Here is a 56,792-nt window from a genome sequence, read left to right as displayed (position 1 = left end):
TAAAATACAACAAAGATCTGGTAGAGCATCTGCTCAAGAAAAAAGCAGACCCCAATATTGCAGATGAAACAGGATACACACCTTTATTCTGGGCTGTAAAATCCGGAAATAAAGATCTGGTAGAGCAACTGCTGAAATATAAAGCAGATAAAACAAAGAAAGATTCAATGGGAATGACCCCTTTTGAATATGCATTACAAACCAATAATAAGGAAATTATTAATCTTTTAAAAAATTGATATGAAAAAAACTTTACTAGCGCTTAGCGTACTTCTTGCCAACTTTGTTTTGGCGCAGTTTTCGTCTGGAACGGTAAATTTACCGGCAACTTCTATGACGGTGAAATTAGATACCACTCCCACCGGAGTAACAATGACCGTGACTGGTGACAGCAACTCCATGATGGGAATTGGTTTTGGAACTGTAGGAATGGCTCCGGGATCAGATGGCTTTATTTATAATTCATCAGCTAACAGAGACTATACATTTATAGGAATGACAACGCCTAATGCTGATGCTGCCCAGGACTGGACAGAAACGTCCAATACCGTATCCGGATCTACAAGAACTGTAGTGGCAACAAGGTCACTTACAGGTGGAGCAGGAGATTTTGCCATTGCCAATGCTGCCGGAACCATCAATATTTTCTATTCCCGTAAAAGTGGTGGAACTTCTTTAGGATATCATGATGCAGGAAGAGGATATGCAACATTGACGATGACGGCTGCCACTTTATCTACCAATGAGATTACAGCTGATAGCAAAAAGGTAAATCTATATCCTAATCCGGCAAAATCAACTGTTAATTTCAAAAATTCTGACAAAATAAAATCCGTTGATATCTACGAAGCAACAGGCAGAAAAGTATTGTCAGTAAAACCGGATGGAGAAAGTATCACTGTTGAAAATCTGAAATCAGGAAGTTATTATCTTGAAATTCAGCTTAAAGACGGAAGTACATCTTATGAAAAACTGATCAAAGAATAATTTTTCAGAAAAAACACACCTAAATATTTTTTTTAAACAGATACCTCTGATCTTTCAGGGGTATCATTTTTTCTTTAAGCCCCATTTTCAGGGAGTTTGCTTTAAAATTCATATATTTGTGTAGATCCTGATTCTTAACAAAAAGAAATTTCCTGACCTTACAATTTTGACAACCCATGGAATTTAAAACTTTAGCCGATATCACAACAGATGAACTTTTATCCGTGTTCAATCATTCATTTTCTGACTATGTTGTTCCTTTTCACTTAACGAAAGAAGTACTTGTTTCAAAAATTGATGCAGAAAAATTAGATATGAGTTTATCTGCCGGAGCATTTGAAGATGGAAAACTGGTAGGCTTTATTCTTCAGGCTGAAAAAATTGAAAATGGTGAGAAAATTATTTATAATGGCGGAACAGGAGTGGTTCCCGAAAGTAGGGGGAAAGGCCTGGTGAGAAAAATGTATGATTTTATCATTCCTGTTTTAAAAGAAAGAAATGCAAATACACTACTGCTTGAAGTTATCGAAGGGAATCAGCCTGCTATCAGGGCTTATGAAAATTTAGGTTTTACGATTGTCAGAAGACTGCTTTGCTTTAATGGAAATATTAAACAGGAAAAAGGAAATACTGAAGTATCCATACGAGATTTGAAAGACTTTCAATGGGATGTATTATGCTCATTCTGGGATATTGAACCTTCTTGGCAGGGATCTGTTTTCGTATTGGATCCAATGCCGGAAAACTATGTGACTTTAGGGGCTTATGAAAGAGAAAAGCTCGTCGGATATATTGTTTATGGTCCTGCCTCAAGAAAAATATATCAGTTTGCTGTAGATAAGAATTACAGAAATCAAGGAATAGGTACAAAGTTGTTTAATGCGATTAGAGAAAAAAATAGCGGACAGGCTATAGCCTTGAACAATGTGGATGATTCTTCAGAAAATACCGCTGTGTTTCTTAGCGAAAGAGTAGGGCTGAACAACTGGTTGTCACAGTTTGAAATGAAAAGGCCTATTTAACAGAGAGTAATTTTGACTCAAACAAAATAAGAGGTTTTAATATACTTTTAATCTCCTAAACTTTTCAGGCAGAAGTATAGGATGTAACTTTGCGGAAAATTTTAAAATAATGAAGCGAGGAATCCATTTTTTACTGCTGCTCATTTCCTTTACGGCTTTTGCACAACAAGCCAATATTGACACTGCCCAGGTGGTTATTCCGGGAAGACAAAACAGCACAGAAGCACAATCAAAACCTTATGTAATTATGATATCAACGGATGGTTTCCGTTATGATTATGCCCAGAAATACAATGCTGAAAACCTTTTGAAACTGGCTAATGGCGGTGTAAAGGCTGAAGCAATGATTCCAAGCTATCCAAGCATTACTTTCCCGAACCACTGGAGTTTAATTACCGGCCTTTATCCTTCCCATCATGGTTTGATTGATAACTTTTTTTACGATTACAAGAGAAAAGAAGGGTATGCCATGAGTAACAAAAAAAATGCTGAGGATGGAAGCTGGTATGGAGGAACACCGCTTTGGGGACTTGCTGAAAAACAGGGAATGGTATCTGCCTCTTTAATGTGGGTAGGATCTGCCAGTGATGCCGGAGGAATGCGACCTACTTATTATTATCCTTATCACGAAAAATTCACGCCTTCTGAAAAAGTAGAAAAAGTAGTCAACTGGCTGAAATTACCGGAAGATAAAAGACCGCACTTTATTTCATTATATTTCCCGGAAGTAGACGGAAGCGGGCATCATTATGGTCCGGATACCAAAGAAACAGAAACAGCTGTTCATTTAATAGACCAGGCCATTGGGAGTCTTGTTCAGAAAGTAAATGATTTAGGATTAAAAAATGTCAACTTTATTTTTGTTTCCGATCACGGAATGATTAAAGTAGATGGAGGTACACCGCTGGAAATTCCTGCTCTTCTTTTTGATAAAAACAGATTTGATTTTTACAATTCCCAGACTTTACTAAGAGTTTACGTTAAAAACCCTGATGAGGTAAAAGCAGTTTATAAACAACTGAAAGCCAATAAAACAGACGACTACGAAGTATATCTTGATAAAAAGCTTCCCAGATACCTGCATTTCGCTACAAGAGATGACCAGTACAACAGAATAGGGCAGATTCTTCTGATTCCGAAAGCACCAAAGATTTTCCTGGAGAAAGGCAAAAAAACATCTGTTGGAAAACACGGCTATAACCCTAAAGTGGTACCGGAAATGAAAGCCACTTTCTTTGCCTGGGGCCCTGAGTTTAAAAACAATCTGGTGATCAGCGAATTTGCGAACATCAATGTTTATCCTTTGGTGGCTGAGGTTTTAGGATTAAAAATCGATCAGCCTATTGATGGAAAACTGAAAGTTTTAAAAGAAGCCCTGAAAGAGAAGAAATAATTCTTAAGGATTAAAATATAATAGTAAAAAAACAAGTTTCGGCGCACCAAAGGTGCGCCGAAACTTGTTTTTTTAATTGACTTAGAAATTAAAATTGAGAAGCAAACTCCTTTGCAAAATCTTCTAATTTAACACTTCCTGTAACCGGAGAACCGTGATCAATAAAATCCTTCTGCACAACACCTGTTCTTATTCCTCTTCCCATTTCAACATATAGCTTAGCCATATCTTCAGGTAATCCTGCCTGAAGCATTCCGTTTAACGAATCTTCATCAGAGAATTCTACCCATGGAAGCTCAGGTTTATCAACAGACGTTCCCAGAACCTTAGCAAAGTCAGACGCTTTTCTTACGTCACTTACAATATATCTGATGCTGTTGGTATTTCCGTCTTTTACCAGTTCTTCAGCGGCAGCTTTGGCGATATCATTGGGATGTACAATAGGTACTTCAACACTTGCAGGATAATTTCCTCCAATGATTCCTGCATTTTGAATTAAAGGAATATCATTGAAAAAATTGTTATAAAAATATCCGGCTCTTAAAAAAGTGAAAGAAGTGTTCTCTACTTCATTATATATTTTTTCAATATTGTGAAGTCCTGCAATAGGACCGTTTTCTACCGGAGATTCTGCGCCTACGCTGCTTAACATGACAGCTCTTTTTACATTGGCTTTTTTTAAAGCTTCCGCATAATTTTTCCCTGCATTGGTAGTATTTTCTACAATTTTATCCGGACTGATAGCCGGAGGAGTCATTACAAAAACCGCATCCGCACCTTGGAATGTTTGCGTTAAAAACTGAACGTCTGTAATAGATCCTATAGCTGGCGTTGCTCCCAGGGATTCAATATCCTGTTTTCTGGCATCGCTGCTGCTTACTATGGTAATATTGTGCCCGTCGGCAATTAATTGTTGTGCTAATGGTTTAGCCACATTTCCTAGTGATCCTGTGATTATAATTTTCATATGTAAATATTTTTTTATTTCTGGGAACAAAGTTATATTTGTACTTACTTTTATACAAGTACTTACCCTAAAGTATGTAGATATGACAGCCATCAAAGAAAGTTCAACCATTCAGGAGAATAAGAAAACAGTGCAGGATTGTCCTGTAATGTATGTCATGGAAAGAATTGGCGGATTCTGGAAACCGATTATTCTGTTCAATCTTTCCACAGGAGAAAAAAGATACAGTGAATTGAAAAAAGCAATTCCTGCCGTAACGGAAAAAATGCTCATTCAGCATTTGAAACAGCTTGAAACAGACGGACTCATTATCAGAACAGCAAAACCTGTAGTACCACCTCATGTAACGTATAAACTAAGTGACGCAGGGAATGAACTGGCCCCCGTGATTGATGCTATGGCAGCATGGGCTTTTCAGGATATGGAAAGAAATGATAATAAATGTGCAGAAGGAAACAGATATATAACGAATCAGGATCAGAATGCTTTCAGCCAAAACCTGAAAAAATAAAAACAGGCTCTTCAATCCGAAGAGCCTGTTTCTGTTACTATTCTATCAAAAAATTATAAAGACTGCATATCAATAACGAAACGGTATCTTACATCGCTTTTCAGCATTCTTTCATATGCTTCGTTGATGTCCTGCATTTTGATCATTTCAATTTCCGAAACGATATCGTGCTCTCCACAGAAATCCAGTAATTCCTGAGTTTCCGCAATACCACCGATTACCGAACCAGCCACCGATTTTCTTCCCATAATCATAGGAACTGTATTCAGAATAGGTTCTAAACCTCCAAGATATCCTACCAGAACATGAGTTCCATTGATATTTAAAGTAGCCACATATGGATTAACATCATGCACATAAGGAACCGTATCAATAATCACATCGAATTTCCCTTTTACAGCATCCATTTGTTTATCATCCGTAGAAATCACTACATGATCAGCTCCTAATTGTTTAGCGTCTTCCGTTTTTCCCGGAGTTCTGGAGAATAAGGTAACTTCAGCTCCCAGTCCTTTTGCCAGTTTAATGGCCATGTGACCAAGACCTCCCAAGCCTACAACCGCCACTTTAGATCCAGGACCTACATTCCAGTGTTTTAAAGGTGACCATGTGGTAATGCCTGCACAAAGAAGTGGAGCTACTGCTGCCAGATCAAGATTTTCAGGCACTTTTAAAACGTGGTGAGAATCCACCACTACTTTTTGAGAATATCCTCCAAAAGTATGACCTCCCAGATGTTTATCCTTTCCATTGTATGTTCCGGTGAAGCCATTCAGGCAATATTGTTCAAGATCATGCTGACAGCTGTCGCAGTGTCCACAGGAATCTACAATACATCCTACCCCTGCAAGATCTCCCACTTTAAATTTGGAAACATCGCTTCCTACTTTTGTGATTCTTCCTACAATTTCATGCCCCGGAACTACAGGATACAAAGATCCGCCCCAGTCATTTCTTGCGGTATGAAGGTCAGAGTGGCATACTCCACAATATAGAATTTCAATCTCTACATCTTTTGCGGTTACTTCTCTTCTTTCAATATTCATTTCTTTCAGATCTGCTGTGGTAGACTCAGCACCATAAGCTTTTACTGTGATTGTACTCATTTTTTATATTGGGTTTATTTAGGGTTATACATTATTATATTCTTGGTCTGTTACAGGCTCCAGCCATTTTACAATTCCATTTTGTGTATTAGGATTAATGGCAATATGGGTAAACTCACTGTCCGGAGCAGCTCCATGCCAATGGATGACATCAGGAGGAATATTGACAACGTCTCCAGAATTTAAAATCTGAACAGGTTTTCCTTTTTCCTGATAATACCCTTTTCCTGAAGTTACGATTAAAATTTGTCCGCCTCCATGAGAGTGCCAGTTATTTCTGCATCCGGGTTCGAAAATCACATTTCCGATCTGGCAGTTCAGGTTGTCTTCATTGGGTTTCAGAATATGAACCCAAGCTGTTCCTCCGGAGAAGTAATCTGAAGGAGCTTTTTCTCCTTTCGGAAAAATGTTGGTATTAAAAGTTTCCATAACGGTACAAAAGTCGAAACTTTCATTTAAACCCAACTTATACAGATTACCGAATTACTTACCAATTTTACAGACATCATTTAAGTTACAAATGAAAGTGGTAATTTTGAATAGCAATAAAAATATACTTCATGGAAAATCAGGAGGTTGAAATCTATAACACGGTCTCAGAATATAATAAAATGGCGAATCATGAAACCCTGCATCCGCTGGTAAGTATCATTGATTTTTCCAAGTCTGATCCTATCTGTCAGTACAGAAGAAAATTTGGATTTTATACCGTTTTTCTGAAAGACGTCATGTGTGGAGACATGCAATATGGAAAACACAGCTACGATTATCAGGAAGGAACACTGGTTTTTATTGCTCCCGGGCAGACCTATGGAATTTATAATAAAGACAGATTTGTTCAGCCTGCAGGTTTTGCTTTAATTTTCCATCCGGATTTAATCAAGGGAACCAACTTAGGGAAGAATATGAAAGATTATTCCTTCTTCTCTTATGACGTACATGAAGCGCTCCATCTATCAGAAAAAGAAAGGGAAGTAGTGCTGGATTGTTTTAAAAATATTAAACTGGAACTGGAGCAGGCTATTGATAAACACAGCAAATCTTTAATTGTTAATAATATTGAGCTTTTTCTAAACTACTGTATGCGTTTTTATGACCGCCAGTTTATTACAAGAGATCATATCAACCAGGGAGTCATCGGGAAATTTGAAAATCTGGTAGATGACTATTTAAAATCTGAAAATCCAAAGAATATAGGTTTCCCAATGGTCAATTATTTTGCAGAAAAACTGAATTTATCTGCCAATTATTTTGGAGATCTTATCAAAAAAGAACTGGGAATTTCCGCACAGGAATTTATCCACAATAAGCTAATTGATATTGCCAAAGAGCAGATTCTGGATCAGGCAAAAACAATCAGCGAAATCTCCTATGATCTGGGCTTTAAATATCCACAGCATTTTACAAGATTGTTCAAAACGAAGGTGGGTATTTCTCCGAGTGAATATAAAATCCTTAACTAGTTTTTTAACACGAATTACACTAATTTTTTCACGAATAACACTATGATGATTGGTGGATATTTGTGTTCATATTTGTGAAATTAGTGTTTAGATTTTTTCAACACGAATCACACTAATTTTTTCACAAAAGGCACTATCATGATTTGTGAACATTTGTGTTCATATTTGTGGAATTTGTGTTTAAATAATTAAATTTAAAGAGAAAAGTTTTCACAGTTTTAAAGATGACACCAAATCAGCAGCACACTATTATTTTCGAAACCCGTTTCGGAAAAATTTTAGCCTTAAAAGAAAATGGAATTATCAAAGCCAGAAGTATCCGGTATGCCCATTCTGAAAGATTTAAAAAACCCGTTGCGGTAGAAACTTCTTTATCTTCCATACTTATTTCTCCGGAAAAAACTCCGGTCTGTCCGCAGGCTCTAAGTCCGCTTGTTGAAAAAATGATTGGAGCAACACCTGTTGAAAGTTTCGAACCTGATGAAGCTACTCAATACCTTTCCATAACTCGCCCGGAAATAATATATGAAAATAAAAAACTCCCTGTTGTCGTTTGGATTCACGGAGGTTCCCATGAAATAGGCTGTGGCGATCTGACTACTGCCGATCCTGCTGAATGGGTGAAAGAACAGCATATTATCGTTGTGAGTGTTTCATATCGTTTAGGATTGTTTGGTTTTTTAGGTGGTGATGAAAAAAGGCCTGCCAATTTAGGCCTGTTAGATATTATCGAAGCCTTAAAGTGGATCAAAAACAATATTGCAGATCTGGGAGGTGATGACAATAACATTACCCTTCTCGGGCAGTCTTCAGGAGGTGATGCTATTGCCCATTTAATGATATCAGAAGAAGTGGAGGGTTTGTTCCAGCGCTTGATTATCCAGAGTGCTCCTTTGGGATTACGTCATAAAAGACAGAAGATGTCGGCAGAATTCCTGAAAAAAACAGAATTTTTGAAAGATGAAACCGACGTTTTAAAAATGATGGATGAGTACAAAGCATTTGTGCCTTCTGTAATAAAATATGGTTTGAAAGCTGCGATGCCTTTCGGAACTCAATACGGATATTTTCCTTTGTGTAAGGAAGAAGATTCTGTGGAAATGTGGAAAAAAAATGCTCAGAAGTACGATGTCCTGATTGGTTTAAATAATGATGAAACGGCTTTTTATCTCAAAACTTCCGAGGCTTTAAATAAATATTTCGGAAAGGGATTCGGTTTAAGAATTATGGATAAAACGGTGGAAAAAACTACAGCATTGATCTACGGAAATCCGGCAATACAGTTTGCCCGGAATCTGGCGGACGCCGGTGGAAATGTTTATCTCTTCAGAATTCATTCAAAACTGAAAGACAATCATATCGGAGCACCGCATTGTATAGATCTTCCTTTAATTTTCGGGAATGAATCAGCCTGGAAATCTTCCGAATTGCTGAAAGATATTCCCTGGAGCCGTATTCATGAGAATGGCAAAAAGTTAAGAGCACTCTGGGCTGAATTTGCCCGTACCGGAAAAATATCTGACACCTCCGAAAGACCGGAAATTTTGGAACTGCGTAAGATGTAATAATAAATCCAACTTTAGGAAATCTCTAATCTTAACCGAAATCCAACTGAAGACGTAAACATTCCCATCCTTTGGAGGGGTATCAAAAATTCGAAAAATTTTTGGCGGGGTGGTTCATCATATTCTCAATATTTATCTTTAATAATGAAAATTGTATATACTAAACCAAGTAGTTGGTGTTAAATGTTTATTCATAATTGTAATTTTTAATGTATATTTAATAACTAAATCCTAAAAAATAATAATTATGAAAACAAACAAAGAAATCAAAGTAAAAAAATTGAACCGTCAGGAATTAAAAAGTTTAAAAGCAGGAGATTTAAATTGGGGTAAAGTATGCTGCACTTCCAATGAAGATGGACAATGTTGTGAATGGGCTATAGATGTTTGGAATTGCCGATATATTTACTGCTAAAATATACCCTTGTCAAGGTTTCAAACCTTGACAAGGGTTTCTGATAAATTAATCTTATTCAGGAATCCAGACACTCACATTTCCCGCCGGAGCAGGAAAATCTCCCCATCCGTTTTCATCAATCATTACTTTCTCTTTGAATCGTTTCAAAATATCTTTAAATTTTTTCCCAGCGTAAAGTGTTCCCACTTCCATAGGTTTATTGTAAGCATCTTTATTACTTAAAACTACTACACATCCTGAATGCTCATCATCTCCCGTACGTACCCAGCCGAGACAGTTGGCATCTTCGAAATAATCATGCTGATCACCATATGCATGTTCTTTTCTCGCTTTTAACAGTTCTTCAATACCGTCTACTTTGGGCATAAATATTTCCTGATCATTGCCTTCTCTATCTTTATCCACATAATGAGCGCCATAAAGATCCGGGTAAAATACACAGGGATAACCGTCTTTTCTCAATAAAATAAGGGCATAGGCAATAGGCTTGAACCAAGGTTCCACGGGAGCTTCAAGATCCTGTAATGGCTGAGTGTCATGATTAGCAACCAAACTGACAGAATGCATAGGGTCTGCCTGAGTAAGAGTTTCATCAAAAATTCTTCGGAGATCATAAGAGCCTCCTTCCCTGGAAGCAGTATGAAAATTATTCTGTAAAGAACTGTCGAAAAGACTCATACAGCCTTCTGTGACCTCAATATATTTTTGAAGAAGGTGGAGGTATCCCGGGGCCCAGTATTCTCCAACGGCGAAAATATCTTTTCCTGAATTGGAACGGAGGAGTGTAAGCCATTCTTTGTAGAAATCAAAAGAAATATGTTTTAACGCATCCAGTCTTACTCCATCAAAATCGGTCTGATCAAAATACCATTTTGCCCAGGTGTTGAGCTCCTCCCGTACAAAAGGATTCCGGTGCTCAATATCATTATACATCAGGTAATCATAGTTTCCTTTTTCATCATCAATCATTTCTTCCCAGTCGTTTCCGTATTCTGATTGAATTTTAAAGATATGGGAATCCATTCCTTCAGCATAATCTACCCCACTGAAACAAGTGAAATTCCATTCAAAATCAGAATATTTTTTTCCTCTTCCCGGAAAGGTAAATTTTGTATAAGATTCTATTTCGATCACATCGGAAATTACTTTTTCTCTGTTTTCCTCATCTACTTTTACGACGTTGAATTTTTCCAGCTCATCACCTCCGGCTTTATGTCCGAGAACAATATCTACAATAACCTGTATATTTTGTTTTTTTAAGGCTTTGATGGCTTTTGTATAATCGTTTTTAGTACCGTATTTGGTAGGAGTAGTTCCTTTTTGATCAAATTCTCCGAGATCATACAGGTCGTAGGCATCATAACCGATGGAATAGCCGCCATTTGTCCCTTTATAGGCAGGAGGAAACCATACAGAAGTAATTCCAAGTTTTGCTAAGTTTCTTGCCTGTTTTTCGGCTTCTTTCCACAATTTTCCATCTCCTTCAGAATACCAGTGGAAAAACTGGATCATAGTTGGGTTCATAAATTTGCTGATTTGGTAGATACAAGGTAGCGAAAAAATATGATTTATTCATTTCCGAATTCCTCAAACGGGATTTTTAGTTGAACCGAAACCTGTTTTTTTTCTTCCGTATTCAGGTGGGAGAGAGATAATCCGAGCAGGCGGACAGCTTTATCAAAAGGTCGGAGTTCCCAAAGTTTTTTTCCGGTAGTATAATACTGTTCCGGCGATGAAAAATAATCCTCTTTCGTAATGCTTCTTGTGAACAGAGAAAAATCTTTATATTTTATTTTTAATGTTAAAGTCCTTCCGAGAATATTATTTTTCTGTAATCTCTGATGAATTTCCTCAGCAAGGCTTTCCAGTTTTTCATTGATCTGCTGTTCATCCAAAAGGTCTTCAAAAAAAGTTCTTTCCACGGCCACACTTTTCTGAATACGGTGCGGTTTTACTTCAGAAGTATGAATTCCACGTACCACATTATAATAGTGCTGACCGGATTTTCCAAAAAGTCTTATCAGATCTTCAAGTGATCTCTTTTTTAAATCTTTTCCTTTATAAATTCCCAAACTAAACATTTTGTTAGCCGTAACCTTTCCAACACCGTAAAATTTTTCTACAGGCAGCTCTTCCAGAAAATGCTCCATTTTATCAGGATGAATGGTTTTCTGACCATTCGGTTTATTAATATCGGAAGCTACTTTAGCTAAAAATTTGTTGACGGAAATTCCTGCTGAAGCCGTTAAGCCGGTTTGTTCAAAGATTTTCTGACGGATTTCTTTGGCAATGAGGTTGGCAGATTCCATTCCTTTTTTGTTTTCGGTGACATCCAGATAGGCTTCATCCAGAGACAGAGGTTCTACCAGGTCCGTATATTCATAGAAAATTTCCCGGATCTTTTTCGAGATCTCTTTATATCGGGTAAATCGGGGAGGAACAAAAATAAGCTGTGGACACTTTTCTTTAGCTGTTTTACTGGGCATTGCAGAACGAACACCAAATTTTCTAGCTTCATAGCTTGCAGCTGCCACTACACCACGATGCTGTCCGCCTACGGCTATGGGCTTGCCTTTCAACGTAGGATTATCATGCTGCTCCACAGAAGCATAGAATGCATCCATGTCCACATGAATAATTTTACGAAGAGGCAAAGAAAAATCCATATACAAAGATATGGATTCCTTTATTGGCGGTAAATTTTTTGTAGAAGGTAAGTTTTTATAAAAGTTTGTAGCAGGAGGCCGGAAGTTAATAAGTATGATATGGAAATTGATGACCTGTTTATTGAAAATTAATTAAAAAAAAATAACAGATTATTCAACGTACTAAGATTACTTCCATCTCCCATCTTCTTTCTTCCGCCTTTTAAGCCTTCAGTCTCATGGTAAGAAGATGAGATTCAAAACCTGCTTTTTCATAAGCTTTTATGGCAGATTCATTTTGAGCGTAGACATCAAGTCTTACCTCATTGATTCCCCTTGATTTTGACCAGGAAATCAGTTCATCAGTAATCACTTTATTAATTCCTTTTCCTCTGTGCTCCGGCTTTACATACATAAAACCCAGATAGGCATATTCTTTAAACTGATAATAATCTTTTGCTGCTTTTTTAATCAGAGCGTATCCTGAAGCAATGATTTCGTTATTTTCTTCGGCGACAATTACGGTTGCTTCCGGAGATTGTATCAGATGTTTTAAATCATAATAATGAATCTCTCCTTCAATCAATGTACTGTTGAACGGTCTTTCGGCAGTAACAACTCCCTGTTCAAATTCTAAAAGGATTGCTAAATCCTGCTCTGTGGCTTCTCTTGTGATCATGGTGGTCTTTGTATAAAATTTTAAAACTCACTGAAAATTTAATGTTTCCAATGAGTTTTGTTGGTTTTTCGGATTAAAATAACTGACAGTTATTTTAAAAGCTTGTCTATGGTTTGCTGAAGTTCAGGATCTTCGGGAGATATTGCGTAATATTTTGCAATAGAAGATTTCTGATCAATTACCATATATCTTGGGATCCAGTTAAGGTCTACATAATTATTAAAATCATTCTTCCAGCCTGTGGAAAACCAATAATTTTCTTTGTCTTTCATATCAAATCTTTCAAGACTTTTTTCAAACCCTTCTTTTGAACGGTCTAATGATAGAAATACAAAATCAATATTCTTGTTATTTTCTTCTAATTCTTTAGCTTTTGGAAGAGCATTTAAACAGTCTCTGCACCATCCGGCCCAGAAATCAATCACTAAAACTTTTCCTTTATGCTGATTCAGAATCTGCTGGATGGTAACGGTTTTTCCATTTTCATCTTCTAGTTTCTGCTGCAAAGCTTCTTTTGAAAATCCTGTTTTCAGGATCGCAGGGACTTTTTGTGAATAACTTATCCCAAAAATACCCATCATCAATAATAATATCAACTTTCTCATCTCGTACAATTTCATGGGTACAAATCTAAACAATGAATGGCAATCTGGGATTGATTTCTTGGGAATTAGTAAAAATTTATGATATTGATGGATTCTATGGGTGAGGAGAGTGGGAACGGGTAAACCACCTGTCAAAAATTCTTTGAATTTTTTCCACCCCCACAGGAGGGGAATGTTACGTCTTCAGTTGTAATATTGAGCTATGCTATTTTACTGATAGTTTTTAATCAAGCCTTTTACAACGGCAATTACATTGGGCATTGCTTTGTTGGCTGCATTCAGAACTTCTTCGTGAGAAACGGCAAAAGCGACGTCCGGTCCGCCAAGATCTGTGATGACAGAAATACAGAAAACATCCATTCCCATATGTCTGGCAACAATGACTTCCGGAACAGTACTCATTCCTACCATATCACCGCCAATGGCTTTAATCATGCCATATTCTGCCGGAGTTTCAAAAGTTGGTCCTTGTAATGCTACGTAAACTCCCTGATGGATTTTAATCTGGTGATCTGCAGCTGCCTGTTCCGCAGTGGCAATCATTTTTTTGTTGTAAGGCTCGCTCATATCCACAAAACGTGGTCCAAGCTCATCAATATTTTTTCCGCGTAAAGGATGCTCAGGCATCATGTTGATATGATCTTTCAGAATAACAATATCTGCAACGCTGTAAGCCGGGTTTACACCACCACAGGCATTGGAAAGAATAAGGTTTTGAATTCCCAGCAAATGAAAAACTCTTATGGGGAAAGTCACCGTTTCCATCGAATGTCCTTCATAATAATGGAAACGTCCGCTCATCATCAGTACTTTTTTTCCTTCCAGGATTCCGTAAATCAGTTTTCCGGTATGTCCGGCTACTGTAGTTTGTGGAAAATGAGGAATGTCTTTGTACTCTAACACATGGATCGGTTCTACTTCATTTTGTAATTTACCAAGTCCGGATCCTAAAACAACTGCAAAATCAGGGGTTTCCTGAATAATATTTTTAATAAAATCTGCAGTCTCTTTAATTTTTTCTAACATAATCTAAGATGATTTGATTGAATTCTTCTTTCTTATCAATAAGTACATTGATAGGCCAGTAGTAAACAATTTCTCTAAGATAGTCAAAAGTTTTCAGACGTACATAGTCTTTCTCTGTGGTTAATATCAGTTTATATTCTCCTAATTTTTTGTATTCGGCAAGGATTTTTTTTATATCATCATCCGTGAAATTATGATGATCTCTGAATTTTAAATGTTTCACCCTTTTTGAGAATTTGGCCAGATGTTCCAGAAGCGGTTTAGGATTGGCAATTCCGGTGATCAGTAAAATATCATAATAATTCAGGTTATTATCCGGAAGCATTTTATCTTTTCCGTATACATTTTCGTCATAGCCGATGGATGAAAAGAATACTTTCTGTCCGTAAGAAGGTCTTATTCTTGAAATATAATACCTTTTGGTTTCCTCTGTCAATTCATCAGGACATTTGCTGACCATGATGATATTGGCTCTTTTATATCCTGCTCTAGATTCTCTCAGATCTCCGGCAGGAAGAAGGTAATCCTTGAAAAATGGATCATTAAAATCAGTCATCATAATATTGAATCCTGCTTTGATGGCTCTGTGCTGCATGGCGTCATCCAGTACCAGAACTTCAAGATCCATATCGTCAATTACTTTTTTGGCTCCGGGAACACGTTCTTCGGAAACGGCAATTACGAAACGGTTTTTAAAACGTTCAAAAAGCTGCATCGCTTCGTCACCCACCATTTTGTAGTTGCTTTCGTAATTTGTTACTTCATAGCCTTTGGTAAGCCTTCCGTAACCCCGTGAAAGGACTCCGGTTCTGTAATGTTTGGATAAGAATTGAGCAAGATACATCACCATGGGTGACTTCCCGCTTCCGCCCACAGAAAGGTTTCCGACATTGATTATCGGTGTCTTGAATTTTGTCGACTTAAAAACTCCCAGATCATACATTGTGTTCCGGATACCCGTTACCAAATGATAACCGAGGGAAAAAGGATAAAGGTACCATCTTTTCATACGATTGCAAAAATAGGAATTTTAATAAGCATTGATGTAATATTCTCGAAGACTTTTCAACAAATATTTCGTTAAATTAAAGTATTTTTGTGGAGTTATTACAATACATTGAGATACTTTATTGAATTTTCTTACAACGGAAAGAATTATTTCGGCTACCAGATACAGCCGGATGCTATTTCTGTACAGGAAGAACTGGAAAAAGCGCTGTCTACCATTTTGCGCGAAGAGATTAAAACTACAGGTGCAGGAAGAACAGATACAGGGGTTCATGCTAAAAAAATATTTGCCCATTTTGATACGGAAAAAGAATTGGATGATCAGCTTGTACGAAGACTGAACAGTTTTCTTCCTCCCGATATTTCCATTAAAAAAATTTTTCCGGTAAAAGATGATTTTCATGCCCGTTTTGATGCCACGTATAGAACCTACGAATATTTTATCTCACTGGAAAAAAATCCTTTTACTCAGGAATCTGCATGGCAGCACTGGAAAAGAGGTCTGGATATCAATGCCATGAATGAAGCCTGTAAGATTCTTTTTGAATATGAAGATTTCACCAGTTTTGCCAAGTTAAAAACAGACAACAAAACCAATATCTGCAAAATTTATAAAGCAGAATGGGAGCAGAACGGAGCGGAATTGAAATTTACCGTTTCTGCCAATCGTTTTCTCAGGAATATGGTTCGTGCTATTGTTGGAACAATGGTAGAAATAGGAACGGGAAAACTGAAACCGGAAGATCTTCGGAAAGTAATTGAAGACAAAAACCGCAATGCAGCAGGTACCTCAGCGCCGGGACACGGGCTGTATCTGGTAGATGTAGGGTATGAATTTTAAATAAAAAACTAAAAACAAAATAATAATCATGTTATCAATTTTTATTCTTATCGGTGCCTACCGATATTATGCGCAGCTGGCAGAAAGATTTGGAAAAACAAAATGGCAATACGGTGTTTTGGCCATCGGAATTTATCTGGGAACCCAGATTGTGCTGGGTATGGGTTACGGAGTGTATTTGAGCGTAACAGACCCTGAATCCGTAGATCATGTAAATTACACAGGATTTTCCGGAGTGAATATCGTAGGTTGGCTCATCTCTATTGTTGCCGTTTGGGGAGTTTATAAACTCCTTGAAAATAAGTTTATAAAAGAAAGACCGGCAAAAACCATCGAAATCGAGGAGATCGGGAAGACTATTGATCAGTAAGTGTTATATCGTTTCTATTCCAGCAGTCAGAAACCAGGAAACAAAGCAGAATATGTAGCGGATTGGATACAAAATGATGCTTAATATATTCATATTGTAAATGGTAGGTATCTGATATTTTCTATGACGATTTGCAAAAGTTGTAAAGGCAGTCCGGTTATAATGTCTTATTTTTGCATAGAATTTTATTTTAATTCTTTCTTTCGATTCGTACAATGAAAAAACAAGATACCTGGGGAATTATAAAAAGGCTGTTCTTTATCGGAATGAAATTTCGTTCTTGGTTCATCCTTACCCTTATCATTTCCATATTCCTTTCCATCGTTTCTACTTACAGGCCTTATCTTACGATGCAGGTGGTGGATAATGACATTACAAAGCTGCATGATAAAGCTTTGATGATGAAACACATCTACATCCTTGTGGGATTGGTGTTTGCTGAAACGATATTAAACTTTTTCCTGGTTTATTTTTCAAATTTCATCTCCCAGAATGTGATCAGGGATATCAGAGAGCGTTTATATGCTAAACTGATTTATTTCAAAACTTCATTTTTTGACAAAACGCCTATCGGGCAGCTGGTGACGCGTGCCGTAGGAGATGTGGAAACCATTGCCACGGTATATACAGACGGTTTCCTGATGGTATTCGGGGATATCCTGAGAATTCTGTTTGTCCTGGTGATGATGTTCAGTACCAATGTTCACCTGAGTTATATTACGCTGGCTATTTTACCTTTAATGGTAGTTATTACAAGATTTTTCCAGAAAAGACTGAAAAAAGCTTTCGGAGATGAAAGAAACTGGACGGCCAATCAAAACTCTTTTGTTCAGGAAAGACTGGCAGGGATGTCGATCATTCAGGTCTTCAACAGACAGGAATCTGAGTTCAAGAAATTTGATGATATTAATATTACGCTGAAGGGAGCATTGCTGAGAACTGTATTTATTTTCTCCCTGTTCTTTCCTGTAGTAGAACTTATTTCTTCACTATTCATCGGTTTTATCCTTTTCTATGGAGGATATATTACGATCAGTGCCGGAGTGGTAATTGCCTTTATCCAGTATATTTCAATGCTGATCCGTCCTTTGAGACAGATTGCAGACCGTTTCAACAATATCCAGCGAGGAATTGTAGGAGCAGAAAGAGTATTGGGATTGATGGATGAAGAAAACTCAATGCCGAATAACGGAACCGTGAAGAAAGATCATTTTGCCGGGAAAATTGAATTCCGGAAAGTGCACTTTGCATATGATGAAAAGCAGGAAGTGCTGAAAGGCATTGATTTCAAAGTAAACCCGGGAGAAACCGTAGCGATTGTAGGAGCAACAGGTGCTGGAAAATCTACCATTATCAGTTTGATTACAAGATTATATGATATCAACTCCGGAAATATACTGATTGATGATGTGGATTTAAAAGATTATGAGCTTTATAATCTCAGAAGTCATATCGGGGTAGTATTGCAGGATGTGTTCCTGTTCCACGGAAGTATTTTTGAAAATCTTGCTTTTGGAGATGACAGTATTACCCTGGAGAAAATAAAAGCAGGAGCCAGAGAAATTGAAGTGGATGATTTCATTCAGCAGCTTCCTGGCGGATACGATTATGTAGTGAGCGAGAGAGGTTCATCTATTTCTTTAGGACAGAGACAGCTGTTGTCTTTCCTGAGAGCCTATTTATCAGATCCTAAAATTTTAATTCTGGATGAAGCTACGTCTTCCATTGATCATGAAAGTGAAAAGCTGATTCAGAGAGCTACAGAGAAAATTACCAAAAACAGAACTTCTATTATTATTGCCCATAGACTTTCTACCATTGAAAAAGCAGATAAGATTATTGTAATGGAGCATGGTAAAATTGTAGAAGAAGGAAAACACCTTGAACTTCTGGATAAGAACGGATATTATGCCACGCTTTACAAAGCCCAGCTTCGCCATGAAGTGGAAATGGAAGAAGAAAAAGAATCGTAATCAGAGAGAAACCATTCCCTTGAAATGAGATAAACAAAAAAGAGAGCCAGAAATGACTCTCTTTTTTTATATTTAATTAACTACATACAATTCATTACTGCTTTTTAAAACTGCAGAATACAAAATTTTGAACCGTGTCAAAAGGAGTGGTGTGATCTTCAGTTATACAGTTTACTTTTTTAAAACTTTTTTCAAATTTTTCGGATAATGATTCTTCATCATACTGCTGAATATCCAATCCACTGCATTTCGTAGGACCGTTTTTCGAAAAAGTTCCGACAATCATAAAATGGTTCACCTTCTTTTCTGCGATATCGATGTATTTTGAAACCTGTTCCGGGGTGGTGAGGAAATGAAAGGCAGCTCTGTCATGCCAGATGTCATAGGTTTCTGCAGGTGCGAAAGCTGTAATGTCTGTCGCAATCCATTTTACTTTACCGGCTGCATCTCCAAGTCTTTCCTGTGCCTTTTCCAGGGCTTTGGCAGAAATATCAAGTACTGTAATATTTTCATAACCTTCTTCAAGAAGAAAATCAACAAGGTTGCTGTCTCCACCACCAATATCAATGATGCTGGCATTTTTTCCCAATCCGGAAGAATGTATAAAATCAAGGGAAGTCTGAGGTTTTTTCTGGGTCCAGCTTACCTGATCTGGATTTTTGGTTTCATATACATTTTCCCAGTGGTTTTTGTTGTCAGAAGAAATCATGATTCTTTTAATTGATTATTGATTTCCTCAAATTTATTAATTAATTCGTTAAGTTTTTCCTGTTGTTTCTTTATGGTTCGTGGTCTCAGATAAAACCAGTTGAAAGCGATCCATGCACATGTTATAGCATAGGTCAGAATTCCTGCACCAAGAGTCATTCTGGAAGTGTATTCATACATATACAAACAAATTCCCAGAAAGAGCATCATAAAATACAGATTGAGTATGGTTGTCTCCATTAATTTCTGCTTGCTTTTTACCACGTATAAACTTTGAAGATATTCACTGTTCGACTGGGTTTGATCAATCTTATAAAATACCATAAACATTTTATTATAGGCCAGAAGAAAGATGACCATAGCCAGAATAACAAGTACAATTCCAATTTTTGTAGTGATCATCTGAGGCTGGTAAATGTACCAGATAAAAGCAATTAATATGGAGGTGGTGATTAAAGCCACGTTGGCGAGAATCAGTCTGCGAAGGTTCTGGTTTCTGAATTTTTTCAGTTTTCCGAGCAGTTCTTCCAGATTGGGTTTGTTGGAAGTTTGCTGCTTCCATATATTTTTGAAATCGATATTAGTATCCATTGTCTTTAAACTTTTGCGTTAGTTTTTCTTTTATCCTGTGAATCTTTACTCTGATATTAGACTCTGAAAGTCCTACGATATGAGCTATTTCAGCCTGTTTTATCTCTTCCAGTTCCAACGAAATAATGATTCTGTCTGTTTCAGGCAATTCTGAAATAAACTGATAGAGCATTTGAATCTGAGGTTCCATAGATTCCTGTTTTTTTTCTTCCAGATTGATGGGTAAATCTGTTTTGGCAAATTTCTTTTCCTTTTCAATCTGTCGGAGGCAGTTATTAGAAGCTATTCTGAAAATCCATGTTCCTACACTGGATTCATTCCTGAATTTCGGGAGCTGCTGCCAGACAATGATAAATGTTTCCTGAGCAAGATCCTGAGCAATATCAGTATCATTCACATATCCCATACATAAACGGAATATCCTTTGCCAGTAGAGTTCGTATATCTCTTCAAAAGCCATTATTTCGCAGATAAAAAGTTATTAAGTTGGTTAAAATACCAATCCTTATCATCGTACATAATGAAGTGTAGTCCTTTTGAAGCATACTGCATATTGGCATTCTTTAAATTTTTGTACTGCCCTTCAATAGTGGGTTTAAGGTTAACAAAAAAGGATTCCAGAAGGATGAGGGAAGGGCACTGGATGTTTTTTATTTTTTCTCGGAGGTCGGTATTATAAAAATCACAGTACATTTTAGCAAATGTTTTTCGGTCAGATTTCATACTCCAATTGATTACGGTTTCCTGCATCGAAGGATCTGCTAAGAGACGTGGCATAGCCTGGGCCTGCATTTTTCGGAACTGCTCATCATTCATTGCTGTTAACTGAGTTATAGTAGCCGAACAATCATTGTTTTCTTTAGAAGTAAAATTAGGATCGGATAAGGCTGCCAGGCAGGGCAGAGTATCTACAATGATAATTTTACCGACAAGTTCAGGATAGTCGGCTGCAATAGCTAGGGCAAGACCGCCACCCATACTATGTCCGATAAGAATAGGTTTTTCAATATTATTATTTTTGATGTAAGCCGCTATTTCTTTTTCCCAGTCTTTAAAGCTGGCATCTGCCTGTGGTTTTGCTCCTGCAAATCCAGCCATTGTTAAAGTATAGCAGGTGAAATCTTTTTCAAACTTTGCCGTGGTTTCGTTCCATACATCTCCTGAAGAAGCAAACCCCGGAATGAATAGTAAGGATTGATTTCCTTTTCCCGTTTTCTTTACTTCAAACGGATAAGTTGTTTGTTGCCCGAATATATTGCATACCGCTAAAAAAAATAACATGATGATCAAAAGGAATGTGAATTTTTTCATGATTTCTAAAGTTTTAAAGTTTATTTGTCTTTTAGAGACGAACCTTAAAAAAATGTTACACAAGATTTAATCTTTTTTTTGAAAAAAATATTTCTCCTCCTTCCACACCCTTTTGTTTAGGGTAAAATCATATGAAATTTATTTTTATAAAAATTGATAACGGTTATTTTTGAAAAGTAAAAACGGGATGAAATAATGAATACAATATCAGAAAATTATTAATCTAATATCCTTCCATAGAATCTGCTGATGTCAAAATAAAATCCCGGAACTTTGTATTTATCCTTTTCAAATTCCTGGTAATCACATTTTCCTTTCAGACTTTGTGATTTTGTTTCCATTTGAAACCTGTTCAAAAGGACATACTCATCTGTTACAGCAATCACGTGAAAGCCTGTTTCACAGGTTAATCCATCACCCGAAGTAAGAATGGCATTTAATAATCCGTGGAAATTTCCTGCAATTTTTTCAGCAGTGGCGTCATCATCGTTTAAATGATACAGATAGGCAAGATAATTCATAGCACGCAAATCCAGCGGATTTTCATCCAATGCGCCAAGAAATAACTGGATTCCCTTGGAAAGATCTTTTTGTGAGATACCTTCTCCACGATAATATTTGGCAACTTCTTCAGACTTCTTTCCCATTTTGTAAGGCTGATAGTCTTTCTGGAAGGTATATCCGAAATAAAGATGACGGTATTGATTGCTGGTAAGAAGCGTATCGTTCTGTTTTAACCTCTTTAAAAGTTTCGGATAATAGAATTCTGAATTTTTATTCTCAATATTTTTTTGAATTTCCACATAATCCGGTGCTTTGAATTCCATTTTCTGACCATGCAGGAAAGTAAGCAGGGCTAAGAAAAATAAAGAGAAAAATGCTTTAATATTCATGGTTTGTGTAAGGTTGTTACAATTTTTTGTGAGGTTAAAAATACGAAATATGCATCAATCGGATATTATCGACTTACTATTTGTAAAAAAAATAATAAAATATTATCAAAGTATTACTTTATGTCAATAAATTTACTAACTTTATTCGGAATTTAAGAGGTTACCCATGACATTTGAAGGGGTGAATGGAATTTTTAACTAAAAAACTATAAATATTAATGAGCAGTAGTATCCAAGATGAATTTAAAGTCTTCAAAGATGAATTAAGAAAGTTGAATATCGAAGTACAGAAAGTTGTAAAAGTAGGAAACGGTAGTATGGATTTCCACGAGGTTTTCTACAAATCACCGAGGTATGAAGAGGTAAAAAGTATATACGTCCAGCGTCATAATCTGGATAGTATGATTGAAAAATTTAAACAGGCCTATCATTAAAAAATAGAACAAGCGCCGCAGAAAATCTGCGGCGCTCGTTTTTTTATATTACTTCTGATATTAGTCTTTGTCCAGTGCAGAAGTTTTCCTGGTGTCTTTCATTCCAGCATAAACAATCAGAGAAAAAAGAATACAACCGGTAATGTACCAATAAAAATATTCTTCAGATCCTATCTTTTTAAACCAAAGCGCAATATATTCCGCAGTTCCTCCAAATACTGCAACGGTAATAGCATAAGGTAAACCTACACCAAGCGCCCTGATTTCGGAAGGGAAAAGCTCGGCTTTTACCACGGCATTAATGGAAGTGTATCCGCTGACGATAATTAACGCTGCCATAATCAGGAAAAATGCAGTCCAAATGGACGTAGTTGTACTCAGTGCTGTAAGAAGCGGAACGGTACACAAAGTTCCCAGAATACCAAAACCTAAAAGAAGCGGTCTTCTTCCGATCTTGTCAGATAATCCACCAAATACAGGTTGAAGGCAGGCAAAAATAAATAACGAAATGAAAGAAACTAAAGTAGATTCTTCCTTGGTAAGATGTACCGTATTCACCAGGAATTTCTGCATGTACGTTGTGTAGGTATAAAATGCAAGTGTTCCTCCTAAAGTCAATCCCACAACGGTAAGCAGAGCTTTTGGGTGTTTCAGAAGCTCTTTCACTGTTCCTTTTTTCTTTTCACTGACTTCTTTTTTATTTTCAAAAGCTTCTGTTTCGTGAAGATTAGCCCGAAGATATAATGCAATAATAGAAAGGAGTGCTCCAATTACAAAAGGTATTCTCCAGCCCCATTCCTCCAGCTGAGCTTCAGTGAGCAATAGTTTTTGTAAAATGAGCTGAATTCCCAACGCTATAAGCTGCCCGCCAATCAAAGTGACATATTGAAAACTTGAATAAAATCCCCTTTTGTCCTGAGTTGCCATTTCGCTGAGGTAAGTTGCGGAAACTCCATATTCGCCTCCCACACTTAATCCCTGAAGCAATCTTGCCAGCAAAAGTAATAACGGTGCTAAAATTCCTATAGACTGATAGGTAGGAGTAAGGGCGATCAGTAAAGAGCCAAAAGACATCAATAAAACAGAAAGCGTCATTGCTTTTTTTCGTCCGATTTTGTCTGCAATACTTCCGAACAGCCATCCACCGATAGGACGCATAAGAAAACCTACGGCAAATATTCCCGCGGTATTCATCAGTTGTGCATTCAGATCAGAATCCGGGAAAAATGAATGGGAGAAATAAATGGCAAAGGCTGCATATGCATACCAGTCATACCATTCAACAAGATTTCCGATAGATCCGCCTATAATGGCTTTGATTCTTTGACCTGTGGTGATAGCCGTTGAGTTCATACAATGTTATTTTCCTGAAAAGTTTTTTTAATAATGGCATCCAAGATACAAATTTCAGAAAAAAGCAAACCGCTCCGGAAAAGAGCGGTTGAGTCGTATAAAGATGATTCTTTAAAATCTATATCCAAGCGAAAGCCCGCTTCTGAAACCTGCCCATGGACCATCTACTTTTATTCTCGCTCCATTGGCATTGGTTTCTACCGTATACTTTACAAAAGGAATATCCAGGTTTTCAATTTCCTTTTTAAGCTGTGCCTGCATATCTGGTGTGAGTACATAATCTGAGGACATCGTAAAATCTCCTTTTCCACTTCCATAGTGGGCTCCTGCGATCCAGAAATCCAATACAAGATTCTGGCTTCTGGTCAGAAAGAACTGTACTCCAACCATCACACCGCCACTGTTTCCATTGGTATCTCCCTGGCCTCTAATCGGAATTTGATAATTATTTCCGTCAGGACCGTTATAATCGTAATAAAAATCAAAAGTATTGGAAGTGACACTTGAGTAGCGGTAATAAGGTGCAAAATAGAAACCTTTTCCATAGCCATGCCCAATATAAAATCTTGGCTCTATAGTGAAATTAGTAGCTTTTACTCTCAGATTCTGGAATCTTTTTTCATCTTCATCTTTCAGAAAAGCATTGATAAAAGGTACTTTTCCTTCTGTCATTGTCCCAAAGCCAATATTCACAGAAAACCATTGGTTGATAGCTCTTTCATAGGACAGATTAATATTTCTGAATGCATAAGCCGTGACATTGGTCTTGATAATATTCATCTTCTCTGCCGGGCTGTTTTGAATTTCCTGAGCTCCCAGAACACAAAACAGGAAGCACGGAGTTAATAGGACTGCTTTTTTCATGACTCAATATTTTGTGATGTAAAAAATACGAGCAAAAAACGGGCTGAACTTAACATAATAAGTAAAATATAAAGAAAGATAACGTTCATTATTTAATTGTTTGCAATGATAAATGTAATATTCGCCAGTAATTGACTGTCCTAATAGTATAATTCATCTTAAGCCATGAAAAAAACTATATATACCCTCTTCTTTCTTTGCGGTGTCTTTATGTTTTCGCAGGAGAAGAAAAATGATACAGTTGATGCAGCAGCCATTAAAGAGATTCAGGAAGTTATTCTGAAATCCCAGCGTAAAAAACAGTTTGCAGACAAAGCAGTTTATACCTTTGATAAAGAAGCTCTGGAGAAAGCAAGATATGCAAAAGATCTGCTTCGTACTCTTCCGGAATTACAACTGGATCCGGTAGCCAATACCATTACCAGTACGAAAGGAGGAACTACGCTATTTCTTATCAACGGCATTGAAGCTACCGATATGCAGATCCGAAGTGTGGCTCCCAGTGAAGTTGTGAAAGTAGAATACTATGATATTCCACCAGCAAGATGGGCAACGAGGGCAGATACGATAGTGAATATCCTGACAAGGTCTACAGAAACAGGGTATGTTTTCGGAGCTGATGTTTCCGCAGCTTTGAATACTGGATTTGTGAATGGTTCTGCCTACGCAGATTATACAAAAGGAAAGAATAATTTCGGACTTGAATATTCCCTGAATCTTAGAGATTATAATGACAGAAGGGTCAATAGTATCTATGACTATGAGCTTAATGGAAAACATTACCGGTCTGATGAAAACCGTAAAGATCATTTCGGATATACTTTTCAGAATATTGCTCTGCGTTTTACCAGACTTGTTCCTGATGACTACGCTTTTCAGGCTAAACTGAATATGGATATTTTCAGCAGGTTTTCAAAAGGAGTAGGACAAAGTGTTTTTACTGAGGATAATCTGAAGGAAGAGCACAATATGTTCAAAAATAATGGTTCAGATTATGTGATCCCTAAGCTGGATCTTTATTATTCTAAAAAGATTGGAGAAAAAGATGAGTTGAGCATTAATGTTGTAGGCTCTCATTATACTACCAATACTACAGAAACGGCCAAAGAATGGATTGTAGGTTCAGGACTATCGGTATATGATAATGATATGGTATTGAAAGCAAAGCAGACGAGTCTGGTGGGAGAGTTGGCACACACCCATGATTTTACAGCAGGAAAGCTTTCATCCGGATACCGTATTTCAAGGTCTTCTATTTCCAATGATCTGAATAATCTTACCGGATATTCGCAGTACAGTGTCAATTATCTGGAACAGTATTTTTACACTGAATTTGCTGGGAAAATGGCTAAATTCAGTTATCGTATTGGAGCTGGTCTTACCAATATTCACAACAAAAGTGCAGAAACTACTTTTGATGAATGGACTTTTACTCCAAAGGTTATTTTAGCTTATCAGATCAAAGGAAATCAGAACCTTCGCTTCACAGCAAGTTATAATCCGGTAAGTCCCTGGAGTAACGCTTTAAGTAGTAATGTGGTGCAATTGGCTCCTAATATTGTTCAACGGGGAAATCCTTTTTTAAAATCCCAACAGGTCTTTTCTAATAACCTGACCTATTCTTTTAATAATAAGTATTTTGATTTTAATGCAGGATTATTTTACCGGTATACCAACAGGGTGATCAACCAGTATTATGTTCAGGATGAGGTATTGAATGGATATGCACTGACTTATGAAAATGGAAAAAACGGACAGCGATATGGAGTACAGCTTACCGGTTCCTATAAACCTTTTGGCAGCAGTTTATTGGTCATAAAAGCTGTGATCACTCCTACTTCCGAAACAGTAAAAACAAGTACAGGTGCTTTGATTAAGAATGATTATTTAGGAAATTATTTCTCGCTTTCTTCAGAATACAAATCTTTTTCCGTTCAGTATCAGTTCAATATTCCTGTATATAGTCTCAATGGCGCATTCCTTAATACGAATGAAAATCAGAATAATATTTTTGTAAGCTATAAACATAAAAACTGGACATTTTCCACAGGAATGTACTGGATAGGAATGCCTTCAGAATATAAAACGAAAAGTTTACCGGAAAGCCTGGTAGATTATAAAGTTCATACACAGATTATGAACAATAAGTCCATGTTTGTATTAGGGCTGAGTTATGATTTCTCGAAAGGGAAAAAGACAGAAATTCAGCGGAAACTTAATAACGAAACTGCTCCTGCAGCAACTTTTTAAGCGTTGGTTCTAGGTGGGAAGAGGGAAGCTGGAGGATGGGAGTTTATATCCTCCGGATGATCATTGAAGATTTTATTTATTAAAAAATAGAATAAATTAAACTCTATTTATTCTTAGACTAAAATAGCTTCCAACCTCCTTCCTCCTGCTTCCTTACAAAAAAAAATCCCGCTCATTGGAGCGGGCATTTTTATTATTTCTTGATGAATTTTGTATTCTTTGTTTCTGCAGCATTTTTTCCACTGACCTCAATGAAATAAGATGCTGGTGGAAGATCTGAGATCTGAATGTTTCCGGATTTTACCTCTGAAGTTTTAACCAGCTTACCATCCAGACTGTAAATATTTGCTTTAGAATAATTATCCGTATTTCCTTTGAAACCGATAAAATCCTGAGCAGGGTTTGGATATACCACTAGGTTTTCTTTTTTTGCAGCATTGTTTACGGCCAGAAATGTTTCACTTAATGCAAATGTAGTTTTTACATTCTGGTTGATGCTCAACAGTGGAATGCTGATGTTTCCGCTTGTCGAATTAAGCAGTGCATATCTGTGAGAAGCATCGTAATAAGAATAAGCTGTATTGACTATTGCTCCAATAGGGTTAGAATAAGTAACATCTAGTGATGAATATAGATTAAGATTCTGTGTGAATTTTACTCTAAGAACATTACTGTATGTTTGATTACCTATAATTAAAGTTCCATATGCATCAGCAATGGCAGTCATTGTACCACTAAACAGTCCGCTGGCAGAAGATGAGGAGAAAGTACCTTTGGCAGTATCGTTTTGAGCCGGTCCGTAAGTTGTTGGATAATTAATATGAGTACCGTTGTCCACGCTAAAGTTTAAAGTTGCCTGTGGATTTACCATTCCTGTGATTTCCAGTTTAGTCGAAGACGCTTTATAGTAAACTATTGTTGCGCCGTCTGCCATTTTAATATTGGAACCCGGGAAAGTTGCTATTTCAGTGGCAGTAGGAGTTGAATAGCTTGTTTGCGATGCTGCTCCCATCGTAAGACCTCCATTTGAAAATGTTGCGTTTGGTCCTGTTGCAGAGTTGTTTACGGTGCCAGCTGTGTTATTGTAATTGATAACGTTTCCTGAAATAGGGTCATTGGCTGCTTTTGTAAGCGTGATCTGCGCAGAAAACATGGCAGATGCTCCTAGTAAAAGGAGTAAAGATTTTTTCATAGTCAAGAATTTTTTTGTTAAAAATAAATAAAAAATAGTATTCAATTATTAAATTAATGAGAATTTAGTTGAATTTTTAATAAAAACGCCTGTTGATCGGATCAACAGGCGGTCTGTGCGTTAAAAATGTGTATGTTTAGTTGCTTATTATCATTTTACGATAAGCATAAATATCCTCGATGGTCACGACGCTCATTCCTTTTTTGAGGGCAAAGTCCACAATTTCAGGAAGCCTTGCCATAGAACCGTCTTCATTCGTTAGTTCACAAAGTACAGCATCGTTACCCAGGTTAGCCATTTTTACAAGGTCTACGCTGCCTTCAGTATGGCCACGTCTGTCAAATACTCCACCTTCTCTTGCAATTAAGGGAAATACATGACCGGGGCTTGCAATATGCTCTGCCTGTGCATTTGATGCGACGGCTGTTCTGATTGTTGTTACACGGTCTTTTGCTGAAACACCTGATTCCACTCCTTCTCTGGCTTCAATAGAAATGGTGAATGCGGTTTGATTTTTTGAATTGTTGTTTTCCACCATCGGACGAAGGTTGAGGTGGCGGCTTTTTTCCTCAGAAATACATAAGCATACGATACCGCTGCATTCGCGGATCAGAAGTGCCATGTCCTGTTCTGTAATAGTGGAAGCGGGAAAGATGATATCGCCTTCGTTTTCGCGATTTTCGTCATCTACTAAAAGAATTCCTTTTCCCTGTTGTAATGTCTGAAGTGCTTTTTCTACACGTTCTCTGGAGGTAGCTCCGAATTGTTCTAATAATTTTTCCATGTTATTTTACTTTTAAAAGTTAAAATACTCTTCGGTACATGGAAATGAAATACAACGCAACAAGAGTCCATAAGGAATCTTATTGGTCATCTCATTTTCTTCTCCCATCCAGACTTTAACTGTCGGTTCCGGAATTTCACCAGATCAGTCCCTTCATAAGAAAGGAGTCGCGGACTGTAACCGCCGGTAGGGAATTTCACCCTGCCCCGAAGAAAACTTATACTAAGTTTGCTGTATGTTGTAATTTAAATTTTTATTTCATTGAATAGTATTTAACGCACAGTCCGCTAATTTCGGGAAGTTTTTTGAATTGGAGAAGCGTTTTTAATCATATTTAAAGAATGATTCTTTTTGAATTGATATCTTTAGTTTGTTCTTAGTATTTTTTCCATTTTCTTTCCCTTTGCCAATTCATCAATCAGCTTATCCAGATAACGGATATTTCTCATCAGTTCATCTCCAATTTCTTCCACCCGATATCCACAAATGGCTCCTTTGATCAAAGCAACATTGGGATTGATCCGTGGAGCCTGTTCAAAGAAAGTTTTGAAATCAGTTTTATTGTTTAATATTTCCTGTAATTCCTTTTCATGATATCCGGTCAGCCAGAATATGATTTCATGTACCTCTTCCCTGGTACGTCCCTTTTTTTCTGCTTTTTGAATGTAATGTGGATAAACACTTGAGAATGCTGTTGCAAAGATTCTGGTATTCTGCATCTTTAATTATTGGATTAGTTTTTTGATCACTTCATCAAGAATAGCATTGAATTCAGTAGGTTTTTCCAGCATAGGATAATGTCCAACGCCTTCAATGGTAACATAATCATAGTCTTTTAAATATTTGCGGTTAGCTTCAATATCAGTAGGAGAGGCATCGGAATTAACAGCTATAACAGGTACCTGAATTTGTTTTGCAAACTTGTTGAAATCGGTTCTATATAAAGGCCATAGCGCATTGATTGCCAGTTCTGGTTCATGTTGAAGAAATTCATGCTGTACCCTTTCTTTTACTGCAAGAGGTGTTCCTTCAGCGAATAAAAATTGAGGCAAAATGTTTTCTACAGTGTATTTGAAATCCTTTCCATATTGAGAAAGCGCTTCTTCAGCCTGTTCTTCGGTATAGGACTCATCGAGGTTTTTCAATGTATCGATCAGAATTATGGCTTTTACTTTTGGTATTTTCAATGAAGCTTCCAGAACATAAGCTCCGGACATGGAGTGCCCTATAAGAATGATTTCATTAGAATCGATAGCATCAGCCACAGCTTTGATGTCTTCTGCATATTTTGCACTCGTCCATTCCTTTCTGGTAACACTGGATTTTCCATGTCCGGCAAGATCTATTTGTACAATATGATATTGGCTGCTGAAATATTTTTGCTGATCTGTCCACCATTCCGTATTTCCGAGCCATCCGTGGATGAAAATCAATGTGGTACTTCCGTTTCCGGATTCTTTGTAATGAATTTTCTGGCCGTCTGATGATATTGCGTATTTTTCCATATGAAATTGAGTGTATTGGTCTGTTTTATTGTAAAATCTAATGTACGAAATGTTAAACGATGAATAATTAAACATTACGATAATGCAGTTTTACCTGATAGTTTATTTTTTCGATTTGATCGTAAAAATGACCACTCCATACGGATTTCCGGAAGTGTCGCTTACCTCACATTTAAAATAAAAAAGATTTTTTAAATACCGTTGATGAAAGACTTCGGTAAGGAAAATGATTCCTGTTGGCAGTGCATTAGAGGCGTATCCCTCAAAGCTTTCTATTTCGTATGACATTTCATTACCGAGAAAATTGAATATTTCCTTTAAAATACATTGAGTTATAAACACAAACGGTACAATAGGATGATTGTCAAAATGCCCCTTGCATTGATTAGGAGTAAAAGGTTCTGTTGAAATCGTAAAATGATGAGGTTTTTCTGTATTGATTATTTTACTCCCGGGAAGATTTTTGTCATGATATTCTACCGGAACCGTACTCAGCAAATCTTTATAAAAAAGTTCGAATGCTTCACGGGTAATAACATAGTAATCCAGCTCTGCAGAATAAAGCAGCTCTTTGGAATAGTTGTCTCTTATATGAATATGAGATTTCCCTTTTCTATCAGATTCAAGAATGCTTTCGCTGGCAATAATTACTGATTTTGGTTCATCATATGATAATTTTCTGATCCTGATTTTTTCGCCAAGGAAATAAATTTTTTCTTTACTCTCATCATTAAGAGCTTTATACAGGCTGAGACTTCCTAACGAAAATAATAATTTGATCAGTTGGGCATAATTTTCATTCTCAAAATTCCATTCACTTATTTCGGTCTCGATCTTATGATCTCTGAAAATACAGTTTTCAGGAATTGAAATGTAAGGTGCTGTTTCCCCAAGGTAAGGGATAATGCTTTCCATGATGTCTGTTGTTGTCATTTGAATGAGGGTATTGGGTTATTGTATTTGTTTTCATTGTGGATAACTTTTTCATCATGGTGTATAATACTATTTTCTGGTTTGTGCTGTTTTGTTGATTTTTAAGTGAACATTCAGAAATGGTAAATTATATTTTCATTATATTGATATTGTTTTTTTGCAAATATGTTTTTAATTTACTGAATGTAATTCACTTATGTATATTATTTCTTTTATTGGTGATTTGTTTTTAATGCAATTTATAAAAAAATATTCATAATAGATTATGAATAAATGTTCATTCTATAGAATTTAAAACAATTGCAGGAGTAGGGTTATGGTAAAAAAAATGTGGATAACTTATCCACAAAAGTTATCCACCTGATTTTCTATTGTGGAAATATCACAAAAAATAATATGTTTTGTAAAATATTGAAAAGCAATTAATTATTGGGTTATTTAGAGGAAGTCAAAAACTTATCCATAGTTTATCCACAGACATACATTAAACATGGAAAAGTTATCCACAACTATTTAAAGATGTGGATAACGGATTGTTTTTGATTCAATTATTTTAAAATCAGAGATATATAATTTTTTTTTCTTGCTATTCCGAAAGACCGTGCTATACTTATCCACAAAATTTAAAATTCCAATGGATTAATGATCGTAAATGATTTTTTATAAACTTGGTAAAAACAGCCATTTTCGGTAGACAGAACATTTTTAAAATCAGAACTTATTTGACTGATCTCCCCCGAATGTAGATTCCAGACAAGAAAACTCGTTTTGTCTTTATAGGTTGAATGAAATACAATATTGTCCGCTTTTGTAGATACAGATTGAGCACCTATGCAAACAGATGGAATTTCATAACTGACAAGATTGAAAGTGTTTACATCCAATTCCTGCAAAGAAAAATTTCCATAACCATTAAAAATAATTTTTCCATTCCCCCAATTGGCAACACAATAGCAATCGATAAGCTGGTCTTGTAAATTACCTGAATTAAAACCAAAAACTTGTTCCCCTTTAAGATTGAATACAGCCAATGCATCACAGTCAGGTTTATCACCTTGTAAAACACCTTCATCAAAATATGAGACTATTATTTTTTTACCATTGATCTTAATGTCATTAATTGAAGTTCCAATATTAAATTTTACAAAAGGCTTCCCTGTATAGTCAATGATTAAAGCATTTTCTATGGTGTTTGGACGATCAAGTATAATTAAAATTTTTTCTTCATTAATGATTCTAGCCATTAAGATATCCACTCCTAACTCTAATGGTGTTTCTGTACCAGAGATTATAACTCTGTTCCCGGAGGTAATGGCAATAAAATTTCCGAACTCATTAGTTGAAAGATGTTTGATGTTCTCCTGAAATAAATCGAGTTCTATGGTTGTAGTGGTCATAATGATGGAAAGAAGCTATAAATTACTATATTTTTAAAGTGATAGAAAGATATACCTTTTATTCTTTGTCTTTATAAATATTCCAGAAATTAAAATCGGTCATAGGAGCATCAGTGATTCCTATATTTCTTCCCATTGTTACAATTTGTCCTCTGTGATATGTTCCGTGAAGTATAGCATGCTGGATATATTCATATTTTGAAAAATCACACTGAAACCATTGGGATTCTATCTTTACATTTTTTGAAAGATCTTCTTCAGATAAACTTTCCACATAATCTACCAGTTTCTGTGAATTGTTTTTTATGGCATTGAAAACATCCTCTTTGCTGGTAGTCTCTGTTGTTTTTACAAAATCAAAATCATCTTTTTCAGAAATATGACTCCACCAATATTCCTGAGTTTGCCAGATGTGGTGTAATGTTTTTAAAATTGTCGGAAAACTGGAAATAGTTTCCTGGTTAAGCTGTTCATCAGACTTTGTAGATAACCAGTCGATATATTTATTGACTACCCAATTGTTGTACTGTGCACTTTTGCTGACTAATGTTTTTAAGCTCATATTATTAATGTTTAGTTGTGTGTGTAAAGGTGAGTGTTATAAACCAAAATGCCTGTCCTGGCCTGAATTTTCAGGATTGATGAGTGCTTTGTTGCTGTATGTTGCTGCTTCGAAATCATTGATATTGACAGAAAGAAAAGAAATATCAGGCAGCAATTCTGAAATCTGGGTACAGATCTGCTTGGAAAGATTAGCTTTTTGTTCTGTATTGCGTCCCTGCATGATATACCCAAACACATGTAGAAAATTTTTCTTACCTGTGCCTAATTTGTGATACTGATAGGGGTGAAGTCTTACCTTGATATCATTGGGAGCAAACAGTCCTGTTCCGTCTGCCGCTTCATAAACGGCATCCATCAATTCATCGGGTGCTCTCTGCTGAAGAATATCCTGCGAACAATCTATTATAAAATGGGGCATAGATTCTATTTTGTGTTTGATTTTGTGTGAGATAAAAATAATAAAAAATAGTAATGGATATTCAAAATAAAAACCGCTTTGAAAACAAAACGGCTTGAAAATGTGTATTTTTTAATTTGTGAATGCAGGCTTTATGGATTTCTGTGAATGAAGAAGGTGTACCGCAGCATTAAAACAGTAAGGTTTAACAGTAGTTCTTTTTACTTTTGAGATACAGATGCGGTGCTTTGATTGATCGTTTAATACCACATGTTTTTTATTTCATCTGTTATTTCACTGGCTTTGGTTTCGGTGATCAAGTTGATAACTCTTATTTCGTTGCCATTTTGTATAAAAACAACAGAATAGGTTGAACCAGTCAGAGAAAGATGATACCGAACTCCGAATTTATATTTTTCTACCTGAAAATCTTTTACCAAAATCTGATCAATTTCTTTTTTTAAATAGATTCTGGGACTTGTAAACAATTTGTTTTTATATCGTACTGTTATTTTTTCGGGTTCAACGCTAAAGATTGTTTTTCCAAAAGTATTCCATAACCAGATATATAGAAATAGTATAAAAAATGCGGCAAAAGGAGTAGCAAATGAAATGTAGTTTATAATAAAAAAGAAACCTTCTGCCTGGATGCTGAAAAGAGGAATAATAATCAGAATAATAAGAGAAAGTATGAACAAACCTAACCCCAATATAATGGTTACAGCCCAATTGGTTCTGTTTTTTATTTCAATGGTGACCGGCATAATCATCTATCTTTAGAGCAAGTTTTTTTATGATTTGTTTGATTATTTTTATTTAAACCTCATAAATAAGCTGTACTACACCGGATTTGAAAACATTGGTTTTTACCAATTTTAGATTCAGTCTTTCTTTTAAATCTTCAAAAAGAGGTTTTCCTTTTCCCAGAGCAATTGGGTGAACAGATATTCTGTAGGTATCGATAAGATTCTCCTGAATAAAGGTTTTAATAAGACTTGCTCCTCCATACAACCAGATGTCTTTTCCTCCCTGGTTTTTTATTTCCGAAACTTTTTCCACAATATCAGAACTGATAAAAATGGCATTTTCATCTTCTCGGTTCTGACTGGAAAAGACAAATTTATTCTTTGAATGAACTGCTTCCCAAAGTTTTTGTTCTTCCACCATTGCATTTTCTTCCGGTTGATAATTTCCCCAGGCGTCATAGCTTACTCTTCCATAGAAAATAGTGTCTATGCCGGAAAGAAACCCATCAAAATCCATATCATCATCCATGATACACCAGTCGGTTTCTCCGTTGGGTCCTTCAATAAATCCGTCCAATGTTGTGGCAAGGTCTAGTATTATTTTTTTCATGTTTAATAAGATTGATTTAGGTTTTGAGTCTCTTAAAATTCATTTCAACGCTGTGTTTTTCTGCGCATAAAGCTTAGTGCTATAAGAAACATAACGATCACAAAAATAGAAATATAAATGATGATTTTATACCTGTTATTCTGTTGATGGAGTATTGATATTTCTCTTTTTTGTTCTTTAATTTTTCTATCGGATTGATTGGAGCTGTCCACAATCAAATCTGTGAGTTCAGGAGCATTGGAGATATCAGAGTTTTCAGATAATTTTTTATACTGAGAACTTAAAGACTCCAGTTCTTTTAATTCTTCCGGAGAAAGCTCATCCAGTTTTTTTTGAATAAAACATTGGTCAGAGTAGAGAAATCCGGTATCTTTTTCATCATATGCGAAAATCAGATATTTCCCTTTTTGGGTAAAAAGAACATCGCAGGAATGCAGCGGAGATCCGAAAAGGGTAGCATTGTGTGTATAAAATCCATCATAGGAATCCGATTTGTAGGTCTTATTGATTTTTACTTTACTTAGAATATTCTGGACCGTTTTAAATCCAGAAGGAACTTCTGTAATATCATATATTTCACCAATAAAAACAAAATCAGCACTGTCAAATGAAGATTTTAACGTAGGAGTGCCATTGCATTTGCAGGCAGCTATTTTCACAGAAAATATTATTAGAAAAAGTAAAAAAAGCCTGGATTTCATCGGAGTTATAAACGTAAGCTTGTTCATCAGCTTAGCGGTAAGGCAGATTAATTTCTTCAATTTTTGTTCTCAAATCTCCAATGGTAAAGGTTTCTGAATTACATTGAAATTCAGGAATGTCGTGTTTAGATAGGAAATCATTTAAATCATCACAATCTTGCAGAATATTAAATTCCTTATTGTCCAGATCTAAAACAATTCCTTTGGTTTTTCCATTGATAGAGTAGGTAAGAGGACTTAATGCTCCTAAAAAAGCCTTGGACCATAAGCCTTTCATATTTTCTTCAAAATAAATGAATCTTCCATAGTTCAGAACTTTGCAAAACCTTGAATACTGGTCAGGATCATATCCGTTGTCTTTCTTATTGGTATATTTTCTATAGGTCTGAAAATACATTTCTCCTTTATGCGAAACAGCTAATGGAACTTTTACCCTTTTATTTTTTTGTTTGAAATAAAAGAATGCTTTTTCCGGCATATCAAGAGAATCACACTTTTCACAGGCTTTGAAATAGACCTCTTCAGTTGAAGATGGTTGTTTATTTAAAACATCCTCCAGAGTCATATAAATACCTTCCGGAAAATCTCCTTTTTTGATGGATGGATATTCTTTTTCCTGTGCATATGTAATATTGAAAATGCAAAGCAGGAAGGTTAAAATACAAAGTTTCATGGTTTTATTAATTTTTCAGCAGAGCAAAAATATAAAAAAGTTAATGGGAAATCCTTATTAGAGAGATTTTATTCAATGTCATAGAACATAATTCTTAGTTATATTATTTTCTAAACTGTAATGTATGAATTGCCTTTAAAAGTTCTGCCTGACTTTCTTTCTTCAGATTAATGCCATATAAATTGAACTTGATATTTCCTATAGATCCAGTTTTAAGGCTGTCGATATAAACTCCTGTCATTCCTTTTCCCACTTGTTTGGGTTCCAATATTTTTGCCTTGTACCCATCAATATTTTTATAAGTTATTTTACTTTTGATAAAATCTTCTCTATTTGTATTTTTATCAATGACAATAAATTGTGTTGTATCAGCTTTTGGATTCACTGCTAGAAGTTCGTTGAAATCTTTTCTGCTAATAATCGTGACATTTTCTTCTAATGAATAGGAATAAGGTCCGTAATCGTAGAAAATCGAATCATTATTTTTTGTGATGATAATTCCGGCATTACTATCGTAAGCATCCATTTTCAGTTTGCTCCAGTCTTTAGGAGCCTGAAGTCTAAAACTGCGAAAATCCATAGATTTTGTCTTCTGAGAATGATCAGAACAACTCAATATTATAAAAGCTGTAAAAATGAATAAGGACATTTTTTTCATGGCTTTTTAAAATAAAGGTTCCCCGTTCATATCCGTGGTCAGAATTTCACTCATATAATCAAAAAAAGGTCTCATGGCAATTAAAGTCAGGAGGACTTCTTTTTGAAAGTTGTCTGATAAAACCTCCTTATCTGTAAATTGCCGCATCACAAGGAATTGTTTTTTCCTGATCAGATCAATAGCCGGATGATTTTTATCAAACCCACGAGGAGCTGTTTTTACAGCGTCTCCTTTAAGTTCTCCAAAATATTGTATAAAAGTTGTATCTGAGGTAATTTTTTCAATTTCTGAGCTGCTGATTTCAAATTCTTTACGGATGCGAAGTAAATCTTTGGCTTCAGGCCCCCAGAATCCGCCGCCTACAAAACTGTTGCCCGGTTCCAGCTGAATATAATACCCACCTCTCAACATAGGTTTCGAGCGGGAATATCCTACTCCGAAATTGGTTTTATAAGGTGCTTTGTTTTTGGAAAAACGTACATCATTGTAAATTCTGAAAATATGCATTCCTTTCAGGTTATCATATTCCTGAAGTTCGGTATAAATCTGATTAAAAAAAACTTTGTTTTCTTTTACAATGACATCGTATTCAGATTTATGTCTGGCAAACCATTCCCGGTTGTTATTTTCTTTTAAATGGGTGAGAAATTCAAATGCTTTTTTCATGTATTATAAATGTTTTTACCTCTAAATAGAGGATTTTGAAAATGTTTTAACTTCTGATATTTTATTACCAGAGCAGAAAACTGCTTTTTAACTACCCAATTTTTTTGTTCCAGAATGAGCTTGTATCAATTTTCTTTTTTTCAGCATGATGAATTGGGAAAATATCTTGTGCAATTCCTTTTGATAAATTGCCGCCCCAGAATATAATATCATCACCAAACATTGAAAGAACATTTTCTTCATGATCCAGTATTAAAAACCGATGTCCTAAATAGGGGATAATTGGAGGTACATTTTGGTTCTTCATAATATCTTCCGTCACGCGGTTGGCTTCCATGATCCATTCAATTCTTGCTTTTATGATGGGAATGTCATCAGGGTATGAATAAAATTTAGGACCAAAATCAATTTCTCCTTCGCCGCCATTGTTATCTATTCCCGGTTTGTCAAGACCATTCATTGTTCTGTAATAGTTTTTTAACGACTCCGGAAAGGTGATGTTCAGTTGGTTCTGAAAATCTTCTAATTCAGATTCTGATAATCCTTTTTTCCATTTGCTTCCTTCCTGAATCTGGAATCCCCAGCATTCCATCAGATCCACTTTCTGCCAATATCTTTCACTTTTCTTTTTTATCCATTGAAAGCTTGAAACTGAATTGTCCAGTTTTTTAAATTGTCTTTTTTTCATAAAATTTCTTCTAATATTGATACAAGGTCCGCGATTTAGAGAAATGGGTTATTATTCTTATTATCAATCAATCTTTGTTTTAAACTTTCTGATAACAAATTGTTTTCTAGTAAGTAGCTGGTCATCATTTTCAGGAAATATCAGCATTTTTTTAAATAATCTTTTTTTTGTTTTTGTTTATCATAAGGAATTCCGTCTTTTCTGATTTTTATTTTTTTATTCGTCTTTTGTTTTCCAAAGTAGTATTTCCTTATCATTCAATACTTTATATTGGTAATCTATTTCATTCCAGAAGTTGATGATGGTATCTTGTTGTTCTTTGTTTTTCAAAACAGCAATAATATGAGTTTCTACATCATAATCTTCAGGATAATGCATGTCAAAATCAACACTGGCCCAGCCATTAGTTATAATTTGACATAATCTGTCAACATCATCAGTATTTACATACTTTCTCCTTACAATTCCGGCTTTAATACTTTCAAAAGTATTGATGATTCTGTATTCATCAAAGAGATTGTCTGGCAAATGTTTGTAATAATGCCTATTGTTTGATCCGGAACCCAAAATGGTATAATTCTTCTGTGCTTTATCAAAAACAATAGGTCCAACTCCAATTAACTTTCCTCTTTCATCATCTTTATCATATTTTTTATGCTTCCAGAAAATAAAAATATAAAGCTCTGTTTCATAATATCTGAAGATGGTATAATCAGGATGAATTTCATCTTCAATCATTTTTTGTACTAAAATTTCGTCTATCATCAATTGTTTTGTTTTGAGAACGCTGTGTGCTTAATTTTTCATTTATATCCTGTGAATATACTATTACCTGAAAATTTTAACCTGCTGTAAAACTCCTTTCTCATTTTTAAAACTGAAAATATAGTTTCCGGGCTTTACTTTGGATAAATCTATCGTTTTATTATAGTAAGCAAAACCTTTGTGTATTTCCTTTCCATCTAAAGAGTAGACGGTAAATTCAAATTGATTGCTGTTATTTTTATTGCTGATGAAAAAACCATCTTTCGATGCGTTGGTATATACTCTTGTTTTGGTTTCATGATCTTCTTTGGCTGTATTTGAAGAGAGGGCAATCTCGGTAATATCAGCTGCCTGTGTACTTTTAATAGCCGATTTGGTTACAGACGTTGTACTTCCGCCGATGATGTATAATTTATTGTTGTATACTTCTGCAGCAGCATGTCTTCTGGGAATCATATTGGATGACAGCTGGTGGAATTTATTGGTTGCGGTATCAAAGTAGGCCAGAAAAGTCTGATTATTATAACCTCCTGCCATAAAAATCTTATCACCGGATACCGCTAATGAATGTCCTGATATCCCGGCTGGCATCGTAATTTGATCGGTCCAGCGATTGGTATTGATATCGTAGATATTGATCAAACGGGATGAGGTACCATTAAAGCCACCAATGACATAAAGCTTATCATTCACAATTTTACCTTTTGCTTCTCTGGCGCTGGGCATATCCGGTAATGGATGCCATGTGTCTGAAGCAATATCATAATATTGGAATCTGTTGGAAAATGAAGTGGTTGCAGCACCATTGAGCCCGCTGCCACCGAACACATATATTTTGCCATTATGGATGGCAGAACCAGCATTTCCGGTATAGGAACGGTTCACAGCTCCCTTTGTTACTTGCTGGGTTTCAAGGTCTACAATTTCAAGATGGCTGTTTCCCCAGCCGTTAAAAATATAAATTTTATGATCGTAAGTCTCTGAATTAGCAAATTTTTTAGGACTAATAGTTGCATTGAGAACACTCCATTTGTTGTCTGTAATATTATATTTTTCAATAAAATTGGCGTTACCTCCGCTTTCCTGATATCCGTTGCTCACATAGATATTGTCGTCTACGATGACACTGGATATGGCTCCTCTGCCTGCAGACATATTGGCGAGCGTTTTAAATTGAAGTGTTTGTGCATGGGCGAGCAATGAGCCTAAAAATGACAGGAATAATAATTTTGTTTTCAATGGTAGTAAGATTTCGTGTTTGTTTTACATATTAATAGAAACAAATATATGTAAAAGCTGAATCTGAAATAGAGGACTTCGGATTTTATTTTTTAATGGCGTAAAGTTTCCTGACTTTGGGTAATTGGATATCGATGATTTTCTCGTCTATGGAGATAACGGGATATCCAAATTGAACATTATTTCATTGATCTCTGCAACTTGTGTACTTTTAATAGAGGAAGATGGAAGAGTGGTTGTATTTCCGCCAATGATGTATAATCTATTATTATATACTTCTGCTGCCGCGTGTCTTCGGGGAATCATATCGGAGGATAACTGGTAGAATTTATGGGTAGCAGTATCAAAATAGGCCAGAAAATCCTGATGACTATAATCACCCACAATGAAAATTTTATTATCGGCTACTGCCAAGGAGTGCCCGGATATCCCAACAGGCATTTTATACTGATTGGTCCAACGATTCGTACTAAGGTCGTAAACATCGATCAGATTAGAAGAAGCTTCGTTAAAACCACCGATGACATACAGTTTATTATTAACAATTTTACCTTTTGTTTCTTTGGCTACAGGCATATCCGGCAATGGGTGCCAGGTATCTGAAGCAATATCGTAATACTGAAATTTATCAGAATATATAGGTGCCCCGTTCAACCCGCTGCCTCCAAACACATATATTTTGCCATTATAGATAACAGAACCGGAACCGCTGGCAAAATAGGGATTCATTGCTCCTTCGGTTACGGTATTGGTTGCTAGATCTAAAATTTCAAGATGACAGTTCCCCAAACCGTTAAAAATATAGATCTTATTATGGTAAGCTTCCGAATTAGCAAATCTTTTGGGAATTAGAGTAGTATTGAGAATACTCCAACTGTTATCGGTAATATTATATTTCTCAATATAATTGGCTTCTTCATCCGCTTTATAACCATTGGACACATAAATATTATCATTCACGATTACACTTGCTATCGCCCCTCTGCCTGCTGACATACCGGCGAGCTTCTGGAAATGAAGTGTTTGTGCATGGGCCAGCAAGGAACCCAAAAATGACAGGAATAATAATTTTGTTTTCAATGGTAGTAAGTTTTAGTGTTTTTGTTTTAGAAGCTTAAAATCAGGAGGTATAAAGTTGTGTAAAACTCCATCAGGGTTTTCCTTCGTTGATGTATTCCAGATAATCCTGTTCTAAATTATTAATTTCTTCAATTAAGAAGTCGTAGATATTTCCTTCAAATACTTCATAATCTTCCTCGTCGTATTTGTCATACTCAATTTTTATGATTCCGTTGTCGGTATAGGCTCTGTAGAGATTTCCACTGCGTTTAAAAAATAGTTGTCCCAGTGGCTTTTGTTTATATTCAAGGGCTTCCTGATGTTTTTCTTCAAATCCCATCCATGAAGGCATTTCTTCATCCTGCGAAAGTCCGTACACAAAAAAGCCATACCCGAATTTCCAGCCTGGAAGAACATCAAATTCCTGGGGACGTTTCCAGATCTCTTCTTTCACTTCAAAAAGTAAGGAACCGAATGAGGTCAGAAAATCCTTAACATCTTCACTGAAGCTAAACCCTGTGCTTTCTTCATATCTTTTAATTTGTTCTTCAGTTGCAGGATTGGCTACGGAGCCCATCACGAAGAAATCATCATTTAATTTCTTTTTCCTGTCCCAGAATTCTTCTTTTGTTGCCATATTTTGTTTTGGTGTTACATATTCAACATTGATCAGATCGTTATTGAAACAAAGATAAGAGAAAGTTTGAGGATAAAAATTAGAGTGTTGGTGGATTTTGTTTTTATTGACGCAAGTCGGAAGACTTGCAAAGCGAGGTTACTGCCATCTACAGTGATGCAAACTCATGTTGGCCACAGTTATTATTTTAATTGAATTTCAATCTTTTTATCCTCCATAAATAACTTTATCCAATTCGGAACTTCATTATTTCCTGGAATGCATTCGATTAAACTTTTATTATTCTTATAATTTGCTATAGCTTTTTTCCCGAACTTGATTTTCATTTCATAAATCTCATTGCCATTATATCCAATCCAGGCTTTTGTTATTATTTGCCTTTTTTTTTCAATATTATGATAAAGTAAAGATTTTGAGTCTTCTGGTAAATGACTTATACCATCACACCAAAAAGACTTAGCATAATATTTTATATTTTCATTTTCAATGTTTTTAAAATCCAGAGACCATTCTAAATGACTGCAAAATTCTAAATTAAACACTGGTTCATTGAGATTATAATTAAAAGCACCACAATTGGGACATTCAATATATTCTCCATTCAATTTTTCAAACTCACATGCTGCACATCTGCCATTTCTATTGTTTACATGTTGAATAATAATTTTTGCTTCATTTTTGTCTACATTGAATTCGTCAATTATTTTTTTTTCAGCAAATAATTTTAAATCGTTTTGCATCAAAATATAAAGATCAAGCTTTTGTTCTTCAGAAAATTTTAGAGTAATAACTTCATTTTTACATTTGTTGCAATTCGTTTTCATTCTGATTTTAATTTAGATATTAAATTAATATTCCAGGACTATATTTTTTTAAGATAAACTGTTTGGTATTTCCACCGGGTGCCCCAAAATACATACTTCCTTTGGTTAGTATATACTTTTGATTTTCTTTTCAGTTGCCCACTTTTGATGTCATAAACAAAGAGCTTATTTCCTTTGATTTTATATTTTAAATGGTAGTTGATCCCGTTTTCGTTTTTTAAATCATAATTATTATAGTTGCCGGATAACATGTCAGCTATTATTAATGAATCATGTACAGATTCGATCTCTTCTTTATTTTTATTGAATTTTAAATACAAATTATGGCCGCTTACCGTATAAAGCCCGGAAAGTTCCTGATGTTGAAGATCTCCGGAAAACACGTAATTAAATTCATTGTTATTCTTAAAATCTATCTTGGTGACGAAGAAACCAAATTCAGCTTTGTTGGATTTATAGGTTCCCTGCAATTTTTTCTGTGGGTTGCAAGATAAAAAAAGTAATAAAGCTAAAATCAGACTAAAGTTTTTCATACCAGTATCAAGGATAATTCTAAATTATATAGTTTGTTTCTGAAGTCCAGAGACTTTGTGATGTAGGTATTTTATTTAGTATAATCTCCTGCAATAATAGATTTCTCCATTGTACTTACGATCTCAGAAACAGGAATCGTAAATATCCCGGCATTTCCTTTATCAAACTCTTTTTTCCAGTAAGAATAACCATCCATTTCAAGGGAGTCCGGTTTTTTGTAGGCCTCTTTTTTCAGGCTGATGACACTTTTGTTCAAAGCTTCTTCTGATATGGGAAGATGGCTGAGGTTTTCTGCATATCCAGTAGGGCTGGCAGGGTTTTTCATCTTCAAACCACTGATGGAAACATGAATCACTTTTCCGGTTTCAGGATATTCTTCAATTTTTAATATGGTAAGGGTAGAACTTTTTTCTGTGGGGCGGGTTTTGTAGTTCCATTCCTGGCCGACGCTGTATTGGTCTTTTTTTGCACAGCTGAAGGACAGCAAGAATAATGCTGCTATGAAAGTATAGAGTTTCATGAAGGGTTGGTTATTAGTTTTGTTTTTTTATTTCTGAATCAACTGCTCCAGCCTGGCCATCATTTCATCTTTTTCTTTCAGCATTCTTTCGTACAGCGCAATTTTTTCTTCGTGTAGTTTTAACACTTGTTCAATAGGATTGAAAATAGGATTATCATTTTTCTGATATCCAATACTGTGATCGCCAAAAGTATTGGCAATTACATTTACAGCTTCTTCCTCATCAAAATTCTGGAAAGCTTCCACAGGAATTTTCAATACCTCAGAAATCCTTTTCAGCAAAGGATCCTCAATAGTTTCTTTCTGCTCCAAAAGTGAAATCTTCTTCTGGTTCCAGTCTTCACCAAGATCAAAAGCCAAAGCCTCCTGCTTGATGCCCAACATCTCCCGAAAACGCTTGATATTTCTCCCCTGATGTATTTTTTTGTTTTGCATATTTGTGTACGTTATAGAAACAAATATAAGTAAAAGTTGGGGGATAGGAAATGGGGGAGTGAGGGTATTATTTAAATATTCTAATAGTATGATCTAAAAGTTTATACAACACTATGCAGTCGTGCGGTAGCGGGGACAAAGTCGGGAGACTTTGCAGAGCGGGGATTCTACTAATTTTATTCGTTAATTTTCCAATATTCTTGCAATGCAATTTGAGCGCAATATTCTTGAAATTGAGCCGGTGTTTCTTTTTCGTTTTTTTTGATATGTTCATATATCTCTAGAAGTTTATCAGGAAAATCAGATAATATTTTATCTGCCATTTTGATTTTGTTTTCGCTTGACATGTATGTTAACTCAATTGCTCGATCAATTCTTCCAGGTCTGGAAGAAATAAAAACTTGTGTGCCATCTTCTAAAGTTTTGGGTTGTCCTATTGCTTCATCAATTTTCGTGATATCATTAGTTGTTATAATTGTAAAGATACCATCAGATTTATCTACACCGTCTATGCAGTTCAATAATGTATCAAAAGTAAGAGGAGTTCTTATTTCATTTTGTTGATCATTGTTTGATTCATTTCCAGAATGATTACTTGAATTGTTTTGACTTGAAAAGCTTCCGACTAAAAGTTGATTAGAAGATTGAGCTATATTTTTCCTTTTATTAAAAACATTGTCTATATCTTCAATCAAAGCAATACAAGGTATATTGAGTTGCATACTTTGCCATGATTTAATTAAATCATTATTAGACATTTGGGCAAGTGAAAAGAAATGAATAGGTAAATCTAAATCTTCAGCAAAAGCCCTAGCAAGTGCTGTTTTTCCAGTTCCAGGAGGTCCATATAGTAGCCAACCTCTTTTCCAAGGAATGCTTTTTTCTTTATACCAATTTTTACTTTTAACCCATAAGCCAATTATACTAATTAATTCTTTGACATCATCAGGAAAAAATAAGTTATCTAAGGCTTTTCCATTATTTTTTAATTCACGACCTAATTCATCTTGAGTAACACCCAATAATTTATAATTATTCTGTCTATACCAAGAATAACCATTATATCCTGCATATCCTCTGTCTTGTCCATTGTGTTCTCTTTCTGGAAAATAATAGATATTAAATCTATTAGCCTTTTCTTCAGTTTCTTCAATATTCCAACTAATATTATTTCTTGAATGGATTGCTTTTTCGACGATTTCAGAGACATTGATGCTGCCTCGAATAGAAATAATATATGATACCGTTTTCTCAGTCTCACTATGAGCTGAGGGGTTACTATCATTACTAAGAAATGTTACACTATTTTTAGTAAAAAGAAATGGAACTCTAATTAATTTAAAAAAATATTTTTTTTGTGAAAAGAAAATCATGAGATTATCTCCAAATTTTTCATAAGGAACGTATCCATATTTTCCATTTCTAAAAGATTCATACTGAGCTCCGTAAACTTTATCATAGCTTCGAGCTTTTTTGTAATTTTTAATCAAATAACCAATTACTTCATTATGCGTATCATCATTTTTAATTTCTGCTTTTTGAATGAATGTTGAAAGAATCATCCATAAAAAAGTTTTTATTTTGTCCCAAAATCCAACAACAAATGCGATTATAGCACTTCCCTTCAATAAGTCCATTGATTATAATTTGATAATAGCATTAATAGTTAGAAAAGTATTATTTAAAAAATAAAACAGTTTTAGTTTTGTAATTTTATGTGAAAATATCATGTGTATGAATTATAGTTATGTATTATAAATAAAGCTTCTGTATTGGTTGTTGTTATAAACTACTTTTGCTAAGTCATCAATATATTATTAAATATATTGCTAAATTATAATTTTAATATACTATTTCCTTACGGGAAACCATAAAACAAGAAAACCGCCCTACAAGCAGAACGGTTTATATATTAAATTTGTCTCAGCGACTCGCTACTACATCATTCCTGGCATTCCACCATCCATTGGCATAGCTGGTTCAGCACTCTTTATTTCAGTGATAATACATTCGGTTGTAAGAAGCATTCCAGATACGGAAGCTGCGTTTTCAAGGGCAACTCTTGTTACTTTAGTTTGGGCAATGATACCATTTTCAAGTACGGGAACATATCATTGCTCTTCAAAATCTTTTTACTTCAAATTGATTTGTATTATTTATTCAAAGTCAGGAGACTTTGAGTAGCTAGGGTGATATAATTTATTTTCACTAGTATTATAGTTTTTTCACTATTCGATCTTTTTTGTCTCTTGGGAGGTATTTGAATTTAAGTCATTTAACCATGAGCTGAGCTGATTTTTACCTAGATAAAAAAAGATTATTAATAATAAAGTATAAATTATAGATGCGATTACTCCTGATAGAACGCTTATCCAAAATGCTCTTGTAGATTGTTTCCTTTCAAATTTGTTGATTTCTTCTTTTGAATAATTTTTTAGTTCGTCCTCAGCCAATTTGATGTTTGATGTTAATGTCATATCATTTAATAGTGTACTTTTAAATCCCTTCAAGGTGTCATTTGTCGGATCTGAGCCTTCTTTTATAGTATGATCATTAATTACTTTTTTATAATCTTCATAAAATTTATGCAAGAGAATTCTATTGTAAATTAGAGGATAATTTTTTGCATTACAAAAATTAGCTATTGTTTCAAAAATTTCATGTTCCATTATAAATCAATTTTGAAATTTTTGAAATTATTTTTCCAACGTCTGACCAATTTTTCATACTCAATAAAAAGATCTGGATTAGCTGTCATTTCTCTTCTTTGAATTATAAAAAATTGAAACTCACTATAAAATTGAATAAAATACTTGGCATAATAATCATAAATAATTTCTTCGTGAAATACTCTATGTTTAAGTGCTATCGAAATTTTATCAAAATTAGCTAAAATCATAAATGTAGCGTCATCTGTTGTTTTCCAACCCTTATGATCAAAATAGTTAATCATAAATTTTTCATAATTGGTATCGTCCTTGGTGCAAAAGTCAAAAGTATAAGTCTTTAAATTATCAATTTGTTTTTTTTGATTTATTTTTCGATAATAGAAAAGAAAAATAATAACGAAATACAAAATGAAAATTCCACTTATCAATTGGTAAATAAATTCAATTTTCATAATTTAGTTTTTTATTGTTCTCATTTATTTTATAGTTTTAGCTTTGAAAATAGAAGCGTCTCACAAAAAGTAGAACGGTTAGTATATTAATTTGTCTTAGCTTACGCTACTACATTATTCCTAGTATTCCACCATGGTTCAGGCCTCTAACAATAGATTAGAAAAATTATTCTTTTAACTTCGATAAAGGGATAATTTTTACAGTATATTTTCCAATATTTGGATTTTTTTTGTGAATATCAGATATTAATAAATATTCATCATCGATATATTCCATTTTTTGCCATTTAGCTTCAAATACAGTTGGATATAATAAAGGATCTAATTCGCTATTCATTATAGTTACACGTCCTAGGCTATTATAATTTTCGAACGAAATAAATATTTCCATTTCTTCATTTGAAATTTTATTTTTGGAGGTTTTGATTGAAATTAGAGCTTTAAAATGAGTTATAGAGTTTTTGTTTATTAAATTTTTTTGTTGAATGAATTCTTCTAATTGCTCGTTACTAGTAAATTGAATTTCCATAAAGTTATTTTAATTAATATTTTCTGCAATTTAAGCTTTCATAATTTCTCTTTCTTACGGGAAACCATAAGAACAAAAAAACCGCCCTACAAAAGCAGAACGGTTTATATATTAAATTGTCTCAGCGACACGCTGTTACATCATTCCTGGCATTCCACCACCCATTGGCATAGCTGGTTCAGCGCTCTTCACTTCAGTGATAACACATTCAGTTGTTAAAAGCATTCCAGATACAGAAGCTGCATTTTCAAGGGCAACTCTTGTTACTTTAGTTGGGTCAATGATTCCTGCTTCAAGCATTTGAACATACTCGTCAGTTTTCGCATTGTATCCGAAGTCTCCTGATCCTTCTGCTACTTTAGCAACAATTACAGAACCTTCACCACCTGCGTTAGCAACGATTTGTCTTAATGGCTCTTCGATCGCTCTTTTCACGATTTTGATCCCAGTGTTTTCGTCAGCATTAGCACCAGTAAGTTCGTTTAGTGAAGAAATTGCTCTCACTAAAGCAACACCACCACCAGCAACGATACCTTCTTCTACAGCAGCTCTTGTAGCGTGTAGCGCATCATCTACTCTGTCTTTTTTCTCTTTCATTTCTACTTCAGAAGCAGCACCTACGTAAAGTACAGCAACACCACCAGCTAACTTAGCTAATCTTTCCTGAAGTTTTTCTCTGTCGTAGTCAGAAGTTGTAGTTTCCATCTGAGCTTTGATCTGAGCAACTCTTCCTTTAATTTTCGCTTCGTCACCACCACCGTTTACAACAGTTGTGTTGTCTTTGTCGATCGTTACTTTCTCAGCAGTTCCAAGCATATCTAAAGAGATGTTTTCCATTGTGAAACCTTGCTCTTCAGAAATCACCTGTCCACCTGTAAGGATAGCGATATCTTCTAACATTGCTTTTCTTCTGTCTCCGAATCCCGGAGCTTTTACAGCAGCAATTTTAAGAGAACCTCTTAGTTTGTTCACTACCAAAGTAGCTAAAGCTTCACCTTCAACTTCTTCAGAGATGATTAATAGAGACTTACCACCTTGTGCAATTGGCTCAAGAACCGGTAACAATTCTTTCATTGAAGAAATTTTCTTCTCTACTAAAAGGATATATGGGTTTTCAAGTTCAGCTAACATTTTCTCAGGGTTAGTCACGAAGTATGGTGACTGGTACCCTCTGTCGAACTGCATACCTTCCACAACATCTACCGTTGTATCGATACCTTTAGCTTCTTCTACAGTGATTACACCTTCTTTTCCAACTTTTCCGAAAGCTTCAGCGATTAAAGCACCGATAGTTTCGTCATTGTTAGCAGATACAGAAGCAACTTGCTTTACTTTATCTGTAGAATCTCCCACAGCCTGAGACTGTGTTTTAAGGTTTTCAACAACAGCAGTTACCGCTTTGTCGATCCCTCTTTTAAGATCCATTGGGTTAGCACCTGCCGCTACGTTCTTAAGACCTTCTCTTACGATAGCCTGTGCCAATACAGTAGCGGTAGTAGTACCGTCTCCTGCGATATCATTAGTTTTGGAAGCCACTTCTTTTACCATCTGAGCTCCCATATTTTCTACTCTGTCTTCAAGTTCGATTTCTTTTGCAACAGACACCCCATCCTTAGTTACGTGTGGAGCACCGAAAGATTTTTCGATCACTACGTTTCTTCCTTTAGGACCTAAAGTTACTTTTACTGCATTAGCCAATGCATCTACTCCTCTCTTTAGAGCGTCTCTTGATTCAATATCGAATTTTATTTCTTTTGCCATGTTTGTTTAGCTTTTGGCGACTTGCTTTTTGCTTTTAGCTTTTGCAATTCGCGTGTTTAACTTTAATTTTTAATTTCCATTGAGCCTGTTCCACAAAGTGACAAGCTTCTTTTTTAGTGTTGTCAATTCTTCCAAAAGATTTTTGAAATCATTTTCATGAATGTATCCTAAATCTTTAGCAAGAATTAATTGGTTTTCGGCTTCATTGGATGATCCCAGAGCAATATTAATGAAATTGGCAAATTCTTTATCCGAATTTCTGCCGCTTCCTTCTGAGATATTATATCCAATAGATGCAAATGATCTTCTGATTTGAGAGGTGAGTCCAAAAATTTCTTCTTTTGGAAAACTTCTGGTTGAAGTATAAATTTTCAATGTCAACTGATGACTTAATTGCCACACTTCAAACTTTTTAAAATCTCTCATGAATTAATTTCAACTCAGAAAAGCCATTTGCCAGAAGCCAATAGCAAGAAGCTTACCCAATGATTCCTAATAAATCAGCTTCTCTTACGATTAAATAATCTTTTCCTTCAAGCTTTAATTCAGCTCCTGAATATTTTCCATAAAGAACTTTGTCACCTACCTGAACCGTCGTAGGCTCATCTTTTTTACCAGGACCTACTGCCACTACAGTACCTTCTTGCGGCTTTTCCTTTGCAGTGTCCGGGATAATGATTCCTGAAGCTGTTTTAGTTTCTGCTGCGATTGGCTCTACCAGAACTCTGTCTGCCAATGGTTTAAAGTTTACTGACATAATATATTTAATTTTTTAATTATTTCTGTGTTGTAATTCTCTAAATGTATGCCATGAGACACTGGTGGCTGAAATGGCAGACTTTTATTTTCCGAATGTGAAAATTTGGCAGAAAAATTATTTTTTGCGGGCCGGGAATCCGAAAAGATAACTTGTAGCTACGGGAACAACAAACAAAAGAACCGTAATGGCGGAAACTAATATTTCCATCGTATGGCTGGCTAAAAACTGAGCGAATACCGTAGCAGGGTAGAAGTGCTCGTATAAGGACAAACTTAGTTTAACTCCTAAAATAGCAATGACGATGAAGGCCGCAGTTTCCAGAAAAGGAAATACCTGCATGAGACGAACAAACCATTGTGCAATAAATCTCATCGCTAAAATTCCTATAAATACACCCAACGTAATCAGAAGTAAATTATCTGAAAAAGCCACTGCTGCAAAAACATTATCGATAGAAAAAGCAAGATCCATCACTTCAACAATAGCAACCGTTGCCCAGAATTGACCCAGCAGACCGATAGAGTTTTTATACAGCCAGCTGGATTCTTTGTTCGGGCTTTCCTCAGGATTTTCTTCATCATTTGTGTTTTTAATTTTTTTGATGAACCAGTCAAAGGAAATGTAGATCAGATAGAATCCTCCCAGGGGTTTCAGCCACCATACGGAAATCAGTACAGAAGCAAAAATAAGAGCGAGTCCACGAAATACATAAGCTCCAAGGATTCCGTATTTCAGGGCTTTTTTTCTTTGGTTTTCGGGCAGATCCATGACGATGGTAGCCAGTACTGCTGCATTGTCTACAGAAAGAAGGCTTTCGATCAGAATAAGATTGCCGATAATAGCAATGGATTTTGCCGGGTTTTCTACGATGTCATTGAAAAGGTGTGTAAAATCAGGAAATATCATTTTTTAAAGGAATAGAATTTTGATTAAGTTTTGAAATAATGGCAGCAGAAACTGAAATGCCTATGAAATTGGTAACCGATCTCGCTTCGTTCATAAAGCGGTCTATGCTATATAAAAGCGCAAGATCCGTGGTAGGAATTTTTCCAAACCTGCTTAGGGTAAACATCAGGGCAAGGAAGCCTGATCCGGGAACTCCGGAAGCTGTTTTGGAAGCAATGGAAATCGTGATAAAAAGCCAGAAATAATCCATTGGCGTCAGGGAAATATTGTAAAGCTGAACCAGGAAAATACATGAAATAGAAAGATAAATGCACGCTCCTGCCAGGTTGAAATTGTATCCGAGAGGAATAATAAGACGAAGAATTTTTCGGTCATAGCCTTGGGATTCCATTTTGTCAAAGATCATTGGGAAGGCTGTTTTTGAAGAGGAAGTGGCCACTACAAGAATGATTTCTTCTTTGATGCTGATCAGAAAGTCCCAAAGATTAATTTTAAAGTAAGCTGTTATAACCCCTAATATCCCGAAAATAAAAAATACACTGGTAAGATATACGGTGGCAACAATTTTACTTAACGGCAGTAAAGTATTAATTCCATATACTGAAATTCCATAGGCGATATTAGAGAAAATAACGATCGGAAGAAATAAATAAACATATTTGATAAGTTTGAAAAACAGATTTCTTCCCGCATCTAAAGCTTTAAAGATGTTATTCCTCTTCTTTGAAAGACCAATCACGACTCCCGCAGAAATAGAGATTACAAGAAAAAGAACATAATTGCTGATATGTAACGGGTTGCTGGTTGTTGTTAAAAATCTTTCCGGAAGTTCTTTATGGGAAGAAATAATAATTCCCGTATTGGCACCCGGTTTTAAAAGAAGACCCGACCCGATTCCCAATAAAATACTTACAGAGGTGACGATTAAAAAATAGAGAACCATCTGGCCCACAATTTTAAAAGCATTTTTAGTGCTGAAAATATAGCTTACCCCGTAGGTTACTGCAATGAAAATAACAGGAACAATCAAAACCTCAAGAAGCATAAAAAAGTAACTGCTTACCTTTTCCAGGGGTTTACCTACTTCCGGAAAATAGTAACCTGTTAATGCTCCACAGATAATCGCTGTGAATACATAAAGCGTAAGGTTCCTTAGATAAGAATCGGTAAATGTTTTTTGCTTGGCAGTTTTCATCATTCGCTTTTTATAGATGGTAAGATTACAATATTCAAAGATATAATCTTATATAATACCAAGAATCAAAGCACTCAACAACATGATGACTGATGATCCCAAGGCCCACTTTAATGTATACTTTAAATGATCTGAAAACTCTACACCGGCCAGCGATACCAACAGATAAGTAGACGGGACCAATGGACTCAGAAGGTGAGAACCCTGCCCGATAAGACTTGCTCTTCCCAATATTTCCGGGGAAATTCCCAATTGATGACCGGTAGCAACGATAATAGGCAATATCCCAAAGTAGTAGGCATCATTAGACAGGAAAAAAGTAAACGGGATACTGAATAAAGCGGTCACGATATTCATATAACCACCCCAGCTTTTAGGAACTATTTCTATCATACTGTTTCCCATCGCCTGCATAATCCCTGAACCATTAAGAATTCCCGTAAAAATACCTGCTCCAAAGATCATTCCTGCCACTGATAGGGCATTTCCGGCATGTTTGGAAATGATTTTCTGCTGGTCTTTTAATTTTGGATAATTGATGATGGAAGCGATACAGAAAGCAATCATAAAGGCAATTCCTAAAGGAACAATATCAAGAATCATGACTACCAAAAGGGTGATCGTAAGGGCAAGATTGATCAGGATCAGTTTCGGGCGGCGGAGTGCAGGATCTGCCTCTCCAATAATATCATTGTTGTTGTAGCCGGTGAATTTTCCATGCTTGGCGATTCTTATTTTTTCTCTTCGTCCCAGAATGTAGGCAACAAATATAACCCAGAGAATACCGATAGCCATAATAGGAATCATAGGGACGAAAATTTCGGTGTGCCCTAGTTTCAGGGAACTCATTACCCTTGCAGTAGGCCCTCCCCAGGGAAGGATATTCATAATCTGTCCGGCAAGCATAATAATACAGGTAAGAATAAGTGGATTCATTCCCTGCTTTTTATACAATGGAAGCATAGCGGCTACTACAATTAAATAGGTAGATGAGCCATCGCCATCCAATGAAACCAATGCCGTAAGAACAGCAGTCCCTATTGTTGTTTTAATGGGATTGTCGCCAACGGCTTTTAAAATTATATTCACTAACGGTTCAAAAAGTCCCGTGTCTATCATTAAACTGAAATAAAGGATGGCAAAAATCAGCATAACGCCGGTTAGCGCTATTTCCTTAACACCGTTTTTCATCATGTCTCCCAGTTGAGGACCAAAACCGGCAAAAAGGGCTATGATTACGGGGACGATGACCAGAGCGGTAAGTGGAGTCATCTTTTTGTTCATGATGAGAATCATGAAGATGAAAATCATTAAAAAACCAAGAAATGTAAGCATAGTTATCTATAAATATTAATGAGATTATTGTTGTTTCTTTTTTCTCCAGTCAAAACTGTTTCTGAAGCCTATAAAACCGTAATTGCTTGTTTTTCCGGTTTCCATTTGATTGATAAAGGCCAGCTCCAGTGCAGAGTTTTTTCCTACTTTTATTCCAAGACCTGCGGTAATACGATTGCTGTCGAAAGGCTCTGTTTTATCCACATTCATTCTTATTTCATTTTTAAGAATACCATAGAGTTTTTCTTTTTCGCCTTTTTTGTTGAAAGGAATTCGTACAGAAATCAGATACCGGATTCTTACCTCAAATTCATCGGGATTGCTGAGGAAACGTTCTTCCACTCTAAGGCGGTTGGAGATGGAGGTTCTCCCGATGAAATACTCTGCAGTTACCTGTTGGAAAGGTCTTTTTTCATATCTTATCTTTTTAGAATCGTCGGCATTATAAGATTCGAGAATCAGAAACATGGCTCCAGCGGCAGGTCTTATGTTTTCTGCCACTTCATAATCTACGTACGCATTCACAAGGAAAAGTCGGGTGTCATAAGCCAGGTCAAAAGAACGGTATTGAGTAAGAGCCGTTAAAGTACTCTTATCAGTCAGTTTTGCTGACATCAGGTACTGAAACCACATATTATAATTGTCTTTGCTCTGGCTGTATAAAAGACCATTAAGCAGACAAAATGATAAAATAAGCGTTGATTTTATATTAAGTTTCATGTAATATTTGATTAATATTGCGGTTTCTCAAATATATTTATTAGGAAGAGCGGGCCCGGATTTTTTCAATCAATGACAGTTTTTCTCAACGAACTGCATTTTGAGACAAAAAGATATTTATATTTGATGCGTTTCAAAATAAGGTATGGACTATGTTTTTAATCATTAATTTTATTATTATATTATTGATTATCAGGATTTTATTTAGTGGTAAGATTCTGGATAGCCTTATGAAGTACCGCTGGAAATTTTTGTTGAGGTTTCAGCATATTTTTTTCCTTTTTATCTTCATTTTGATGACTTATTTCACCGAAAACTACTTCCTGGATTCAAATCAGTTGGTGATAAGTATTATTTTGAATACAATTTTCAATGTGGGGATTTATTATCTGGTGTACTATTACCTTGTTCCCAGATTTTATTTATCGAATAAGTATCCGGAGTTTATTCTCTATGCTTTAATCCTTTTTTTGGGGTCCAGTCTTTTCAGGATTCTTTGGGAACCTGCCGTTTTTCAAATGGATTTCAGTGGAGAAGGTTATCATGTCGGGTTTCTGTATAATGTGTATATCTCACAGGGAATCATCATTCTTGTAGGTTCTTTTTTGGGAATTACCAAAGACAAATTTTTAATAGAACAGGATGTGATTAGTCTTGGAGAAGAGAAAGATCAGCTTTATCTTGATTTGCTGAAGTCTAAACTGAATCCTCATTTTTTGTTGAATACGCTTAATAATATATATGCCAATAGTTTTACCCATTCGGAGAAAACATCGGATTCTATTTTGCAGCTGAGCAAACTTCTGAAATATATTATTTATGACAGTGGAAAAGAAAAAGTTACCGTTTCTCAGGAGTTTTCTTCCCTGAAAGCGCTTGCTGCGTTGTATCAGCTTAAATATAATAACCAGCTTGATATTGTGATGGATATTGAAGATCAGGAAGAATTTGACATTGCTGAAATTCCATCTGCTATACTTCTTACTTTATTTGAAAATGCTTTAAAACATTCAGCGATTGGAGAAGATGCTCACGCTTTTATAAAATTATTCTGTCATATTGAGCGCTCTGAACTGTATTTTGAAATTATTAATTCTGTCGGGAAAGATAGAACTCTTGTCGCTGAATCTGATTATCACGGATTGGGTAATGAAGCAATTATTCATATATTGGAAAAATTTTATCCTGATCAGTATGAATTTTATTCCGGACCGAAAGAAAATGATCAATATAAAATTGCTTTAACAATTACTATTAATGGCTAATCTGACTATCGTTAATGTGGATGATGAATATCCTGCATTGCAGCTTGTAAAACAATATTGCGATCAGCTTGAAGAGGTTGAATTGCTGGCTTCATTTCAGAAACCGGAAGAAGCACTGGCATTTCTGAAAGTCAATAAAGTAGATCTTGTTGTTTTCGATATCAATATGCCTGGGATCAATGGAGTAGAACTTTTGCAGCAACTTCCCGATCCGCCGCTGTGTATTTTTCTTACACTGGAGACAAAATATGCAGTGAAAGCCTTTGAACTGGATGTTGTTCATTATCTTATCAAACCTGTGGATTTTGATACATTTAAAAAAGCAGTCAATAAAGCAAGGGATTTTGTTCAGTTTAAAAGCTCAGCCAGCATCCGGCAGCAAGAAGACTTTATTATGTTCAAATCCAATTATGTGATGAATAAAGTCTTTCTTAAAGACATTCTTTGGATACAGGGATTCGGGGAGTATATTGTGTTGATGACCCCGTTGAAAAAGTATATGATTCTGGAGAGAATGTCCAATTTTGAAGAGAAGTTTCAACATTTCGGATTTATCAGAATTCATAAGTCTTATATTGTATTATCAGAACATATCAATTCGTATAATTCCAGCCATGTTTTTTTGAAAAATGGTGATGAGCTTCCTTTGGGAAGAACCTATAAAAAGAATGTAAAAGAACATTTAAGTTA

At 35.5% G+C, this 56,792-nt stretch carries 65 protein-coding genes and 1 riboswitch (2 of these 66 running past the window's edge); of the genes, 15 read left to right on the top strand and 50 right to left on the bottom strand.

Features of this window, described 5'->3' with window-relative positions:
- The 4 genes from DDF69_RS02655 to DDF69_RS02640 form a co-directional block, all read left to right on the top strand.
- On the top strand, window positions 1–239 hold the final stretch of the coding sequence (locus tag DDF69_RS02655; RefSeq protein ID WP_114819421.1) for an ankyrin repeat domain-containing protein. It extends 286 nt beyond the left edge of the window; 239 of the gene's 525 nt are visible here — the last part of the coding sequence; the start codon falls outside the window, past its left edge; the stop codon is at window positions 237–239.
- A 1-nt stretch (window position 240) separates the two neighbouring features.
- A complete protein-coding gene (locus tag DDF69_RS02650) occupies window positions 241–987 on the top strand; it encodes a DOMON domain-containing protein (protein WP_114819420.1) in 747 nt (248 codons plus the stop codon).
- A 176-nt stretch (window positions 988–1,163) separates the two neighbouring features.
- Entirely contained in the window at window positions 1,164–2,009 is an 846-nt protein-coding gene (locus tag DDF69_RS02645) for a GNAT family N-acetyltransferase (RefSeq protein ID WP_114819419.1), read from the top strand.
- A 109-nt stretch (window positions 2,010–2,118) separates the two neighbouring features.
- The gene (locus tag DDF69_RS02640) at window positions 2,119–3,402 is read left to right on the top strand and encodes an ectonucleotide pyrophosphatase/phosphodiesterase (protein ID WP_114819418.1); all 1,284 of its coding nucleotides are present in this window, start codon (window positions 2,119–2,121) and stop codon (window positions 3,400–3,402) included.
- A gap of 88 nt (window positions 3,403–3,490) precedes the next feature.
- Here DDF69_RS02640 and DDF69_RS02635 read toward each other — a convergent pair whose 3' ends face one another.
- On the bottom strand, window positions 3,491–4,369 hold the full coding sequence (locus DDF69_RS02635; RefSeq protein WP_114819417.1) for an NAD(P)H-binding protein: 879 nt from the start codon (window positions 4,367–4,369) through the stop codon (window positions 3,491–3,493).
- 82 nt (window positions 4,370–4,451) lie between these two features.
- Here DDF69_RS02635 and DDF69_RS02630 point away from each other — a divergent pair, with 82 nt between their 5' ends.
- Window positions 4,452–4,880: a winged helix-turn-helix transcriptional regulator gene (locus DDF69_RS02630; protein WP_114819416.1), complete on the top strand. Its 429-nt coding sequence runs from the start codon at window positions 4,452–4,454 to the stop codon at window positions 4,878–4,880.
- Window positions 4,881–4,933: 53 nt separating this feature from the next.
- Here DDF69_RS02630 and DDF69_RS02625 read toward each other — a convergent pair whose 3' ends face one another.
- Together DDF69_RS02625 and DDF69_RS02620 are read right to left on the bottom strand one after the other, a co-directional pair.
- Window positions 4,934–5,986, bottom strand: coding sequence for an NAD(P)-dependent alcohol dehydrogenase (locus tag DDF69_RS02625; protein ID WP_114819415.1), 1,053 nt, complete (start codon window positions 5,984–5,986; stop codon window positions 4,934–4,936).
- A gap of 24 nt (window positions 5,987–6,010) precedes the next feature.
- A complete protein-coding gene (locus DDF69_RS02620; RefSeq protein WP_114819414.1) occupies window positions 6,011–6,415 on the bottom strand; it encodes a cupin domain-containing protein in 405 nt (134 codons plus the stop codon).
- Between the two features lie 131 nt (window positions 6,416–6,546).
- Here DDF69_RS02620 and DDF69_RS02615 point away from each other — a divergent pair, with 131 nt between their 5' ends.
- The 3 genes from DDF69_RS02615 (at window position 6,547) to DDF69_RS21990 (ending at window position 9,429) form a co-directional block, all read left to right on the top strand.
- A complete protein-coding gene (locus DDF69_RS02615; RefSeq protein ID WP_114819413.1) occupies window positions 6,547–7,449 on the top strand; it encodes a helix-turn-helix domain-containing protein in 903 nt (300 codons plus the stop codon).
- Window positions 7,450–7,673: 224 nt separating this feature from the next.
- Window positions 7,674–9,014, top strand: a complete 1,341-nt coding sequence (locus DDF69_RS02610) for a carboxylesterase family protein (RefSeq protein ID WP_185144307.1) — start codon at window positions 7,674–7,676, stop codon at window positions 9,012–9,014.
- A gap of 247 nt (window positions 9,015–9,261) precedes the next feature.
- On the top strand, window positions 9,262–9,429 hold the full coding sequence (locus tag DDF69_RS21990; RefSeq protein WP_162800860.1) for a hypothetical protein: 168 nt from the start codon (window positions 9,262–9,264) through the stop codon (window positions 9,427–9,429).
- A 54-nt stretch (window positions 9,430–9,483) separates the two neighbouring features.
- Here DDF69_RS21990 and DDF69_RS02605 read toward each other — a convergent pair whose 3' ends face one another.
- The 6 genes from DDF69_RS02605 to lpxK all read right to left on the bottom strand — a co-directional run bounded on the left by DDF69_RS02605 (window position 9,484) and on the right by lpxK (window position 15,396).
- Window positions 9,484–10,956 (bottom strand): alpha-amylase, encoded by a 1,473-nt coding sequence (locus tag DDF69_RS02605; RefSeq protein WP_114819412.1) that lies wholly within the window; start codon window positions 10,954–10,956, stop codon window positions 9,484–9,486.
- A gap of 44 nt (window positions 10,957–11,000) precedes the next feature.
- On the bottom strand, window positions 11,001–12,098 hold the full coding sequence (dinB, locus tag DDF69_RS02600; protein ID WP_114819411.1) for a DNA polymerase IV: 1,098 nt from the start codon (window positions 12,096–12,098) through the stop codon (window positions 11,001–11,003).
- Between the two features lie 202 nt (window positions 12,099–12,300).
- Window positions 12,301–12,756, bottom strand: a complete 456-nt coding sequence (locus DDF69_RS02595) for a GNAT family N-acetyltransferase (protein WP_114819410.1) — start codon at window positions 12,754–12,756, stop codon at window positions 12,301–12,303.
- Between the two features lie 89 nt (window positions 12,757–12,845).
- Complete coding sequence (locus DDF69_RS02590; protein WP_114819409.1) at window positions 12,846–13,361, bottom strand: TlpA family protein disulfide reductase; 516 nt, start codon at window positions 13,359–13,361, stop codon at window positions 12,846–12,848.
- Between the two features lie 210 nt (window positions 13,362–13,571).
- Window positions 13,572–14,387, bottom strand: a complete 816-nt coding sequence (locus DDF69_RS02585; protein WP_114819408.1) for a purine-nucleoside phosphorylase — start codon at window positions 14,385–14,387, stop codon at window positions 13,572–13,574.
- A complete protein-coding gene (gene lpxK / locus DDF69_RS02580; RefSeq protein WP_114819407.1) occupies window positions 14,371–15,396 on the bottom strand; it encodes a tetraacyldisaccharide 4'-kinase in 1,026 nt (341 codons plus the stop codon). Before lpxK ends, DDF69_RS02585 begins: the two co-directional genes overlap by 17 nt.
- Before the next feature lie 108 nt (window positions 15,397–15,504).
- Here lpxK and truA point away from each other — a divergent pair, with 108 nt between their 5' ends.
- The 3 genes from truA to DDF69_RS02565 all read left to right on the top strand — a co-directional run bounded on the left by truA (window position 15,505) and on the right by DDF69_RS02565 (window position 18,579).
- Entirely contained in the window at window positions 15,505–16,236 is a 732-nt protein-coding gene (truA, locus tag DDF69_RS02575) for a tRNA pseudouridine(38-40) synthase TruA (protein ID WP_114819406.1), read from the top strand.
- A 28-nt stretch (window positions 16,237–16,264) separates the two neighbouring features.
- Window positions 16,265–16,606, top strand: coding sequence for a hypothetical protein (locus DDF69_RS02570; protein WP_114819405.1), 342 nt, complete (start codon window positions 16,265–16,267; stop codon window positions 16,604–16,606).
- Window positions 16,607–16,821: 215 nt separating this feature from the next.
- Complete coding sequence (locus DDF69_RS02565; RefSeq protein ID WP_114819404.1) at window positions 16,822–18,579, top strand: ABC transporter ATP-binding protein; 1,758 nt, start codon at window positions 16,822–16,824, stop codon at window positions 18,577–18,579.
- A gap of 94 nt (window positions 18,580–18,673) precedes the next feature.
- Here the strand turns inward: DDF69_RS02565 and DDF69_RS02560 are convergent, their stop codons facing one another.
- The 5 genes from DDF69_RS02560 to DDF69_RS02540 all read right to left on the bottom strand — a co-directional run bounded on the left by DDF69_RS02560 (window position 18,674) and on the right by DDF69_RS02540 (window position 22,082).
- Window positions 18,674–19,288, bottom strand: a complete 615-nt coding sequence (locus DDF69_RS02560) for a class I SAM-dependent methyltransferase (protein WP_114819403.1) — start codon at window positions 19,286–19,288, stop codon at window positions 18,674–18,676.
- The gene (locus tag DDF69_RS02555) at window positions 19,285–19,878 is read right to left on the bottom strand and encodes a hypothetical protein (RefSeq protein WP_114819402.1); all 594 of its coding nucleotides are present in this window, start codon (window positions 19,876–19,878) and stop codon (window positions 19,285–19,287) included. Before DDF69_RS02555 ends, DDF69_RS02560 begins: the two co-directional genes overlap by 4 nt.
- A complete protein-coding gene (locus DDF69_RS02550; RefSeq protein ID WP_114819401.1) occupies window positions 19,868–20,338 on the bottom strand; it encodes an RNA polymerase sigma factor in 471 nt (156 codons plus the stop codon). The genes DDF69_RS02555 and DDF69_RS02550 overlap by 11 nt, the downstream gene beginning before the upstream one ends.
- A complete protein-coding gene (locus DDF69_RS02545) occupies window positions 20,338–21,189 on the bottom strand; it encodes an alpha/beta fold hydrolase (protein ID WP_114819400.1) in 852 nt (283 codons plus the stop codon). The genes DDF69_RS02550 and DDF69_RS02545 overlap by 1 nt, the downstream gene beginning before the upstream one ends.
- Window positions 21,190–21,407: 218 nt before the next feature.
- Window positions 21,408–22,082 (bottom strand): DUF4919 domain-containing protein, encoded by a 675-nt coding sequence (locus DDF69_RS02540; RefSeq protein ID WP_114819399.1) that lies wholly within the window; start codon window positions 22,080–22,082, stop codon window positions 21,408–21,410.
- A 218-nt stretch (window positions 22,083–22,300) separates the two neighbouring features.
- On the opposite strand from DDF69_RS02540, the gene DDF69_RS02535 reads away from it, so the two are divergent.
- A complete protein-coding gene (locus DDF69_RS02535; protein WP_034696179.1) occupies window positions 22,301–22,516 on the top strand; it encodes a hypothetical protein in 216 nt (71 codons plus the stop codon).
- Window positions 22,517–22,576: 60 nt separating this feature from the next.
- Here DDF69_RS02535 and DDF69_RS02530 read toward each other — a convergent pair whose 3' ends face one another.
- Both DDF69_RS02530 and DDF69_RS02525 read right to left on the bottom strand, forming a co-directional pair.
- Entirely contained in the window at window positions 22,577–23,869 is a 1,293-nt protein-coding gene (locus DDF69_RS02530) for an MFS transporter (RefSeq protein ID WP_114819398.1), read from the bottom strand.
- A 111-nt stretch (window positions 23,870–23,980) separates the two neighbouring features.
- Entirely contained in the window at window positions 23,981–24,733 is a 753-nt protein-coding gene (locus DDF69_RS02525) for a DUF3575 domain-containing protein (protein WP_114819397.1), read from the bottom strand.
- A gap of 165 nt (window positions 24,734–24,898) precedes the next feature.
- Between DDF69_RS02525 and DDF69_RS02520 the strand changes: the two genes are divergently transcribed.
- Window positions 24,899–26,983, top strand: a complete 2,085-nt coding sequence (locus DDF69_RS02520; protein ID WP_114819396.1) for a TonB-dependent receptor domain-containing protein — start codon at window positions 24,899–24,901, stop codon at window positions 26,981–26,983.
- Between the two features lie 193 nt (window positions 26,984–27,176).
- Here DDF69_RS02520 and DDF69_RS02515 read toward each other — a convergent pair whose 3' ends face one another.
- The 34 genes from DDF69_RS02515 to DDF69_RS02345 all read right to left on the bottom strand — a co-directional run bounded on the left by DDF69_RS02515 (window position 27,177) and on the right by DDF69_RS02345 (window position 54,837).
- Window positions 27,177–28,175, bottom strand: a complete 999-nt coding sequence (locus DDF69_RS02515) for a T9SS type A sorting domain-containing protein (RefSeq protein ID WP_114819395.1) — start codon at window positions 28,173–28,175, stop codon at window positions 27,177–27,179.
- Window positions 28,176–28,311: 136 nt separating this feature from the next.
- Entirely contained in the window at window positions 28,312–28,959 is a 648-nt protein-coding gene (gene ribB / locus DDF69_RS02510; RefSeq protein ID WP_114819394.1) for a 3,4-dihydroxy-2-butanone-4-phosphate synthase, read from the bottom strand.
- Window positions 28,960–29,051: 92 nt separating this feature from the next.
- A riboswitch (FMN riboswitch) is annotated at window positions 29,052–29,177 on the bottom strand.
- A gap of 147 nt (window positions 29,178–29,324) precedes the next feature.
- On the bottom strand, window positions 29,325–29,678 hold the full coding sequence (locus DDF69_RS02505; RefSeq protein WP_114819393.1) for a DUF2200 domain-containing protein: 354 nt from the start codon (window positions 29,676–29,678) through the stop codon (window positions 29,325–29,327).
- A gap of 6 nt (window positions 29,679–29,684) precedes the next feature.
- A complete protein-coding gene (locus DDF69_RS02500) occupies window positions 29,685–30,464 on the bottom strand; it encodes an alpha/beta fold hydrolase (RefSeq protein WP_114819392.1) in 780 nt (259 codons plus the stop codon).
- 102 nt (window positions 30,465–30,566) lie between these two features.
- Window positions 30,567–31,397: a hypothetical protein gene (locus DDF69_RS02495; protein WP_162800859.1), complete on the bottom strand. Its 831-nt coding sequence runs from the start codon at window positions 31,395–31,397 to the stop codon at window positions 30,567–30,569.
- Between the two features lie 623 nt (window positions 31,398–32,020).
- Complete coding sequence (locus DDF69_RS02490; RefSeq protein WP_114819390.1) at window positions 32,021–32,794, bottom strand: hypothetical protein; 774 nt, start codon at window positions 32,792–32,794, stop codon at window positions 32,021–32,023.
- 58 nt (window positions 32,795–32,852) lie between these two features.
- Window positions 32,853–33,356: a DinB family protein gene (locus DDF69_RS02485; RefSeq protein WP_034696167.1), complete on the bottom strand. Its 504-nt coding sequence runs from the start codon at window positions 33,354–33,356 to the stop codon at window positions 32,853–32,855.
- Window positions 33,357–33,392: 36 nt separating this feature from the next.
- The gene (locus DDF69_RS02480) at window positions 33,393–33,776 is read right to left on the bottom strand and encodes a 5-carboxymethyl-2-hydroxymuconate Delta-isomerase (protein WP_114819389.1); all 384 of its coding nucleotides are present in this window, start codon (window positions 33,774–33,776) and stop codon (window positions 33,393–33,395) included.
- A 239-nt stretch (window positions 33,777–34,015) separates the two neighbouring features.
- Window positions 34,016–34,519 carry a hypothetical protein gene (locus DDF69_RS02475; RefSeq protein WP_114819388.1) on the bottom strand — a complete coding sequence of 168 codons (504 nt, stop codon included), beginning with the start codon at window positions 34,517–34,519 and terminating at the stop codon, window positions 34,016–34,018.
- A 52-nt stretch (window positions 34,520–34,571) separates the two neighbouring features.
- On the bottom strand, window positions 34,572–35,111 hold the full coding sequence (locus tag DDF69_RS02470) for a dihydrofolate reductase family protein (protein ID WP_114819387.1): 540 nt from the start codon (window positions 35,109–35,111) through the stop codon (window positions 34,572–34,574).
- Between the two features lie 44 nt (window positions 35,112–35,155).
- Window positions 35,156–35,872 carry a hypothetical protein gene (locus DDF69_RS02465; protein WP_162800858.1) on the bottom strand — a complete coding sequence of 239 codons (717 nt, stop codon included), beginning with the start codon at window positions 35,870–35,872 and terminating at the stop codon, window positions 35,156–35,158.
- Complete coding sequence (locus DDF69_RS02460) at window positions 35,844–36,485, bottom strand: hypothetical protein (RefSeq protein ID WP_114819385.1); 642 nt, start codon at window positions 36,483–36,485, stop codon at window positions 35,844–35,846. The genes DDF69_RS02465 and DDF69_RS02460 overlap by 29 nt, the downstream gene beginning before the upstream one ends.
- Before the next feature lie 103 nt (window positions 36,486–36,588).
- The gene (locus tag DDF69_RS02455) at window positions 36,589–37,065 is read right to left on the bottom strand and encodes a hypothetical protein (RefSeq protein ID WP_162800857.1); all 477 of its coding nucleotides are present in this window, start codon (window positions 37,063–37,065) and stop codon (window positions 36,589–36,591) included.
- Window positions 37,066–37,149: 84 nt separating this feature from the next.
- Window positions 37,150–37,809, bottom strand: coding sequence for a DUF2461 domain-containing protein (locus DDF69_RS02450; RefSeq protein WP_114819383.1), 660 nt, complete (start codon window positions 37,807–37,809; stop codon window positions 37,150–37,152).
- A 91-nt stretch (window positions 37,810–37,900) separates the two neighbouring features.
- A complete protein-coding gene (locus tag DDF69_RS02445) occupies window positions 37,901–38,497 on the bottom strand; it encodes an SMI1/KNR4 family protein (protein ID WP_114819382.1) in 597 nt (198 codons plus the stop codon).
- A gap of 216 nt (window positions 38,498–38,713) precedes the next feature.
- On the bottom strand, window positions 38,714–39,262 hold the full coding sequence (locus DDF69_RS02440; RefSeq protein ID WP_162800856.1) for a hypothetical protein: 549 nt from the start codon (window positions 39,260–39,262) through the stop codon (window positions 38,714–38,716).
- A 63-nt stretch (window positions 39,263–39,325) separates the two neighbouring features.
- Entirely contained in the window at window positions 39,326–40,501 is a 1,176-nt protein-coding gene (locus DDF69_RS02435) for a T9SS C-terminal target domain-containing protein (RefSeq protein WP_162800855.1), read from the bottom strand.
- Window positions 40,502–40,648: 147 nt separating this feature from the next.
- Entirely contained in the window at window positions 40,649–41,581 is a 933-nt protein-coding gene (locus DDF69_RS02430; RefSeq protein ID WP_114819379.1) for a Kelch repeat-containing protein, read from the bottom strand.
- Between the two features lie 70 nt (window positions 41,582–41,651).
- The gene (locus DDF69_RS02425; RefSeq protein WP_114819378.1) at window positions 41,652–42,197 is read right to left on the bottom strand and encodes a hypothetical protein; all 546 of its coding nucleotides are present in this window, start codon (window positions 42,195–42,197) and stop codon (window positions 41,652–41,654) included.
- Between the two features lie 182 nt (window positions 42,198–42,379).
- Window positions 42,380–43,021 (bottom strand): hypothetical protein, encoded by a 642-nt coding sequence (locus tag DDF69_RS02420; RefSeq protein WP_114819377.1) that lies wholly within the window; start codon window positions 43,019–43,021, stop codon window positions 42,380–42,382.
- A gap of 38 nt (window positions 43,022–43,059) precedes the next feature.
- Window positions 43,060–43,554 carry a hypothetical protein gene (locus DDF69_RS02415; protein ID WP_114819376.1) on the bottom strand — a complete coding sequence of 165 codons (495 nt, stop codon included), beginning with the start codon at window positions 43,552–43,554 and terminating at the stop codon, window positions 43,060–43,062.
- A gap of 71 nt (window positions 43,555–43,625) precedes the next feature.
- Window positions 43,626–44,075: a hypothetical protein gene (locus DDF69_RS02410; RefSeq protein ID WP_114819375.1), complete on the bottom strand. Its 450-nt coding sequence runs from the start codon at window positions 44,073–44,075 to the stop codon at window positions 43,626–43,628.
- Window positions 44,076–44,102: 27 nt separating this feature from the next.
- Complete coding sequence (locus DDF69_RS02405) at window positions 44,103–44,510, bottom strand: helix-turn-helix transcriptional regulator (RefSeq protein ID WP_114819374.1); 408 nt, start codon at window positions 44,508–44,510, stop codon at window positions 44,103–44,105.
- 176 nt (window positions 44,511–44,686) lie between these two features.
- Window positions 44,687–46,147, bottom strand: coding sequence for an AAA family ATPase (locus tag DDF69_RS02400; protein WP_114819373.1), 1,461 nt, complete (start codon window positions 46,145–46,147; stop codon window positions 44,687–44,689).
- Between the two features lie 591 nt (window positions 46,148–46,738).
- Window positions 46,739–47,179: a hypothetical protein gene (locus tag DDF69_RS02390; RefSeq protein WP_114819372.1), complete on the bottom strand. Its 441-nt coding sequence runs from the start codon at window positions 47,177–47,179 to the stop codon at window positions 46,739–46,741.
- Window positions 47,179–47,631, bottom strand: a complete 453-nt coding sequence (locus tag DDF69_RS02385) for a DUF4760 domain-containing protein (protein WP_114819371.1) — start codon at window positions 47,629–47,631, stop codon at window positions 47,179–47,181. The genes DDF69_RS02390 and DDF69_RS02385 overlap by 1 nt, the downstream gene beginning before the upstream one ends.
- 166 nt (window positions 47,632–47,797) lie before the next feature.
- Window positions 47,798–48,160, bottom strand: coding sequence for a hypothetical protein (locus DDF69_RS02380; RefSeq protein WP_114819370.1), 363 nt, complete (start codon window positions 48,158–48,160; stop codon window positions 47,798–47,800).
- 135 nt (window positions 48,161–48,295) lie between these two features.
- A complete protein-coding gene (gene groL / locus DDF69_RS02375) occupies window positions 48,296–49,921 on the bottom strand; it encodes a chaperonin GroEL (protein ID WP_114819369.1) in 1,626 nt (541 codons plus the stop codon).
- 69 nt (window positions 49,922–49,990) lie between these two features.
- Window positions 49,991–50,347 (bottom strand): four helix bundle protein, encoded by a 357-nt coding sequence (locus DDF69_RS02370; protein ID WP_114819368.1) that lies wholly within the window; start codon window positions 50,345–50,347, stop codon window positions 49,991–49,993.
- Between the two features lie 52 nt (window positions 50,348–50,399).
- The gene (gene groES, locus DDF69_RS02365; protein WP_034696138.1) at window positions 50,400–50,678 is read right to left on the bottom strand and encodes a co-chaperone GroES; all 279 of its coding nucleotides are present in this window, start codon (window positions 50,676–50,678) and stop codon (window positions 50,400–50,402) included.
- 117 nt (window positions 50,679–50,795) lie between these two features.
- Window positions 50,796–51,587, bottom strand: coding sequence for a TerC family protein (locus DDF69_RS02360; RefSeq protein WP_114819367.1), 792 nt, complete (start codon window positions 51,585–51,587; stop codon window positions 50,796–50,798).
- Entirely contained in the window at window positions 51,574–52,785 is a 1,212-nt protein-coding gene (locus tag DDF69_RS02355) for a cation:dicarboxylate symporter family transporter (protein ID WP_114819366.1), read from the bottom strand. Before DDF69_RS02355 ends, DDF69_RS02360 begins: the two co-directional genes overlap by 14 nt.
- A 45-nt stretch (window positions 52,786–52,830) precedes the next feature.
- Window positions 52,831–54,117, bottom strand: a complete 1,287-nt coding sequence (locus tag DDF69_RS02350) for a CitMHS family transporter (RefSeq protein WP_114819365.1) — start codon at window positions 54,115–54,117, stop codon at window positions 52,831–52,833.
- 24 nt (window positions 54,118–54,141) lie between these two features.
- Window positions 54,142–54,837 (bottom strand): DUF2490 domain-containing protein, encoded by a 696-nt coding sequence (locus DDF69_RS02345; RefSeq protein WP_228411910.1) that lies wholly within the window; start codon window positions 54,835–54,837, stop codon window positions 54,142–54,144.
- A gap of 296 nt (window positions 54,838–55,133) precedes the next feature.
- Between DDF69_RS02345 and DDF69_RS02340 the strand changes: the two genes are divergently transcribed.
- Window positions 55,134–56,102 carry a sensor histidine kinase gene (locus tag DDF69_RS02340; RefSeq protein ID WP_228411909.1) on the top strand — a complete coding sequence of 323 codons (969 nt, stop codon included), beginning with the start codon at window positions 55,134–55,136 and terminating at the stop codon, window positions 56,100–56,102.
- On the top strand, window positions 56,095–56,792 hold the 5' portion of the coding sequence (locus tag DDF69_RS02335; RefSeq protein ID WP_114819364.1) for a LytR/AlgR family response regulator transcription factor. 1 nt of this gene lie beyond the right edge of the window; the window shows 698 of its 699 coding nt (coding positions 1–698); the start codon lies at window positions 56,095–56,097; the stop codon is cut by the window's right edge — 2 of its three bases fall inside, at window positions 56,791–56,792. The genes DDF69_RS02340 and DDF69_RS02335 overlap by 8 nt, the downstream gene beginning before the upstream one ends.

The organism is Chryseobacterium sp. KLBC 52, from assembly GCF_003347605.1.
Classification (GTDB): Bacteria; Bacteroidota; Bacteroidia; order Flavobacteriales; family Weeksellaceae; genus Chryseobacterium.
This window is presented reverse-complemented; position numbering and strand designations above follow the sequence as displayed.

Coding starts and splice junctions, on each gene's coding strand:
- DDF69_RS21990 (WP_162800860.1), top strand. CDS start 9,262: ATGAAAACAAACAAAGAAATCAAAGTAAAAAAATTGAACCGTCAGGAA.
- lpxK (WP_114819407.1), bottom strand. CDS start 15,396: ATGAAAAGATGGTACCTTTATCCTTTTTCCCTCGGTTATCATTTGGTA.
- DDF69_RS02355 (WP_114819366.1), bottom strand. CDS start 52,785: ATGATGAAAACTGCCAAGCAAAAAACATTTACCGATTCTTATCTAAGG.
- DDF69_RS02515 (WP_114819395.1), bottom strand. CDS start 28,175: ATGAAAAAATCTTTACTCCTTTTACTAGGAGCATCTGCCATGTTTTCT.
- DDF69_RS02385 (WP_114819371.1), bottom strand. CDS start 47,631: ATGAAAATTGAATTTATTTACCAATTGATAAGTGGAATTTTCATTTTG.
- DDF69_RS02495 (WP_162800859.1), bottom strand. CDS start 31,397: ATGACAACAACAGACATCATGGAAAGCATTATCCCTTACCTTGGGGAA.
- DDF69_RS02615 (WP_114819413.1), top strand. CDS start 6,547: ATGGAAAATCAGGAGGTTGAAATCTATAACACGGTCTCAGAATATAAT.
- DDF69_RS02650 (WP_114819420.1), top strand. CDS start 241: ATGAAAAAAACTTTACTAGCGCTTAGCGTACTTCTTGCCAACTTTGTT.
- groES (WP_034696138.1), bottom strand. CDS start 50,678: ATGTCAGTAAACTTTAAACCATTGGCAGACAGAGTTCTGGTAGAGCCA.
- DDF69_RS02640 (WP_114819418.1), top strand. CDS start 2,119: ATGAAGCGAGGAATCCATTTTTTACTGCTGCTCATTTCCTTTACGGCT.
- DDF69_RS02525 (WP_114819397.1), bottom strand. CDS start 24,733: ATGAAAAAAGCAGTCCTATTAACTCCGTGCTTCCTGTTTTGTGTTCTG.
- DDF69_RS02550 (WP_114819401.1), bottom strand. CDS start 20,338: ATGGCTTTTGAAGAGATATACGAACTCTACTGGCAAAGGATATTCCGT.
- DDF69_RS02340 (WP_228411909.1), top strand. CDS start 55,134: ATGACTTATTTCACCGAAAACTACTTCCTGGATTCAAATCAGTTGGTG.
- DDF69_RS02500 (WP_114819392.1), bottom strand. CDS start 30,464: ATGGAAAAATACGCAATATCATCAGACGGCCAGAAAATTCATTACAAA.
- DDF69_RS02470 (WP_114819387.1), bottom strand. CDS start 35,111: ATGAAAAAAATAATACTAGACCTTGCCACAACATTGGACGGATTTATT.
- DDF69_RS02560 (WP_114819403.1), bottom strand. CDS start 19,288: ATGATTTCTTCTGACAACAAAAACCACTGGGAAAATGTATATGAAACC.
- DDF69_RS02440 (WP_162800856.1), bottom strand. CDS start 39,262: ATGATAGACGAAATTTTAGTACAAAAAATGATTGAAGATGAAATTCAT.
- DDF69_RS02625 (WP_114819415.1), bottom strand. CDS start 5,986: ATGAGTACAATCACAGTAAAAGCTTATGGTGCTGAGTCTACCACAGCA.
- DDF69_RS02520 (WP_114819396.1), top strand. CDS start 24,899: ATGAAAAAAACTATATATACCCTCTTCTTTCTTTGCGGTGTCTTTATG.
- dinB (WP_114819411.1), bottom strand. CDS start 12,098: ATGGATTTTTCTTTGCCTCTTCGTAAAATTATTCATGTGGACATGGAT.
- DDF69_RS02630 (WP_114819416.1), top strand. CDS start 4,452: ATGACAGCCATCAAAGAAAGTTCAACCATTCAGGAGAATAAGAAAACA.
- DDF69_RS02475 (WP_114819388.1), bottom strand. CDS start 34,519: ATGCCGGTCACCATTGAAATAAAAAACAGAACCAATTGGGCTGTAACC.
- DDF69_RS02350 (WP_114819365.1), bottom strand. CDS start 54,117: ATGCTTACATTTCTTGGTTTTTTAATGATTTTCATCTTCATGATTCTC.
- DDF69_RS02415 (WP_114819376.1), bottom strand. CDS start 43,554: ATGAAAAACTTTAGTCTGATTTTAGCTTTATTACTTTTTTTATCTTGC.
- DDF69_RS02390 (WP_114819372.1), bottom strand. CDS start 47,179: ATGGAACATGAAATTTTTGAAACAATAGCTAATTTTTGTAATGCAAAA.
- DDF69_RS02360 (WP_114819367.1), bottom strand. CDS start 51,587: ATGATATTTCCTGATTTTACACACCTTTTCAATGACATCGTAGAAAAC.
- DDF69_RS02545 (WP_114819400.1), bottom strand. CDS start 21,189: ATGAAAAAATTCACATTCCTTTTGATCATCATGTTATTTTTTTTAGCG.
- DDF69_RS02635 (WP_114819417.1), bottom strand. CDS start 4,369: ATGAAAATTATAATCACAGGATCACTAGGAAATGTGGCTAAACCATTA.
- DDF69_RS02555 (WP_114819402.1), bottom strand. CDS start 19,878: ATGGATACTAATATCGATTTCAAAAATATATGGAAGCAGCAAACTTCC.
- DDF69_RS02505 (WP_114819393.1), bottom strand. CDS start 29,678: ATGCAGAATACCAGAATCTTTGCAACAGCATTCTCAAGTGTTTATCCA.
- DDF69_RS02345 (WP_228411910.1), bottom strand. CDS start 54,837: ATGAAACTTAATATAAAATCAACGCTTATTTTATCATTTTGTCTGCTT.
- DDF69_RS02410 (WP_114819375.1), bottom strand. CDS start 44,075: ATGAAACTCTATACTTTCATAGCAGCATTATTCTTGCTGTCCTTCAGC.
- DDF69_RS02535 (WP_034696179.1), top strand. CDS start 22,301: ATGAGCAGTAGTATCCAAGATGAATTTAAAGTCTTCAAAGATGAATTA.
- groL (WP_114819369.1), bottom strand. CDS start 49,921: ATGGCAAAAGAAATAAAATTCGATATTGAATCAAGAGACGCTCTAAAG.
- DDF69_RS02585 (WP_114819408.1), bottom strand. CDS start 14,387: ATGTTAGAAAAAATTAAAGAGACTGCAGATTTTATTAAAAATATTATT.
- DDF69_RS02645 (WP_114819419.1), top strand. CDS start 1,164: ATGGAATTTAAAACTTTAGCCGATATCACAACAGATGAACTTTTATCC.
- DDF69_RS02595 (WP_114819410.1), bottom strand. CDS start 12,756: ATGATCACAAGAGAAGCCACAGAGCAGGATTTAGCAATCCTTTTAGAA.
- DDF69_RS02420 (WP_114819377.1), bottom strand. CDS start 43,021: ATGAAAACGAATTGCAACAAATGTAAAAATGAAGTTATTACTCTAAAA.
- DDF69_RS02605 (WP_114819412.1), bottom strand. CDS start 10,956: ATGAACCCAACTATGATCCAGTTTTTCCACTGGTATTCTGAAGGAGAT.
- DDF69_RS02405 (WP_114819374.1), bottom strand. CDS start 44,510: ATGCAAAACAAAAAAATACATCAGGGGAGAAATATCAAGCGTTTTCGG.
- DDF69_RS02460 (WP_114819385.1), bottom strand. CDS start 36,485: ATGAAACTTTGTATTTTAACCTTCCTGCTTTGCATTTTCAATATTACA.
- DDF69_RS02480 (WP_114819389.1), bottom strand. CDS start 33,776: ATGCCCCATTTTATAATAGATTGTTCGCAGGATATTCTTCAGCAGAGA.
- DDF69_RS02565 (WP_114819404.1), top strand. CDS start 16,822: ATGAAAAAACAAGATACCTGGGGAATTATAAAAAGGCTGTTCTTTATC.
- DDF69_RS02445 (WP_114819382.1), bottom strand. CDS start 38,497: ATGAAAAAAAGACAATTTAAAAAACTGGACAATTCAGTTTCAAGCTTT.
- DDF69_RS02455 (WP_162800857.1), bottom strand. CDS start 37,065: ATGGATTTTCGCAGTTTTAGACTTCAGGCTCCTAAAGACTGGAGCAAA.
- DDF69_RS02380 (WP_114819370.1), bottom strand. CDS start 48,160: ATGGAAATTCAATTTACTAGTAACGAGCAATTAGAAGAATTCATTCAA.
- DDF69_RS02590 (WP_114819409.1), bottom strand. CDS start 13,361: ATGAGAAAGTTGATATTATTATTGATGATGGGTATTTTTGGGATAAGT.
- ribB (WP_114819394.1), bottom strand. CDS start 28,959: ATGGAAAAATTATTAGAACAATTCGGAGCTACCTCCAGAGAACGTGTA.
- DDF69_RS02450 (WP_114819383.1), bottom strand. CDS start 37,809: ATGAAAAAAGCATTTGAATTTCTCACCCATTTAAAAGAAAATAACAAC.
- DDF69_RS02610 (WP_185144307.1), top strand. CDS start 7,674: ATGACACCAAATCAGCAGCACACTATTATTTTCGAAACCCGTTTCGGA.
- DDF69_RS02490 (WP_114819390.1), bottom strand. CDS start 32,794: ATGACCACTACAACCATAGAACTCGATTTATTTCAGGAGAACATCAAA.
- DDF69_RS02530 (WP_114819398.1), bottom strand. CDS start 23,869: ATGAACTCAACGGCTATCACCACAGGTCAAAGAATCAAAGCCATTATA.
- DDF69_RS02370 (WP_114819368.1), bottom strand. CDS start 50,347: ATGAGAGATTTTAAAAAGTTTGAAGTGTGGCAATTAAGTCATCAGTTG.
- DDF69_RS02400 (WP_114819373.1), bottom strand. CDS start 46,147: ATGGACTTATTGAAGGGAAGTGCTATAATCGCATTTGTTGTTGGATTT.
- DDF69_RS02540 (WP_114819399.1), bottom strand. CDS start 22,082: ATGAATATTAAAGCATTTTTCTCTTTATTTTTCTTAGCCCTGCTTACT.
- DDF69_RS02620 (WP_114819414.1), bottom strand. CDS start 6,415: ATGGAAACTTTTAATACCAACATTTTTCCGAAAGGAGAAAAAGCTCCT.
- DDF69_RS02425 (WP_114819378.1), bottom strand. CDS start 42,197: ATGGCAACAAAAGAAGAATTCTGGGACAGGAAAAAGAAATTAAATGAT.
- DDF69_RS02485 (WP_034696167.1), bottom strand. CDS start 33,356: ATGAGCTTAAAAACATTAGTCAGCAAAAGTGCACAGTACAACAATTGG.
- DDF69_RS02570 (WP_114819405.1), top strand. CDS start 16,265: ATGTTATCAATTTTTATTCTTATCGGTGCCTACCGATATTATGCGCAG.